The organism is Deinococcus detaillensis, assembly GCF_007280555.1.
Taxonomy (GTDB): domain Bacteria; phylum Deinococcota; class Deinococci; order Deinococcales; family Deinococcaceae; genus Deinococcus; species Deinococcus detaillensis.
On sequence record NZ_VKDB01000025.1, the window covers coordinates 1 to 43,712 of the forward strand.

The following is a 43,712-nucleotide window of genomic DNA, read 5'->3' on the forward strand; positions in this document are numbered from 1 at the left end:
AGCGCCTACTGTGCCAGTCAACCCAGCGCCTACTGTGCCAGTCAATCCTGCTCCTGTGCCCAGTCCCAACCAGCTCTCAGCTGTTGGCGTCTGGAAGGGCAGTTTCTACAGCTCGCGGGCACTGAACAATCCCAACCCATTTACGCTGACCGTTACCGGACAAGACAGCGCGGGTAACTTCACCGGGAAGGTGAACAATGCGGCGCTGGGACCATTCAGTTTGAATGTCACCGGCAAAATCAACGGCAATCAGATCACCCTGAACTATCAGACCAACATGGCCGTATGTGATGGAGCTTTCACTCAGGAAAATGGCAAGACCCGCTATCAGGCCGATTGCCTGACCCGTGACGGCAATGGCCCGCAGAGCAGCAATTTCTTGGATATGACCCGGCAGTAATTGGCGGCGAAATCAGAACCAGTCGCTGAGGACTCGCTGACCTAGCAGAGACTATTTCTCCTCAAATCAAATGCAGTAGCGCGTGGCGTGCCCGCCGCACTTTCACCTCGCGCTGCGCTTCAAACTCATACGGCTCGTTCATCAGAAACCAGTACAAATCATGCAAATAACTGTGGGCAAGATACGCCCGGAAGCGGGTGAGTGAACTCATATCGGGCGGCACCAGCTCCAGCGCCGCCGCGAGGCTTTCGGGTCTGGACAGCAAATCTAGCGTGCCGGTTTTGAGGAGGGCCAGATCGCGCATCGGGTCGTCCCAAGCGGCTTTTGTCCAGTCGATCACCAAAACTTCGCCCGTCGCGTCGTTGATCAAAATGTTGTCTTGCCACAAATCGAGGTGGCAAAATGCGGCGGGCACGTCCAGCGCCCCCCGGAAGAGCGGTTCTTCAATGGCCTCAAACAAATCGTCGAGCGGATAGGGCGCGAGGGCGCTGCGAAATCGCTTGAGCCGCTCGCTCAGCCTGGGCAAGTCCACCTGGCCGCGCCGCTCGGCGTGCAGAGCCTCCAGAATTTGGCGCACCCTCGGCAGGGCGCGGGGCACGTCCGCCTCAGAGAGCGGGTGGCCGTCAAAACGCGGCATCACCAGCACTTCCACGCCGTCGGTTTCGTGCACGTCCAGCACCCACTGGCCCATGTCGGCGCGGCGCATGTTGGCGGCCTCGGTGCGGTGTTCGCCTTTGTGGTTGCGGTAGATCTTCAGCACCCGCTCGCGGCTGGCGTCGGTGTACACCCGGCTCTGCATGCCAAAGTCCAGCGGCGTCAGCGGGCCGTAGAGCCGTTCTAAGTTGGGAAATAAACTGACCCGCTGCACGGCGCACATCATAGCGGGAAGCGGAGCGTGGGAAGCGGGGCATTGATCTTTTTTGCTGCCGCCGCCGCTTTAATTAATGTACGCCGCGTTCCAACAGGCCCACTAATCTAGGATCGAGCGCTTTTCCAGCTTGGCCGCGCAGCACTTCGAGGTCGCCGGTTCTGACATAGGTATTGGCGACGGCCAAAATGCGGGCGTACAGCGGAATATCTTCGCCGCTGAGTTTATCGGGCGTGCCCTGGCCGTCCCAGCGCTCATGGTGGTGCCGGATGGCGAGCTGGGCCTGACTTAAGCTGCCCACCCCGTGCAAGACGTTGGCGCTGACCAGGGCGTGGTTTTCTTCACCGTGCAGTTTGCCGACATCGTGCAGGGTGGCGGCAAACCAGACTTCATCCAGTTCGCGCTCGGCCAGTCCCAGCGTGCGTCCCAGTTGCAAAGCCACTTGCGCCACCGCTTCGGCGTGTCCCACCGAATCGAAGTCGAGGCTCTCGCTCATCTCGGCCACCGCTGCGGCCACCGTGCGGGCAGTGCTGCGGGCTTCTTCACGTGAGTCCATCAGGCCGAGCAGCATCCCTACGGTGCTGCTGAGTTTCTGGGCGCTGTCTTGCTGTTCCTGAGTAAAGCCGCTTCCCACCCGGTCAAGCACCAGTGCGCCGAGGTTGCGCCCCTTATCTGCCAGCGGCAGCACCAAAGAAGCGCTGACCTGATTCATGCCCGCTTCGTCAAATTGAGGGTGGAGCATTTCGTCATTCATGGCGTAGAGGTCGCTGGAACCATTGGTGATCAGGCGCGGGCGGGCCGCTGTCCACGGGCCGGACAAGCTCAGGCCCACCAAGCGGCGCGGGTAGAGCAGCACCGCCACCACCCGGTCTTGGCCGCGCCGCAGCACTCCGTAACCCTTCACGTCGCCGCCGACCCGCGCCGCGAGCTGCGAAAGCGCACTTTCAAGCAGGCCTTCGGGCGTGGGGCGGGAGAGCAGTTCAGCAAGGAGCTTGCCCGCTTCCGGCTCCTGGTACACGCTCAGCGTTCCGGCGAGAGCGGGAGAAGCCAGCTCCACCGCAGCCGCTTGCTCGGCGCTTTGGGAAGCGGGGGATGGCTGCGGGCGCGGACGTCTAAACATGCTCCAAGTATAAAAGCCCCATCATTCAAACTCCTGACAGCAGGGGTACACCCTTTGGTGCGCGGCGGTGATCTCTACCGTGCTGTTCGGCACGCTCGGTACCCGTCACTTGGCGCTAGAGTCAGCCATGAAGTTCTCGCCTTGGCCCGCCGTTTTGCTCATTATTGCTGGAGCGGCTTACTTTGTGCCGCAGGCCGATCCCAGCGCAGGCCGTTTTGGGAGCGGCTTTGACAGCTCAAGCAGCGCCGCGACGCCCACCCTGCGTGATCCCTTATCACCGGCGACCCGCGACCTATTCAGCAAATCGCGTCCAGCCACTGTGCAAATCGAGCAGCTTGGCCCTTCGGAAAATGGAGGCGTGCAGGGCGGCCTCGGCACCGGATTCCTGATTTCGGGTGACGGGCAGGTCATGACCGCTTATCACGTGGTAGATGGCGCACAGCTTATCCGGGTCAAGACGCTGAGCGGGCAGGTCTACCGCGCCCGTGTGACGGCTTTCGACAACGCGGCGGACGTGGCGCTGCTCAAGATCGACACCCGCAGTGCATTGCCCTTTTTACCGCTGGCCAGCCGCGAAGCCAAAATCGGTGAGGGGGTATTGGCCATCGGCAACAGTGGCGGCGACTTTTTGCAGGCCCGTGTCGGCCGGCTGCTGCGGCTCGGAGCGCGGGCGGGCCAAGCTGATTTCCCCCAAAACACTTTTGAGATGAGCGCCCCGCTCGCGCCCGGTGACAGCGGCGGCCCGATCCTGAACGCCAGCGGCGAAGTGATGGGCGTGGTCAGCTACGTGCGGGTCAATGACGAGGGCAAAACCCTGACCTCTTACGCCGTACCTGTCGAGGAGTCGGGCAAACTGGTTCAGGCGCTGGAAGCCGGAGAAAAGCGCGACGTTCCGGCGATTGGCCTGCGCTTTGACGGCCAGCATGACGGCCTGACCAGCCCTTCCGGCGGGGTGGTGGCCGAAGTGGTGGCGGGCAGCCCAGCGGCAGCGGCGGGACTGCGTGGATCGAGTTACGACAGCCAAGACCAACTCAGCCAACTCGGCGACACCATCACGGCGGTCAACGGCATCCGGACACGCAGCAGCAACGACGTGATTTTTGAAATCCGCCGCCGCCAAGTCGGTGACACCGTCAAGCTGACGCTCAGCCGCAAAGCCCAGAGCCGCGAAGTCAGCGTGCCGCTGGTGGCCAAGGGGAGCATCAATTACAACCAGTGAGATTGGGGGGAAGCGGTTGATCCCGGTTCAGCGCCGCCGACGCTTGTTGATTTCCAGCAGCACCGGAATAAAGGAAAGCACCAAGATCACGCCGACAATCACCAGAATGTATTTGTCCAGCACGTCTTTGGGAATGATCTTGCCCAGAAAATAACCGGCCAGCGGGACGCTCGTTCCCCACAGCACCGCGCCGATGGCGTTGGAGATCATAAAAGTGCGCGGGTTCATTTGAATGGTTCCGGCCAGCGTGGGCAGCAGCGTGCGGATGATCGGCACGAAGCGGGCCAGCACTAAAGCCTGATTGCCGCGCTCGTCAAAATACTCGCGGGCCTGCTCGACGTATTCGGGCTTGAGAAACTTGACGCGGGCAAACACGGCGGGGCCAAAGCGGCGGCCAATGAAGTAGCCCGACAGATTGCCCAGAAACGCGGCCACGATCACCAGCACGATGATTTCAACGATGCCGAGGTCGCCCCGCGCTGCAAACAGGCCTGCCGTAATCAGCAAGCTGTCGCCGGGTAAAAAGAAACCGAGCAGCAGGCCCGTTTCGGCAAAGATAATCAGGGCGAGGCCCACATAAGAAAAGGTGGCGAGCAGGTATTCAGGACTGAGCATTGGGTCAGTGTAGCCCGCCGCTTAAAGACCTTTCGTCAGCCGAAAGTAAAGGGGCGGGCTGATGCCCCTCCGTGCTGCCCTTAAACCCGAGTCAGATCCTTGGGCAGCGGCAAGAACTCAATCTCTGGGTGCTGGGTCTGGGTGTAGTCCAGATCATAGGGACTCCTGAACAGCATCACCGGACGTCCTTGATCGTCTTCGACGTGGCGGGCGAAACGGGCCACCGAGGCCGTGTCACCCGCCAGCCAGCGCACCAACTCGTAACTGGTGACGTGCATTTCCACTTCGACGTTGTATTCCTCGAGAAGGCGGGCCTGAAAAACCTCAAATTGCAGCGGCCCCACCGCGCCCAAATACGGGTCACGCGCTCCGTCGGTGGGGTAAAAGACCTGCACCACGCCTTCTTCGGTGAGCTGGGTCAGCCCTTTCATAAAGGTCTTGCGCTTGCCCACGTCGCGCAGAGAAATGGTGGCAAACGTTTCGGGCGTGAAGCGGGGAAAGCTGGGCAGTTGCAGTTTGCCGTCTAAGCTGATCACGTCGCCAATTTGAAAGACGCCCGGATTGACCAGGCCCACGATGTCGCCCGGATAAGCGTCGTCCACTTTTTCACGGTCTTGGGCAAACAGGGTATGCGCCTGCGAGAGCCGCAACTTGCGCCCGGTGCGGGTGTGCGTTACGTCCATGCCGCGCTCGAAATGACCGCTCATCACCCGCATGTAAGCGGTGCGGTCACGGTGGGCCTTGCTCATGTTGGCCTGCAATTTAAAGATAAAACCGGCAAATGGCGCTTCGGGGTCGCGCTCACCGAGGTTGGTTTCGACTGGGCCGGGCGGGGGCGCGAGTTCCACGAAGCGGCTCAGAAAGTGCTCCACGCCGAAATTGTTCATGGCGCTGCCGAAAAAGACGGGGGTCAGTTCGCCTTTGAGGAAGGCATTCTGGTCAAATTCGCCCATCGCTCCCTCGATCAGTTCCACGTCCTGAATCAGTTTGGCGGCGAGGTCGGGACCGACCAGTTGGCGCAGTTCCGGGTCATGCAGTCCGGCGACCTGCACCGGGGCACGCTGTTTGCCGCGTGCGGTGCGCTCGAACACCAAGACTTGCTTGCTCTGCAAATCGTAGACGCCCTTGAAATCGGGGCCGTCACCAATCGGCCAGGTCAGCGGAATGGCGGTGATGCCCAGCGTGCTCTCGACTTGCTCGATCAGCTCGAACGGATCGACGGCGGGCCGATCCATCTTGTTGATAAAAGTCAGAATCGGAATGCCCCGGTTGCGGCACACCGCGAACAGCTTTTCGGTCTGGGCCTGCACGCCTCTGGCCGCGTCCAGCACCATCAGGGCCGAGTCGGCGGCGGTCAGGGTGCGGTAGGTGTCCTCGCTGAAATCCTGATGTCCGGGGGTATCGAGCAGGTTGATGTGGCGGCCTTCATATTCAAAGGTCAGCGCCGAACTGGAAATGGAAATGCCGCGCTGCTGCTCGATGCTCATCCAATCGGAAGTGGTGTGGCGCATGCCTTCGCGGGCGGTGACACTGCCGGCCTGCTGAATCGCGCCTCCGTAGAGCAGCAGTTTTTCGGTGATGGTGGTTTTACCGGCGTCGGGGTGAGAAATGATGGCAAAGGTGCGGCGGCGCTCGATTTCGCGCTCGAGGTGGGGACTGGTCATAAAGGCTCCGGCGGGCGCGGTATGGCGGCAGCGGCCCGTAGTAAGGGAAAATTTTGGGTAAAGCGTCGGTTCAGTTTCTACGACTCAGGGCCGCAACGTCGTTCAGGCGTCGTCAGGGTGGCGTGAGGAGAAACATCATTTGGATATTATACCGCGTTTGGAGAAAGAGAAAAAGCCCCCAGCGCCGCGTCCAAGGTGCCCAGCCTTGCCCGCACCAACTTGGCCGGATCGCGGTTGTATCCGCCCGCCATCAGCGACACCAGCGGGGTTTTGCTGCTCGCTGCCCAGCCGTAGACCCGCTCGTCCCGCGCCCGCAGACCGTCCAAGCTCAGCGCCAGCCGCCCGAGTTGGTCGCCTTCCAGCACGTCCGCGCCTGCCAGATAAAAAACCAACTCAGGCTCAAACGCTTGCACGGCGGGCATTACGGTGTCTTCAAGTGCCGCCAGATACTCGGCGTCGCCCGCGCCATCGGGCAATCCCACGTCCAGATCGCTGCGTTCTTTGTTGAACGGGTAATTGTGGTCGGCGTGAACGCTGAGGGTGAAAGCCCGCGCCTCACTGCCCAGCATCGCCGCCGTGCCGTTGCCCTGATGCACGTCGAGGTCGAGCACCAAGACTTTGGAGAGTAGTCCAGCGTCCAGCAGATGCCGGGTGATGATCGCCACATCGTTGAGAAACGAAAAACCCTCGGCGTGATCGACGTAAGCGTGGTGGGTTCCGCCGCCCAAGCTGAGGCCGAGGCCGCTGCTCAGCGCGTCCCAGGTGGCGCTCAGCGTTGCGCCGCATGACGCCCGACTGCGCTCCACAACTGCGGTATCCCACGCAAAGCCCAGTGCCCGCTCCTCTTGCCGCGTGACTTCGCCGCGTCGCCAGCGCTGCAAATAAGCGGGGTCGTGCGCCCACTCTGCGAGTGCCCAAGGCAGGGGAGGCGCTTCCAGCAGCGGTAAACGCTCGGCGGCTTGTGCGAGGAGTTGCAGCAAAAATTCACGCGGCAAAAACTGGCGGCGCGGTGGGGGAGACTGGCGGTAAGCGGCGTTGAGGAAGGGAGTAAAGACGCGGGGCACGTGGGTAGTTTAGGGGCTGAGTTGAGATAACCTATCCCCATGACTCCGCGCCAACTTCACCTTATCGGCTGGTCATTGGTGGCTCTCATTGCGGCCCTACTACTGGTCGGTGCGCTGGCGGGGTGGCAGTGGTGGATGACCGGGATTGTAGCTCCGCTTGGAGGCGTTGCCGGTGGAATTCTTGGCACAGTGAGACGGCGTAACGAGAAGCGGTAAAAGCGCGGAGCACGCTGGTAGTTTAGGGGCTACAACTCAGTCGGCGCTGTGCACCTTCATCAACTCGGCAGTGGTCCGCTCGTGCTCTGAGCCGCTGAGCGCCAACTCACGCTGCACGTTGGCCCTGTCTGCCGCCGTTTTGTTTTGGCTGAGCTTATATTTGCCTTCCAGCTTGCCGACCCGCAGCTCAAAGGTCACCACGCCCGCCAACATGCGCCGCTCGAGGTCAGCGGGAATGGGGGCCATACCGGGCGTGTGCTGCTCCACCAGGCCGTAAGCGATGCGCCGGGTGGCCTCGCCTGCGACCACTTGGGCCTGCCCGTAGGCGTGAACCGCCGCGTAATTCCAGGTCGGCACGTTCGGGCGGCTTTCGTACCACGCCGGATCAATCAGGGCGTGTGGCCCCTGGAAAATAACCAAACTGTCGGCTTCTCCGAAGTGCTGCCACTGCGGATTGGCCCGCGCCAGGTGGGAGCGCAAATAAAGTGCTTCGCTGCCGTCTGCGCTTTGCTCCGATTCGATCAGCAGCGGAATGTGCGAGGCAAACGGCACGCCGCCCGGAGCCGTGATGAGGGTGGCAAAGCTGTGCGCCCGCATAAACCGCAGCAACTCAGCTTGATCGGTGAGGCGAAAGTGAGCGGGGGAGTACATGCGGGCAGTTTAGCGGCCCCAATAGACCAAGTGCGCTCTAAGCCGCTTGGCCTACCTCCGTCCACTCCGCGCTAAACTCCCCTTGACCCGCTCAAGGTTCTTGAGGTCTGGCTTTCCTTCCCGCCGCCGCCGAGGTTTGATGAATGAACAGCGCCCGCCAGTAAGTCCAGTTAGATTCAGAGCAATCTAAACGCCTTGCTGCTGCCTTGCCAATGGGCGGGAACGCGCTGATCACAACCAATACCGGGGGAAGTATGCTTGCCCGTTTACATCACGTTGCTCGCAGTTACGGCGACCAAACCATTTTTGACGACGTTTCCTTAGACCTCCGGCCCGCCGAGCGCCTCGCCCTGATCGGTGAAAATGGCAGCGGTAAAACCACTTTGCTGCGCTTGATCGCCGGACTCGATGCCCCCGACAGCGGCCAAGTGGAGCGACTGGGCAGCGTGGCGTACTTGCCTCAGCACGCGCCCCAGCACGGCGGCAAAGTGCTAGACGCCGTGACTCCACCCGAACTGCTGGAAGCTTTGTGCGTCCTAAACGCCGCCAGCGCTGATCTCGGCGACCCCACGCCCGATCATCTTCGCACCTTCAGCGCCGCCGAAGAACGTTACCGCAGCGCGGGTGGCTACGACTTTGAAACGCGGGCCAAGGCTGTGCTGGCAGGTCTCGACCTTGATCCGCAGGCGGCAGTGGGCCAACTCTCGGGTGGCCAGGCGCGGCGGGTGCTGCTGGCCCGTCTGCTGCTCTCGCCCGCCGAGTTGTACCTGCTCGACGAACCCACCAACCACCTCGACGAAGCCTCAGTGCGCTGGCTGGAAGACTGGATTGCCCGCAGCCGCGCCGCGTTTGTGCTGGCCTCGCATGACCGCGCTTTTTTGGACGCGGTGAGCACCCATACTGCCGAGCTGGAACGCGGGCGGCTCACCTTCTACCCGGCGGCATATTCGGCAGCTACGAAACTCAAAGCCACCTTGCGGGACGCCCAAGACCGCGCCCACACGGCGACCCGCAGGCAGCAGGCGGCGCTTGCAACGGAAGCCGCCCGCCGTCAGAGCAAGGCCCGCAGCGCTGGAAGCTACAACCCCAAACGCGCCGCTGACAGCGACAAATTGCTGGCCAAAGGCAAAGCTCAAAACGCCCAGAACGTCAGTGCGGCCCGTGCCAAAGCGCTAGAAAAACGGGCTGAGCGCTTGGTGGTGCCTGACAAGCCTTACGACGACCACCGTCTGATCACCCTTGACTTGCCCGCCGCATCAACTGGCCCCAGTGAAGTGCTGACCGTGCGCGACTTGGCGGTTCGGCGGGGCAGCTTCACGGTGCTGGAAAACGTCAACTTGGATGTCCGGCGCGGCGATAAGATTGCTCTGACGGGGCCAAATGGCGGCGGCAAAAGCACGCTGCTCCGCGCCATTTTGGGTCAATTGCCTTGTCGCGGCACGGTGCGGCTGGGCGCGGGTCTGCACCTCTACTTCGCGGGGCAGAGCGGTGAGGAGCTGTCTAACTTATCCACTCTCAAAGACGCTTTATTGGACGCCAACCCGCTGCTGACGCCGCATCAACTTTACGAAATCGCTGCTCAAGTCGGCTTACCGCCGGAGCCGTCGTTCCGGCTGGCCAACCTCTCGGGTGGGCAGCGCACCCGCCTGAGTTTGGCACGGCTGGGCGTGACCCGCGCCAGTCTGCTGGTGCTGGACGAGCCCACCAATCACCTCGACATCAAGGCCATTGAAGCGCTGGAAGACTTGCTGCGCCGCTTTTCCGGCACGCTGCTGCTGGCGACGCATGACCGCCACCTGCGCCAGCAAGTCGCCACGCGGGTCTGGGAAGTCGGTGGGGGAGGAGTGTGGGAGGGATAATGAAGGCGATGGAACACATACAACTCCGCCCACTGCGTCCCGGCGATGAAGAAGCCGCTGTGCGCTGGGGAGCCGACGAAGAATTTTGCCGCGCGGCTGACTGGCCGGTGGGACTCGCGCCAGATCATATCCGCGAACACTGGATTGACATGACTGATGGACGCAGTGAACTTCATCCGCACTTTCTGCGTTTGGGTATTACCCTAAGCGGCGCATTGATCGGCCATGTCGATCTGGCCTACCTCACCCCAGTGTCCGGTGAATTCGGTATCGGCATCGAGCGCCCGCGCTGGCGGCAGGGCGTCGGGTTGGCAGCGGGCAAGTTACTCCTCAGGCACGCCTTTGAGGTTCTCAAGCTGGAAGAAGTCACCGCCATCGTTCACGCGCCCAACTTGCCCTCACACGCGCTGATGCTGCGGCTGGGCTTTGTGGAAGAAGGTGAGTCTGAACCGGAGGAGTATCAGGGCGAAACGGTGCCGGTGACGCGGTATCTGATCAGGGCGAGGTGAGCTTCATCTCACACCAAAATCTGCGCTGCCCACCCCTAGCTGGTGCCTCGCTCACCTGAAAGCCGCTGCGCCGATAAAACCCAACCGATTCGTCGTCTGTTTCTGCGACTAATTTCTGGAGTTGGAGATGGTCAGCAACAGCGTGGAGAAGGTCACGCCCGTAGCCTCTTGCGGTCTGTTCAGGCGACGTGCCGATGTGCAGTATTTCAGCTTCCATCTTGTTCACAGCCAGCCCCACCGCGCTGACAGGTTCGCCGCAAATGTTCCAAGTAAAAATGCGCCTTGCCGGATCGGTCTGGTAAGTCTTCAGCGTGAGGACGGTGCGTTCGGGGTCGGGAAACATGGCGCGGGTCAGCAGCGCCGCGACGTTGGGTGTAAGTGAAAACGCAGGCTGAAGCATGAGTCAGCAGTCTACTGGGGCGAAACGGTGACGGTGACGCGGTGGCTGGTCAAGCGGAAGAACTACTCTCCGCGAGAGTGTAAAACATACGCCCACACCCCTTCCAATTTCCCATAAGCCGTTGGGAAGGAGGCTCCGACCTCATACACGCGCTGCCCGCAACTTCTCCTCGTCCACCTGATGCTCTCTCAGCGCGGCCACGTCCAGCCAGCCGTCCTTAAATTCAATCGGCAAGTTGAGCAAGTCGCTTTGGAGCTTGAGCACAAAACTCAGCTCGCACGGCTCGGTCACGCCGTCCTGGGTGCTGAGCAGCGCGGCGTGGAGCGTGCCGAGGCCGCTGCTGGCCTGCGAGCCGATCATCACGCTCTTGCCGGCCTGCTGAGCGCGGCGCAGCATTGCCAGCCCGTCGGTAAAGCCGTTGCGGGCGGTTTTGATGTTCAGAATGTCGAAGGTGTCGAAGTCCAGCTCGCGCTCCAAATCTAAGGGCGTAAAGCACGAATCGTCGGCCACCAGCGGCAGCGCCCCGCTCGATTTGAGCTGGGCGCGGGCGCGAATCTGGCGCACCGGTAGCGGTTCTTCCACGTACGTCAATCCCGCTTCGCGCATGGCGGCGAGGGCGGCGGGCGCGATTTCGGGCGTCAGGGTTTCGTTGCTGTCGGCGTAGAGCTGAACTTCACTGCCGAATTCAAAGCGCAGCGCTTCGATCACCTCCAAGTCGCGGGCGTGCTGGCGGCCCACTTTGACTTTCAGCACCCGCACACCCTGCTCCACCACCCGGCGGGCTTCATCCAGCATCTCGGTGGGCGCGGCGATGCCCAGAATAAACGAGGCCCGCACCAAGGTACTTGGCCCCAGCAGCGCGTCAAAGAGGCTTTGCCCCCGCGCCTTCTGGCGGGCGTCCCACAGCGCCATGTCCAGCGCTCCGCGTGCCGTCAGGTTTTGGGCCACGCTGTTGCGGGCGGCGTTCAGCGCGGCTTCGTCGTCGATGCTCAGGCCCACCAATGCGGCTTCAAGGTGGCTCAGAATGCCCACGATGCTGGCCACCGTTTCGCCGTAAATAGTCGGGCGCGGCGGCGCTTCGGCCTCACCCAGCGTGCCGTCATCGAGGTGCACCCGCACCAAGACGTGTTCGGCGGCGCTCAGGCGGCTGTGTGCGCCCCACGCCAGCACCCCGTGCAGCGGCAAGCGGTAGGGAATGGCTTCCAGCCGCACGATCTTGGGGCCGCCCACCTCCAAATGGGTCATAGCCAATGCTCCACGCGCCGCGCCACTTCACTTGGGGCCAGCGCCGCCGTATCGAGGTCGAGTACCCGCTCAGGCGGCAGCGTCAGTAAAAAGGCGTGGGCGGCTGCTGGATCATAGTTTTGGCGCTCGCTCAGCACGATTTTGGTTTTGGCCAGAATGTCGGCTGGGGCGTGGCCCTGACTTTGCAAGGCGGCGAGTTTGCTGAGTTCGGCGGGCGTGAACACCTGAGCCGCGCCCCTGAGGGCTGCCAGTTCGCTGCTGAGATCATGGCTGACCGCTTCTGGTTTCACCGCGTCGAAAGCGTCGCCCCGCCCGAGCAGTCGGCGCACCCGCAGGGGGTCGGGCGCGTGCAGGTGAATAAAGCGCCACGCTGCAAACGCCTCAGCGGCGTAGCGCACTTCGTCTAGGCCCCGCAGACCGTCAAACACCAAGCGCTCTCCCTCTTCCGGCAAAGCCCGCAGCGTGCCGAGGGCCTGCGCCATGCCGCCGGGGTGGGTTTGGCGGTAGCGGGCGGTCAGGGCAAAGCGCTCTTGCCTGTCGGTCACGGCGTGGCCCGCCAGCGGCTCGATCATCACCGCGTCGGTGACTTCGCGGCGGTCAGGCAGTACCCGCAGCCCTGTCGCGCTCAGGGCGCTCAGGGCGGTGCTTTTGCCCACCCCCGTCACGCCCACCAGGAGGGTCAGCGGCAAAGCGGAGAGCGGCTCGGCTCCGGCAGGCGGCGTTTGGTGGGGCAGCCACAGTCCACTGAGGGCCGGCGAGGAAAAAGGCAACGTCATGGCCCGCAGTCTAGCGGCCCGCGCCGCACGTGGCCTCACTCAACCCGCTTGAGTGCGCGTGGGCTTGGCTAAAGATTTGAGCAAGGCTAACCCAAGTGGACATAAGCACTCCGCCCCGTCAGTTCTCGCCTGAGCCCACTAGACTTCTGGTCAAGACTGTCTTTACACCGCGCTGAAGAAGTCAACCGTGTTGTTCTCAGGATTTTTTGTCTTTAGCCGTCAAGGAGACGTTATGGCCCGGCTCAACGGTAACAAATTCAGCGGTGGTGGTATTTGGATCACCGCTCTGATTGTAATTTTGGTGTTGCTCTACTTGCTTTACCGCTTCTACTTGCAGCCCAATGGTTTACTCGATTTAGGATTTTGAGACTCAACTCGCGCCTTCAAAATAAATTCAGGATTGAGAATTAAGGAGATTATTTCATGATTAAAGGTAAAGACTTGGTCGGACGCAGTGTGGTTTCTTTAAGCAGCGGGCATCAGATCGATAAAGTGCACGACTTGGTGTTCGACCATGATGCCAATCAAATCCTGGCGCTGCTGGTCGATGAGGGCGGCTGGTTCAGGGCCGCCAAAGTGGTGCCGTTTGAGGCGGTTCGCAGCATCGGTGAAGACGCCGTGATGATTGACGACGAAAACAGCGTCATCAGCGCCCGCGACGACTCACGCATCGCCGATTTGCTCGACACCAAAGTGGGCCTCGTCGGCACGCGGCTCCTGACCAGCGGAGGCCGCGAACTCGGCAAAATCGCCGACGTGTACTTTGAGCCGACCAGCGGCAAAGTGGTGGGCTACGAAGCGACGGGCGGTTTGTTTTCTGATTTGTCGAGTGGCCGCACCTTCGTGCCTGCGCCGGAAAGCATCAGCATTGGAGACAACGCTGCGATTGTGCCGGAGTCGGTGGCCGCCGCAATGGAAGAACAGGAAGCGGGCGGGCTGCAAGGGGCGTTTAGCAACGTCAGCGACAACGTCAAGCAGAGTTACGAGAATTTGTCGACGGCCACCAAGTCGCGTCAAAAAGAATTCGTGATTGGTAAGCAGGCCGGAAGCGAGGTGGCCACCGAGGAAGGTTTGGTCATCGTCCAGAAGGGTGAAACCATCACCACCGCGCAGGCCGACCACGCCGAGGAGCTGGGCCTGCTCGGTTCACTGGTGGGTGCAGCGACCGGCGGCAGTATGCAGGCGGCTTACAGCAGCGCGGCCAGCAACGTGCAGGGCCGAGTGGACGACTTGAGCGACGCCTCGCAGGAAAGCCAGATGCAGTACGTGATCGGCAAAACGGCGGGCAACGACGTGGTGGCCGGAGGAACGCCGACAGAAGGTGCGGCGCTCAGCACCGTCATTGTCAGCAAAGGTCAAGTCATCACCGAGCAGCAAGCTGAGAGTGCCCGCGAGCACGGCGTTCTTGGCCAATTGGTCGCGGCGGCCACCAGTGGGAGTATGCAAACGGTTTACAGCAGCGCGTCGAGCAACTTGCAAAGCCGCGTCGAGGACTTGAGCAGCGCCAGCCGTGAGCGCCAAGTGGAATATGTGCTGGGCAAAGTGGCCGGAAGCGACGTTCACGGCGACGACGACACGGTGATCGTTTTGAAGGGCCAGACCATCACGCCGATGGCGGTGCAGAGCGCCGAGAGCAAAAACGCGCTGGGCAGCTTGGTGGCCTCGGCTACAGCGGGCAACCTGCAAGGCGGTATGCAGCGCCTGAGCGGCTCTTACGTGAGAGGCCAGACGGCAGAGAGCGCCCCAGTAACAGGCGCTCCCATTGTTGGTGCTCCAGCGGCAAGCGCTTTGGGCCGCCGCGTTCGCCGCGATGTCTACGGCCCCAACCGCACCCTGATCGCCGCACAGGGCCAGATCGTGACTCAGGGCGTGCTGGAACGTGCCCGTGAACTGCACCGCGAAGACGATTTACTCGACGCCACCGGCGTTGCCCAGGCCAGCGCCACCGAGAGCGGCGGGCCTGCCATCGGCGAGCAGCTCTCGGCGGGCCTGAGTAACGTCAGCGCCGGAGCGACTGGTCTCTTTGACCGTGCCAAGCAGTGGCTGGGTGAAACCCGCGAGAACGCCGGAGAAGCCGTCGAGCAGCGCCAGAACGACGCCGAAGTCCAAAAAGTCCGTGACGCGTTGGGCCGTCCGGTGACGCGGGTCATCCTCGATCCGCAGGACAATATCATCCTCAATATCGGTGAGATCATCACCAACAAAGCAGTAGCCGCCGCCCGCCAAGCCGACATTCTAGACATGCTGCTGGACAGTGTCAGCAAAGAAGAAGTGCGGATCAACCCGCTGGACGTGCGCCCCCACGAAACCGGCACTGCCGCCTTGGCAGGTGTGGATGATGTGAACTTGCAAAAGAAGCCGCAGTCGTAAACCAGCTTCTACGAAAAGGGCCGCTTTCCTGCGTTTGGGAGAGTGGCCCTTTGTTTTGCCTGTGGAGATTACAGCGCTCTGCTTGTCAAGCGCCGCCACTCCCGCTTCGTCCAGTGCCTTTCATCACCCTCTGCGCTATGTCCCGCGCTAAACTGCTGGGCGTGCCTTCCCGCTCGCCCGCCCCCGCGCATTTAACCCGCTTGGAGATTCGCAACCTCGCCACCATCGCTACGCTGGCGCTGGAACTGCGCGGCGGGTTTTCGGTGTTTACCGGCGAAACCGGCGCGGGCAAAAGCATCATCGTGGACGCGCTGGGCCTGCTGCTCGGCTCGCGCAGCAACCCCGATTTGATTCGCAGCGGCGCGGATGATCTGCTGGTCACCGGCTTTTGGGGCGAGGACGTGGTGTCGCGCAAACTCACTCACCAGGGCCGCAGCAGCGCCCGTGTGGACGGTGAGGTGGTGGCCCTGCGCGAGTTGGCAGAGGTCTCGCAGGCCCGCCTGACCATTCACTGGCAGCACAGCGCCCAGAGCCTGCTGAGCGCGGGCAACCAACGCGCCCTGCTCGACAGCTTGCTGTTAGATGAACTCGGTCACTACCACGCCGCGTACAGGGCGTGGCAAAACGCCGCCGGACACTTCGAGCGCCTGCAAGCCTCCGAGCGGGAGCGGGCCAGACAACTCGATCTGCTGCGCTTCCAAACTCAGGAACTTAGCGAGGCGGGCCTGAAAGAAGGTGAGGAAGAACCGCTGCGGGCCGAACTTGTACGTCTGTCGAATTTTGAATCCATCGCGGCGGGCGCGTCGGAAGCCCTTGAACTGCTCAGTGACGGTGAAATCAGCGCGGCGGGCCTTGTGTCGCAGGCGATCCGGTCGCTGAATGCTCCGGCCCGTTACGACGAGGCCAGCGCCCAGCTTCAAGCCGAACTCGCCAGCGCTTTAGAGAGTGTGCAGGCGGTGGTCAGCGAACTCAGGAGTGTGGCCGAAGACCGCGCTCCCGACCCTGAAGCGCTGGCCCAACTCGAAAGCCGCCTGAGCCTGATCGGCAAGTTGCAGGCCAAATACGGCCCCAGCAGCCAAGACGTGCTGAACTTTCAAGTCGAAGCCGAGCGCGAACTCGCCGCACTGGAGAGCGACGAGCAGAGTGCCGGAACGCTGGAAGCGGAAGTGAGAGCCCTGCGCCAGATCGCCGAACAAGCCGGACTGCGCCTGCGCACTGTTCGCCAAAAAGCCGCCGCGCCGCTGTCCGAGCAGCTGCTCAATGTCATTCGCCAACTCGGAATGCCGCACGCCCGCCTTGAATTCGAGTTGCGCCCGCTGGCCGTGCCGGGGCCGCACGGCTCAGACGATGTGAGCATCCGCTTCAGTGCCAACCCCGGCGAGGGCTTGGGCGAGCTGGCCGACACCGCTTCGGGCGGTGAACTCTCCCGCGTGATGCTGGCCATCAGCACGGTGCTGGGAGCCAGCACGCCCAGCGTGGTCTTTGATGAAGTGGACGCGGGCATCGGCGGCTCGGCGGCGCGGGCGGTGGCCGATCAACTCTCGCACTTGGCGTCGGCGCGGCAAGTTCTGGTGGTCACGCACCTCGCTCAAATTGCCGCCCGCGCCGACTGGCATTTCAAAGTCGAAAAAGACATTGAAGCGGGCCGCACCATCAGCCGAGTGCGCCTGCTTTCGGGCGAGGAGCGCTTAGAAGAGATTGCCCGAATGCTCAGCGGCGCGTCGTCCGAAGCCGCCCTCTTACACGCCCGCGAGTTGCTGGCGGGTCCGAAGCGTATACCTGAGCCGAAAAAGCGGGGAGCCAAAGCGCTGAGCTAGGAAATATTTGGTGGATAGCCTGCACAACGCGGCTTTTTTTATCCTCAATCATGAAGGCCAGATTGACATCCCTTTAGGCGTGAGTCAGCCGCCGCCCCCTAAGCTGAGAGGATGAAGAATTCAACTGGACTCAAATTGGCCGCCGCGCTGCTTGGCACTGGGCTGCTGGCGGGCTGCACCATGTCGGGGCCGAGCAATATCAGCGTCCATGAAGTGCTGCTGTACGGCTCCTCGCAAGACCGCCTCGCCTGGGTCTACGGCAACTTGTCGGGCGGTCAGGGCAGCCTCAGCATTGACGGCAAGGCGCTGGCCCTGCGCCCGCAGACCGCTGGAGATTTGGCGACGCCTGGCAGCTTGAATGTGGGCGGCGCGAACGTCTACAAGGGCCGCACCCGCAGCTTGTTGCCGCCTGAGAGCGTGGTGCAGCAGGGCACGGCCAATGCCTACACCATCAGCGCCACGCAAGACATCGACGCCACTTACCTCGTCAGTGGCGGCACGTGGTATCAGCTCAGCGGCGCACTGGCGGCGGGCAGCAGCGTGCAGGCCAGCGCCCAAACCGTGAGCGGCTTGGTGGGCGCGGGCCAACTGACTGGCAGCGAGGCTGCCGTCCTGAGCGGCGTGTTGGCTAAGCAAGGCGTTTTGGTGGTCACGGTGTTGCCCGCTGGCGCTTTGCCTGACGCGGCGCTGAAAGTCGAGCCTGCACCCACTGAAACCAAGCGCACCGGCCTTTACTTGCAGCCGCTCTCGGTGGCCACCGCCACGTCGACGACCACCACGACCACTGGAGGCAATGTGAGCAGCATCCCAGCCACGAGCAGCACGGTGGGCTTCCGTGAAGTGGCCAGCGGCAACAACGCTCAGGCCAGCAGCGTCAGCGTGGTGTTGGCCAACAGCCAGAGCGCCCTAGATGCTCTGTGGAACACGGCCTACGCCCGCCAAGTTCCCGTTCCGCCAACGCCGATTATCGTCAGCCAAACCGCAGTGGGGATTTTCCTCGGCAGCCGCCCGACCGGGGGCTACGGCCTGACGGTGCAGTCGGTGCGGGCCAGCGGCTCGGCCTTAGAGATCACTGTCAATCTGCGCTCTCCCGGTTCCGGCACCATCACCACCCAGTCCATCACCAGTCCCTGGACCATCGTCTCGGTGCAGGGCCTCTACCGCACAGTGACGGTGCGCGACCAGAACGGGCAGTTGCTGATTCCCTAGCGTGCTGGCTCAGGTGTTCTCATCTGGGCCGGGTGATCTGCCGCCGCCTCAACCTTTAGACTGAGCCACTATGACCAGACTCAACGGCGGCAACTCCAACAACCGTATTTTTTTAGTCGTCGGCACTCTGGTGGCGCTGCTCCTGATCGGCATCACCGTTTGGGCGGTGCAGCGCGGACAAACCAGCACGCCGACCAGCGCCGGAACCAAGACCTTTGATTTGAAGGGCCAGCCGTTTATCGGTAAAGAGGACGCGCCGGTGACCTTGGTGACGTTTGAAGATTTCAAGTGCCCCAACTGTAAGAACTTTGAGGAGACCATCTTCCCCACCATCAAGTCCAAGTACATTGATACTGGAAAAGCCAAACTCTATAAAATCAACTTTCCGTTTTTGGGTGACCGGCTAACCCCCAATGACTCGGTGCTGGCGGCTGAAGCGGCGGAATGCGCGTACGACCAGACCGGCAACGAGGGCTATGAAGGCATGTCCACCATCATCTTCCGCGCTCAGGGTGATGAAAGCCAGGTTTGGGCCACCAAAGAGAAACTCGAGGAGTTGGCGGGCAGCGTGGACGGCCTCGACATGGCCAAGTTCAAGACCTGCTTGGACACCGACGCCACCAAGGCCCGCGTGGAAGCCGACAAAAAGCAGGCCACCGATGCCGGCGTCAATGCCACCCCCAGCGTGTTCGTCAACGGCGTTTTGACCACTGATTTCAGCGCAGAGACGATTGGCAAGGCGATTGACGCCGCCGCCAAATAAGCACCAATGACCCGCGATAACCGGTTGTATCTGGCGTGGGTTGTGGCCCTGATCGCTACACTGGGCAGCTTGTACTTCTCCGAGATTCGCTCGTTCGTGCCATGCATCCTGTGTTGGTTCCAACGGATTTTCATGTACCCGCTGGCGATCATCTTGGGTGTGGCGGCCCTGCGCGGCGATTTCAGCGTACGGGTTTACGCACTCAGTTTGGCCGCCGTCGGCTGGCTGATTGCCCTTTACCAAAACTTGGAGGTCTGGGGCGTGGTGCAAACGCTCAAGGCCTGCACGGTCGGCCCTATCGGCACCGGCTGCGACGCCAAGTGGCCGATCTTCGGCGCAGGACTCAGCGGCGTGTCCAACATCATTACTATTCCGGTGCTAAGCCTCACGGCCTTCACACTGATTATTGGTTTGCTGAGTTGGCCCCGTCATAAGGTCGAGCAGGTCCGAGTGTAATGCTGCGCCTCTTGCCTGGTCGCTGTTTGCGTGCTAGCTTTACGTTTGGCTTGTTCCAAGCCGGGAGGTTTCGTGGCGAGAAGAAGAGCACCAGACGGACGTGAATCCAAACGCAAGAAGGAAGACGCCGATACCGTTCGCGCCGAAGGCGTAGTGGAAGAAGCGCTGCCCAACACCACCTTCCGCGTGAAGTTGGACACTGGGCATGATCTCTTGGCGTATATCAGCGGCAAGATGCGAATTCACTACATTCGTATTTTGCCCGGAGACCGCGTGGTTCTGGAGATCTCGCCTTACGACACTTCACGCGGGCGCATCGTCTACCGCCGCTAAGCGCGGGAAACGGTCAAAAGCGCGGTGGCCCGCTCAAGCTGCTTTGCGGCAGCAAGGTTACCAACCAGATTCCTCACAACCTAAGGGTGCCGGGGGGTCGAGCGTCGGCCACGTTGCTGAGTCAGTGTTTTTCAGTGGTGCAGCAGCAAGGCGGCGCGAGGAGGAAGGATAGATGAAGGTTCGCAGCAGTGTGAAGAAAATGTGCGACAAATGCAAAGTCATTCGTCGTCATGGTCGCGTGATCGTGATTTGCGAAAACGTGAAGCATAAGCAGAGGCAAGGTTAATGGCCCGTATTGCCGGCGTTGACTTACCCCGCGAGAAGCGCATCCAAATTGGCCTGCGCTATATCTACGGCATCGGGCCAACCCGTGCCGATCAGGTTCTGGCGACCACGGGTATCAGCCCCGATACCCGCGTCAAGAACTTGACCGAAGCCGAAACCACCCAGCTGCGCGACGCCATCGAGAAAGTCTACAAAGTCGAAGGCGACCTGCGCAGCGAAGTGGGACAGAACATCAAGCGTTTGATGGACATCGGCGCTTACCGTGGTTTGCGTCACCGCCGTGGTTTGCCGGTGCGTGGTCAGCGTACCAAGACCAACGCCCGCACCCGCAAGGGGCCGCGCAAGACTGTGGCTGGCAAGAAAAAGGCCGCGAGGAAGTAAATCATGGCCAAGACCACCAAAAGAGCGCCCCGCGCCAAGCGCCGCAATATCAGCGCGGGCCGCGCCTATATCCACGCCAGCTACAACAACACCATCGTCACCATCACCGACGTCGAGGGCAATTCTGTGGCCTGGTCGTCGGGCGGCACCATCGGCTATAAAGGCAGCAAGAAGGGCACGCCCTACGCGGCCCAACTCGCCGCCGCCGACGCCGTGAAAAAAGCCCAAGGCTTCGGCATGAATATCGTCGACGTGGTCGTTCGTGGTTCGGGTTCGGGCCGCGAGCAAGCCATCCGTGCTATTCAGGCCTCAGGTATCGAAGTCAAGTCCATCATGGACGACACTCCTGTGCCGCACAACGGCTGCCGTCCCAAGAAGAAGCACCGCGCCTAAAACCTACCGCCGCGTTCTGGCCCGTCAAGTTCTGTGACGTCCTTCTTTGATGTCGCATTTTTGGCAGCACCTTTGCCTCAATAATTTTGACAGAGACAACATCCGCGCCACGCGGAGACGGTTTCCAGAGCGCTGCATCTTGGTCACTGCCGAGCACAAAAGAGCAGTCAGACCACACCCTGAGGAGAAAAATGGGTCGTTTCCGTGGTTCCATCACCAAACAAAGCCGCCGCGAAGGGATTAACCTTGCGGAGACTGAGAAAGTCCAAAAGTATCTCGACAAGCGCCCCTACGCGCCGGGTCAGCACGGGCAGCGCCGCAAGGGCCGCCCCAGCGACTACAGCGTGCGTCTGCGCGAAAAGCAAAAGCTCTCGCGCCTCTACGGCATGGGCGAAAAGCAGTTTCGCAACCTCTTTGAAGAAGCGTCCAACGTTCCCGGCGTGACCGGCACGGTGTTCTTGCAACTCCTCGAGCGCCGCCTCGATAACGTGGTGTTCCGGATGGGCTTTGCCAGCACCCGCCGTCAGGCCCGTCAATTTGTGGGACACGGCCATATTTTGGTCAACGGCAAAAAAGTCGACATCGCCTCTTACCGCGTCAAAATCGGCGACCAAGTCAGCGTTTTTGATAAGAGCCGCCAAATGGGCTTTGTCCAGGAAAATATGGACGCCATGAAGCGCCGCCGGGTCAGCCCCTGGATCGAGATGAACCCGGAGACCTTTACTGGCACCTTTTCACGTCTGCCTGCCCGCGAAGATCTGGCGTTGCCGATCAACGAGAACTTCATCATCGAATACTACTCGCGTTAAGAACGGAACGGAGGTTCTGCGTGGATCAAAAGCGTCCCCAGCTCAAAGCCCGTGTCGAAGGCGACTACGGCGAATTTACCTTGGAACCGCTGCGGCGGGGCTACGGCGTCACGGTGGGCAACCCCCTGCGCCGCATCCTGCTCAGCAGCATTCCGGGAAGCGCCGTGACCAGCGTCTACATCGAGGACGTGCTGCACGAATTTAGCACCATCCCCGGCGTCAAAGAAGACGTTATTCGCATCATTCTCAACCTCAAAGAACTGGTGGTGCGTTTCCATGCCCCCGGCCCCAAGACCCTGACGCTCCGCGCCGGTGGTCAAGGCGTCGTGAAAGCCAGCGCTTTCGAGGTGCCCTCCGACGCCGAAATCGTCAACCCAGATTTGGTGATTGCTACGCTCGCCGAAGACGGCAAATTGGTGATGGAAGTGCGCGTCGAAGAAGGCGAAGGCTACGTGCCCGCCGACAAGCACTCGACCAAAGACCGTATCAACTCCATTCCGGTGGACGCGGTGTTCACCCCGGTTCGCCGGGTGGCCTACCACGTGGAAAACACCCGCGTGGGTCAGCAGACCGATTTGGACCGCCTCATTTTGCGCGTCTGGACGGACGGCTCGACCAGCCCCCAAGACGCCTTAGATAAAGCCGTGGACATTCTCCGCGACGAGTTGACGGTGTTCGGCAACGTGGAAACCATGCAGGCTGAAGTCGCTCCGACTCCGGTACTGGTGCCTTCCGCGCCTGCCGCCAGCTACCCAGTCTATGATCCGGCTCCCACCCAAGCGGCTTCGATCAGCCTTGGCGACTACGCACTGGGCGGTGAAGTCAGCAGCCCCCGCGTCACCTTGGAGGGCCTCGGCCTGACCACCCGCGTGCTGCACTCGCTCAAGGAAGAAGGCATCGACTCGGTGGACGCCCTGTGCGCCCTCTCTGACCGTGACCTCAAAAAGGTCCCGGGTATCGGTGAGCGCAGTCTAGACGAAATCAAGCAGCAACTGGCCCAATTCGGGCTGGCTCTCAAAGACTAACGTTTCCCTTCCGGCCCGCTCTGCATTTCAGGGCAGGCCGGATTTTGCTAAAGGAGAATCAACATGCGTCACGGACGTAGAGGGCGCAAGCTCAACCGCAACTCGAGCGCTCGCACCGCGCTGGCCCGCGCTCAGGCCACCGCCTTGCTGCGCGAAGGCCGCATTCAGACCACCGTCGCTAAAGCCAAAGAGCTGCGGCCTTACGTGGAAAAGATCATCACCACCGCCAAAGCGGGCGGCCTGCACGCCCGCCGCCTGTGCGCCGAGGACATTCAGGACAACGCCGTGCTGCGTAAACTGATGGACGAAGTGGCCCCCAAGTACGCTGAGCGTCCCGGTGGCTACACCCGCATCCTGAAAGTGGGCGTGCGCCGGGGCGACTCGGCTCCGCTGGCTTTGATCGAACTGGTGTAAACGAGCAAGTGAGCAAGCCCCTGCCGATTGGTGGGGGCTTTTTTGTTTGTGTACTCAGAGTGCTGATACGTAGATTGGAGTAAGTTTGTCTAGATGCAAGCCGAGCTTCAAATCTTCAACTTGCTCATCGGCGGTGTCGCCCCAAGCTTGTAGGGTCAATTGAGTAGCTTTTGCCGACAGCGCTGCTTGACAGACTGAAAGAAGTAAGGCCCGCCTAAGCGCTGTGTGCCTTACATCTGAGCGTACCCCCGGCGTGCTGAACGATACCTGCTTCCCTTCTCTCCAAGCCCGACAAATACCAGCAGGCACGTCTAAAGCGTCGTAGGCCAGCCGGCTGAGGGTATCGTCACAGCCTCCTGCGTTTGGCTGTACGTCATTGGCTGTGGCGGAGGTGTGGCCAATCCGGTCAGAATAGCTGTGTTGTGCGGAAAGTCGGTCTTCCAGCGCTTCTACTTCATTTAAAGCGACAATCCTAAAGCCTTTTGGAATTTCAGGTAAAGAGATAGGAACTGGGCCGCTCATGCATGTATAGGCGCTGAATGGCCGTAATCCGGCAGCCTCTAGTGCTGCGACTGGTAGTAAGTGAGTTTCTGCGTAAGCATAAAGCTGTGTTTGAGTGCTCAGCGCAGCACGAAGCAGAATTACAGCAGCTTCATTCTGCAGTGAGGTGGGAAATGCGCCGCCTACCAGTTCTGCACCATAAGAAGGTGATGGCCGGAGCCCTAATGCTCCTAACGTTTCACCGACCTCATCCTGAACCAGCCAAGCCAGCGTCAATTGCTCGGTCGTAGCTTCAAAGTCCTGCTCAGGGCAACCATACAAACGGGCAAAGGTGGGAAGTGCCGCTTGAGGTGACAGGGCGGTGATTTTAAGGAACATGGGTCACTGTAGCCCGATAAAGTCTCTTTTCTACCCAGACGTGTTTTCTAGCCATTAAAGATGCACCGAGTATCTGCCACAACTTATCGGTAAGCGTGTGTGACAGGTTGCACGGTAGACGAAGTAAGCAGCGCCGAAGAAGCTGAGAAACTTCCTTGCATCCGCAGTACACACCGATGTTTTTGCGCCTTCTCTGCTCGGAACTGCGCCGTCCCCTGCCAGAGCGCTAGACTTACAGGCGTGACTTGGTTTTATCTCCTCACCAGTATTTTGATGGGCCTTGCCCTGCTGGCTTTGCTGCTGCGCCCCGATCCTCAGCGCCCGCTGACGCTGTGGCTGCTGGCGGCCCTCCTGCCGGTGCTGGTGGCCGTTACGGCGGCGATGTTTGGGCAAGCGCAGGCGCAGCGCACCCTCTCGGCCTTTAATCCAGCGCTTCAAGACCGCGCTCTGGCGTGGCGCGATGCGGGCGGCTCAGAAAACACCTCCACCCTCTCGCTGGGCGGATTAGACGCCGCCTGCGTGGTGCGGGCTGCTCAGCGCGGCGGCACTTACCAGCTCAGCAATTCCACGCTGTTCGTGCCGCACGGCGCTCAACTTCTGGGGCCTTGGCCCAGCCGCGCCGAATCGGACGCGCTGATGCTCAGCGGACAACTCAATTGCCGCAGGGTCAGCGTGGCGGGCGAGTAAGCAGACGCCCTTAGGCGTTTAGAGCATTTGTCGTAAAAGTTGCAAGACTTTTATGACCGAGTGAAGCGAGTGAAATACGTGTTAGAGCAGATGGGAGTGGAATTGGTGGGGTGCTTTTCCACACCAATGGAACGGACAAATGCTCTAAGGCCACAGCCGGTCAATCCAGTCGGCGGGATTGGTGGCCTCGCCGCGCACCCGGACTTCGAGGTGCAGATGCGGCCCCTCGGAGATGCCGGTGGTGCCGACTTTACCGATGACGTCGCCGCGTTTGACGCTTTGACCGACTTTCACCAAGATTTTGGATTGGTGGAAATACAAACTGCTGATTCCGCCGCCGTGATCAATCATCACCAAGCCGCCGCGCACCGGATACATTCCGGCGATGACCACCGTGCCGTCATTGATGGCCTTGATGGAGCTGCCGAGTTTGGCGGGAAAATCCGCGCCGTAGTGGTACGTGACTGGACTGCCGGGCGTATAGGTACGGCTCTGGCCGAATGACCCCGGAATGACCGGATTGGGCAGCGGCGCGGCAAAGGGCCTGACCCACAGCGGTAAGCCGCGATTCAGGTAAGCCTTGTTGACCATGGCGTCCTCAGCGGCTTTACCCGGATCAGTCAGTTTTTTGGCGACCTGCGGCGAGAGCTGCAACTTGACCACTGGGCCGCGTGCTTTGCTGGTCAGCGGAATGATGCCGCGCACCACTTCGCTCCCCAGTTTGATTTCCACGATCACGGGGGTGGTTTTGCCCAGCACCACCCGCCCCGGCACCACGTAGACCCCCGCCGCGCCGGAAGGGGTCAGCACTTCGTTGGGCTGGCGCACGTCCTCACTGAGTTCGCTGGGAAAGCTGACCTTGACCTGTTCAGCGCCCCCGCCGGTCAGCTTGATGATAAAAGCGTCGCCCATACTCAGCTGGCTGGGCAGCTTGACCTCAACGTCACCGACTTTAAAGGTGCTGCCGCTGCGGATGGTGACGGGAGGGCTGCTCGGCGTGGGAGGCAGCGTTTTGGTAACGATGAGGGTGGGCGGCGGCGCAGTGGGCGGTGCAACTGGCTTCTCGGCGGGTTTGGCCGGTTCAGCTGGCGGCGTGAGCGTAAAGCCGGAGGGCGGAGTGGCGGCAGGTTTGGGTAGTGTAGCGGGCGACGGCGGGGCCGTTGGCAAGCGCTCGGCAGTACTCAGGCGCAGCTGCTGACCAAGCGCCAGATTGTCGGAGGTGAGGTTGTTGAGGCGGCGCAGGTCTTCTACTTTCAGATTGTTATTGCGGGCCAAACTGTAGAGCGTATCGCCCTTTTTGACGGTGTATGCGCCCGCCGCGCCGAGCAGGAGCAGTGCCAGAGGAACGGTGAGCAGGGTGGCCTTCATCAGCCGAGCATAACGGCCTGAGATGAGCTTCACCCCTCATCAGGTGAGAGCCAGCTTAAGGCCGCTGGGCCGATGTCGAGCGCTGCGCTTCAACTTTCCAGCGTTAAAGTGACTGGGCCATCGTTGACCAGTGAGACGCTCATGTGCGCTCCAAACACGCCTTCATCCACCTGCACACCCAGCGAGCGCAAGGCAGCATTGAACTCGGCGTACAGGGCTTTGCCTTGTTCCGGCGGCGCGGCTCCCAGAAAACTGGGGCGGTTGCCGCGTGAAGTATCGGCGAACAAAGTGAACTGCGAAATGCTCAGTATGCCGCCGCCTATGTCGGCCAGGGAGCGGTTCATTTTGCCGTTGTCGTCATTAAAAATTCGCAGCTTGACCAGTTTGGCGGCCAGTTGACGGGCCGTCTCGGGGGTGTCTTGAGGAGCGACGCCCAGCAGCACCAGCAGGCCCGCTCCGATTTGGCCAGTCACCGTGCCGTCTACTTCGCAGCTCGCCCCAGTGACCCGCTGAACCACGGCCCGCACGTTAGTTGTGCAGCCGTTCGCGCAGCGAGGTTACGGCGTTGCTCAGCACCTCGGCTTCGGTGAAGTCTAAATTGCCTCGCGTTTTTTCGGCCAACATGCTCAGGAGCTTTAAGGATCGGTCAGCGGTCTGTCGGGCACGGTCGGCCGCCAGCAGGCCGTCACGGTTGGCGCTGGCCGTGGCCGCGTTGATGTCGCCCAGCGCCGCCTCAGCAGTGGCCTGAAGCGAGTGAACGAGGCCGAGGAATTCAGGATTTGCCATGAGTGAATGGTAGCAAGGTGGACGTGGGCTGTGGGGAGAGCAGGCTCAGTCTTGTCCTGCTGGCGGAGTTTCCTGCAGGGCCTTCAGCAAACGGGTATTCAGTGCGGTGAGCGGCAGCCAAACGTAGGGCCAGCGCTCGGGTCACCGGAGACAATTCTGCGGTTTGCTCCAGTTTGGGCGGAAAAACCCGGGTCAGGCGGTTACTGATCTGTAAGATAGTACTTGTGCTTGAGAATCTGACCGAGTCGACGCTGACCAAGCTGCTCGCCGCCCTGATCCAAATAGATTCCACCAACCCTTCTTTAATCGCTGGCGGCGTGGGTGAAGCGCCGATTGCCCAGTTTGTGGAAGATTGGCTGACCCGGCGCGGGATAGAGGTGGAGCTCGATCAAGCCGCAGCAGGCCGCCCAAGTGTGGTGGCGCGGGTGCGTGGGCAAGGCGGGGGCCGCGCGCTGCTGCTCAATGCCCACTTGGACACGGTCGGCACGGCCAATATGCCGGACGCGCTGACACCCCGTATTCAAGACGGGCGGATGTACGGGCGCGGCAGCTACGACATGAAAAGTGGGCTGGCCGCCTGTCTGTTGGCGCTGCTGGACGCCCAGTCGGCCAACTTACGCGGCGACGTGATTTTGACGGCGGTGGCCGACGAGGAACACGCCAGCATCGGCACCAGCTCGGTGCTGCGGCGGTTAAGTGCCGACGCCGCCATTGTCACCGAACCCACCAGCTTGAAGCTGTGCGTGGCCCATAAGGGCTTTACTTGGCACCAAATCAAAACCTTTGGCGTGGCCGCGCACGGGTCAAGGCCCGATCTGGGCAGCGACGCCGTCGCCCAGATGGGCAGGGTGCTGGGCAAACTGGAAGCCTTGCAAACTGAGCTGGAACGCCGCCCCGCTCATCCACTCTTGGGCCACGCCTCTGTTCACGCCTCGACCATTGCGGGCGGTCAAGAACTCTCCAGTTATCCAGCAGAATGCATCTTGAACTTGGAGCGCCGCACGCTGCCCGGTGAGACGGCGGAAGCCGTGAGCGCCGAGTGGGAGGGCATTTTGGCTGAACTCTCAAACTCCCCGGACTTCAAGGCCGAGCACCGACTCCTGCTTGCCCGTTCAGCCTTCAGCGTGCCGGGTGACGCGCCCATCGTGCAAATACTTGAGACGCAGGCCGCACAGGTCTTGGGTCACGTGCCGGAGCAAATCGGCCTGAGTTTTTGGATGGACTCGGCGTTGATCGCTGGTGCGGGCATTCCCACCGTTATTTTCGGGCCACACGGCGGCGGAGCGCACTCGGCAGCCGAATGGGTAGACCTTGAGTCGGTGGAGCAGTGCAGGGCCATTTTGAGTGGGGTGGTGCGGGCGTTTTGTGGATAGGGGGTGTCCGCTTGACTCCCTTCTCCCCGTGTTTTTGCTGCCCATTTTGACTGCCCAAGCACAACCGCCCAATCACCCCAGAGGAATCCCATGATGCAACCCGCCGACGCCGCCCGCATCTTTGTCAATCCTCGGCCGCGAACCTTTGAAACCCCGGCTCAGACCGGCCTGAGCGACTTTCACCGCAAATTGCCGTTCTACGCGCCGACGCCGCTGGTCAGTGCGCCGTACGTGGCCGCTGTGCTGGGCGTGCGGCAGGTCTGGGTCAAGGATGAATCCAGCCGCCTGGGACTGCCTGCTTACAAGATTTTGGGTGCGGCTTGGGCCACCTACAGGGAACTCGAAACCCGCTTTGGCCCGTTCAAGCCGTGGGAAACGCTGACTGACTTGCGTGGGCAACTGCCGCCCGCGACTTTGGTGGCCGCCACCGACGGCAATCACGGCAGGGCAGTGGCCCGCATGGCGCACTGGCTGGGGCTGGGGGCGCAGATTCTGGTGCCGAGCGACATGGGAGCGGCCCGCCAAAATGCCATTCGCAGCGAAGGTGCGGGTGTAGAGGTCGTCGACGGTTCTTACGATCAAGCGGTCAGCGCCGCCGCCAAACTGGCAGATGACACCCACCTGGTCATCAGCGATACGGCCTGGGAAGGCTATCAGCGCGTACCGGCTTGGGTCATCGCGGGCTACGGCACGATTTTTGGCGAAATAGATCAGCAGCTCGCCGCGCTGGGAGCCGATCAGCCGAGCGCCGTGGCCGCGCAAATGGGCGTCGGTTCGCTGGCAGCGGCGGTCATTCAGCATTACCGCGCCGCCGAGAGCACCCACGTTCTGGGCGTAGAGCCGACGCAGGCCGATTGCGTGCTGCGCTCATTGGAGGCGGGCCAACTGGTCGAAGTGGCTGGCCCTCACCGCTCCATCATGGCGGGGCTGAACTGCGGCAACACTTCGCCGCTGGCGTGGCCGCTGCTGCAAGGTGGCCTCAGCGCGTCGGTGGCGGTGCCGGACGAACGGGCCGAAGAAGCCATGCGCCTGCTTGCCGCCAGCGGTGTCGTGTCGGGCGAAAGCGGCGCAGCAGGCCTAGCTGGTTTCCTAGAACTGCTGAGCGGGCGTCACCCCGCTGCGGCGGTGGCCCTCGGCCTGACCCAAGACAGCAGTCTGCTCATCATTTCCACCGAGGGCGCGACCGATCCCGAAACGTACTGGCGGATCGTGGGCTAAGTAGAACAACGTTTATCTTTAGATAAACCGAGCAAAGCGGGCAGGCCCAATAGGTGCCGTTCTGCCCAAGACGCGAGAAGGTGGAAAAGTACGGCCAGATGGGAGTGGAGGGATGGAGCGTTTTTGGCGGAATCCCAAAACGGTAATCTGGCCGTACTTAGAATTTATACCGAAACCAATTCCCGCTTCTGCCGCTTGGCGACTTCACTTCTGACCAGCGGCGCGACCTGTGTGCCGTACAACTCAATCGCCTTCATGATCTGGGCGTGGGGAAGCGTGCCGACACTCATCTGAAGCAAAAAGCGGTTGTGGTCAAAGATCTCGTGCTGATACAAAATCTTCTCGGCCACCTGTTCGGGGTCGCCCACGAAGTACGCGCCGCGCAGGGTGCTGGAAGCGTCGTATTGCTGGCGGGTCATCTTGCTCCAGCCGCGCTCCTTGCCGATGGCGTACATGGCGGCGGCGTGCGCCGGAAAAGACTCGTCACGGGCGGCCTGCGAGGTTGCAGCAATGTAGCCGTGCGAGTTGATGCCCAGCTTGAGTGCGGCAGGGTCGCGCCCGGCCTGCGCCGCCGAATCGCGGTAGAGGTCGGTGAAGCCTTTAAACTGCTCGGGCATTCCGCCGATGATCGCCAAGGCCAGCGGAAGGCCGAGTTGCCCGGCTCGCACTGCTGAAGCGGGGGTGCCGCCTACGGCCAACCAGATCGGCAATTCATCTTGCATTGGGCGCGGATAAATGCCCACATTCACCAGCGCCGGGCGGTATTTCCCCGACCAGGAAATGCGCTCGGAGTCACGCAGCTCAAGCAGCAAGTCCAGCTTCTCGGCAAACAGTTCATCGTAATCGCGGGGCATTCCGCCAATGAAAATGGGGAACGACTCGGAAAAGCTGCCGCGCCCGGCCATGATTTCGGCGCGGCCACCCGAGATCAAATCCAGCGTGGCAAAGGCCTGAAACACCCGCACCGGGTCTTCGGTGCCCAGCACGGTCACGGCGCTGGTCAGCCGGATCGTTTTGGTTCGGGCCGCTGCTGCCGCCAGCACCACCGCCGGAGTGGACACCAGATAATCGGCGCGGTGGTGCTCGCCGATGCCGTAGACGTCCAAGCCCACTTGATCGGCCAGCTCGATTTCTTCCAGCAAATCGCGGACGCGCTGCTGCGGACTGACGGTCAGGCCCGTCTGGGTGTCGGGCGTGCGCTCGCCGAAGCTGTAGAGGCCGAGTTCAAAGGGAATTGGAGTGGAATCAGACATGGGTATGGCCTCCGGAGCCTAAGATATAGGTTGTTATATACATCAGTTTAACAAATAAACTGGAAACAAGCAAGCCCCACCAGACCAGCAAAACGGCAGCTACCGCTAAGGGCGCTGCCGTGTCCGTTGGTAAAAGCTGAGAGTTAAGTACGGTCAAACTGGCTGAGCACCTGCTCGGTGCGGGCGTTTTTGACGCGGTTGACGAGGCGCTCATATTCGTGGCGGTCGCGCAAGCTCTTGGAGAGTGTCAGGGTGCTGGCCGTCAGAAAGAGGGTGCCCATGTAGAGGTAGCCGCGAATCCACCAATCCACCGGCAAGAAGTAAATACCGATCAGCATCAGCGTCATGCTGGTGACAAAACCGATCCAGATAAACGACATCCAAGACGAAGAATCACCTAATACGTCGGGGTTGGTGTGGGCTGCACTCATAGAAAACCTCGTTGGGGAAAAGCGCTTGATGAACGGAGTTGGAAGAGAAGGCGCGAAAGGGCGAATGTCCCTGCCCTCTTACCTTACACTGACACTCTGTCAAATGACAATATGTCAGAGGAAAGTGAACAAAGGCTCAAAGGCATTCTTAGACTCAGTTCATTTTTCGGTTTCTCTCCCGCGCTGGGCAGCTAGAACAGCGTTTCTTGGCCTGACTCTGCTCTCAAGTCGCCCAATCCCTGCGGCGTTTTGCCGTCCAGCACGGACCGCACTTCTTTGATGTCTTGCCAGGTCAAGCTCTTGGGGCCGCCGACGGCGCGGGTGTCGTTGCGCAGCAAGTAGGCGGGGTGAAACATCGGCATCAGGTAAGCCGAATACAGGGCCTCACGCTGCCTGTAGTCATGCCAAACGCCGCGCAGCTTGGTGATGCCCTGACGGGTTTGCAGCAGGTACTGGGTGGGCGTGTTGCCCAGCGAGACGATCACGCGGGGGCGCAGCAGGGCCAGTTGCGGCTCCAGCCACAGCGAAGTGCAGGTCTCACTTTCCAGCGGCAGCGGCGTGCGGTTGCTCGGCGGGCGGCATTTGACGATGTTGGTGACGTACACTTCGTCCCGGCTGAGCTGCACGGCGCTCAGAATCTTGTCGAGCAGTTGGCCGCCGCGCCCCACGAAAGGCCGCCCGATTCGGTCTTCGTCGCCGCCCGGCCCCTCGCCAATGATGACCAAATGGGCCTCGGGGTTGCCGTCGCTGACAACGACTTGGGTGCAGCCTAGGCGCAGCTCACAGGCCTGACAGCTTTTGTTTTGCTCAGCGAGCGCGGCGAGTTGAGCGAAATCAGCGGAAGGCAGATTCATGCCTAAGCGGTCACGTCAGATCGGGACGGGTCGGACGGAGCTTGAGCAGCGTCGGCCAGCATCGCGCCGAGCTTGGGGCGCTGGCTGCGCGACTCGCGGCGGGTGCGCGGGTCGAGGGCAATCATCAAGAAAAAGTTCTCCAGACCGTTTTCGCGGCCCTTAATCTCGGCGTATTCGTTTTCTGGCGTGCCGGTCGCAAACGGCAAAACCCGGTAGAGGCTCAGCGCGTATTCGATCACGTCTTCGGGGGCGTGTTCGGCGGCGTAGACTTCGAGTTCGCCGTAAAGGGTGCGCCGCGCTTCGGCGTGGGTGCGGAAGGCGTCGGGGTACGGCGTTTCGGCGGCCCGCAGCAAATCCTGGCGGGCAATGCGGCGGTAATGCTTGAGGCCTTGCAAGAGCTGCTCGGTGGTCATTAGGCTTTTCACAAGGGGTTTCCTCTCAAAGTTGGGTGGGGTTGTGGGGAAGGGGCGGGGTCAAGCGCTGAACTGCCTCAGAGTCTAGCCTTTTGAGGGCGGGAAAGAAGGGGGAGCGGCGGTTTGTATCTTGCGTCTCCCGCTCCTCTAAACTGCTGATCGATGCCTGTCCGTGCCGCTTTGTTGCCCGCTCTCCCGCCTCAACTGGCCCGCCTCGTCAAGCAGTGCAGCGCCCAGCGTAATGATTTACCCGCGCAGGGCACCACCTTTTACCGCGCCGTCCACACCACCGAAACCGGCGGCTTGTTCGCTCTGGAGCGGGCCGGAAGTGTGGGCGTGCTGAGCTTGTACGCCGACTTCAGCGCCGAGCAGGAAGTGGAGTTGGCAGCGGCCTGCGCTGAACTGGGGCTGAGTGGCCTTTATCTCAAGCGCCGCCCGCGTGAGGCCCGCCACGCCGCCAATGTGGAGCGCGAATGGCTCTCGCCGCCGCAGCCGATTTGGGGCCAGGACTTGCCGGAACTGACGGCGCTGGAAAATGGCGTGCCGTACCTGATTCGCCCCGGCCACGACCTGAGCATCGGCCTATTCAGCGATGCCCGCCCCGCCCGCGCTTGGGTGCGGCAACAAGCACAGGGGAGTCGGGTGCTCAACACCTTCGCGTACACCTGCGGCTTCGGGGTCAATGCGGCGCTGGGCGGCGCAGTCAGCGTCAAGAATCTCGATCTGTCGCGCAAGGTGCTGAGCTGGGGCCAGGAGAATTACGCCCTGAGCGGCGTCACCACCCCCGACACCGATTTCGTTTACGGTGACGTGTTTGACTGGCTGGGGCGGCTCGGCAAGCGCGGCGAACAGTTCGACTTGGTGATTCTCGACCCGCCGAGTTTTGCCCGCAGCAAGGCGGGCGTCTGGCGCAGCGAGCGCGATTATGCCCGCTTACTGGCGCTGGCGGCCAGCGTCACCGCGCCGGGCGGGCAGGTGCTGGCGCTGTGCAACCACGCTGGACTCGCTCCCGCCGCCTTTGACACAATGCTCAGCGCGGGCGCGGCGCTGGCCGGCAGGCGAATGAGTGTTACGGCCCGCTTCGGCGCGGGTCAGGATTACCCGGGGGCTGAGCACCTTAAAGTGCGGGCGCTGAAACTGGTCTGAGCCTGAGCTGCCTTCACTCTGAGGAGTCCTCACCCCAAACAGACAACCTGCCTGCTCCGTTTGCCGCCGCGCAGTACCCTGAAGTTATGACCGCCTCCGCGACCCATTCCGAACAGCTTCAAGCCGACCTGACCGCGCCCTTGCGCGTGCTGATCTGCGACGAGATGAACCCTGGCAACCTCGACTTTCCCGGCTTCGAGCTGGAATACGAGGGCAACTTGCCGCGTGAGGAAACCCTGCGCCGCTTGCCCGACTTCGACGCGCTGATTACCCGCAGCCGTACCAAAGTCGATAAAGAGCTGATCGACGCCGCTGGCCCGCGCCTGAAAGTCATTGGGCGCGGCGGGGTGGGCGTGGACAACATCGACCTCGACTACGCCTCGTTGCGCGGTTTGCTGGTGCTGAATGCCCCCGAGAGCAACAATGTCTCGGCGGCGGAACTAGCCGTCATGCACCTGATGGCCGCCGCCCGTGGCCTGACCCGCAGCGACGCCAAAACCCGCGCGGGCAACTGGGACCGCAAGTTCCTCGGCCTCGAACTCAAGGACCGCACGCTGGGCATCATCGGGCTGGGGCGCATCGGCAGCATGGTGGCCGATAGGGCGCAGGGCCTCAAGATGAATGTGGTGGCCTACGATCCTTACGTGCCAGACAGCAAATTCGAGCGCCTGGGTGTCAAGCGGATGATAACGCTCGACGAGTTGCTGGCGCAGGTGGACGCGGTGACGGTTCACACCCCGCTGACCGACGAAACGCTCGGCATGTTGGGTCAGGCTGAACTCGCCAAGCTGAGGCCCGGCTCGATTGCCGTGAACGCGGCGCGGGGCGGCATCATCGACGAGCAGGCGCTGGTGGACGCCCTGAGGAGCGGTCACCTCTTCGCGGCGGGCATCGACGTGTTTGTGGACGAGCCGCCCACCCCCGAACACATCTTTTTGCACGCCCCCAACCTCGGCATCACCGCTCACTTGGGGGCCAACACCGTCGAAGCGCAGGAGCGGGTCGGCGCGGAAATCGTGGGCCGGGTGCTGGCCGCGCTGAAAGGCGACGTGAGCCGGGGAGCGGTCAACGCGCCCTCGCTCGATCCCAAAACGATGGAAGCGCTGGGCGGCTATATGACGCTCGGCGAAAAGCTGGGCCGCATTCTGGCGCAACTTTTGCCGGGAGCCAGCGACGTGGAGGTGACGTTCCGGGGCGACTTTCCCGCCGATCCTGCGCCGGTCCTGACCAGCGTGCTGGTGGGCTACTTGTCGGGCAGCACCGACGAGCGCCCCAACATGATCAACGCCCGCGCTCTGGCCAAAGAACGCGGGCTCTCGGTGGCGGTGCGCGAGCAGACGGACAGCCCCGATTACCAAACTGAAGTGATCGTCAAAGTCACTCAGCACGGCGCAAAAGAGCGCTCCCGTACGGTGGGTGGAACGGTGTTCGGCAAGTCGCCGCGCCTGACCCGCCTGCGTGATTTCAGGGTTGAATTGGAACCTGAAGGCTACATCCTGATCGCTTCCAACGAAGACAAGCCCGGCGCAGTCGCCAAGCTCAGCAACTTGCTGGGCACCTGGGGAATCAACATCGCGGGCATGGCCCTGGGCCGCGCTCAGAAGGGCGGGCAGGCGCTGTTTACCCTGACGCTGGACGACGCCCTCAGCCCCGAGCAACTCGACGCGGTGAGGGCATTGGACGTGATCGAATCGGCGTATCTGGTGCGGGCCTAGTCCTTACAAGCGCTTGACCGGCACCTTGATCACCAGCGGCGCGTAGCCTGTAAAGTTCAGCGTCAAAGTGACCGTTTCGCCGGCCTGCGGCACGCGCTTCATCCTGTAGAGCATCAAATGGTCGCCGCCGGGACTCAGCGTCAGGGTCTGGCCTGCCTTGATGATCATGGTGGGCAAATCTTTCATACCGGTCATTCCGGCCATGCCTTCCATTTTGGTTTGCTGCATCGGCGTGACTGCCCTGCTGACATTGGACGTGCCGCCGGTCAACTTGAGGGCCGCTTTGCCGGTGTTGGTGATGCTCAGGTACACGCTGCCGTCTGCCGTGCCGGGCGGGAGCGCTTGAACGAAGGCTCCGCTGATTTTGACGGGTGCGGCGGGCAGTTTTTTGGTGCTGGTCGCGGATTGAGCGGGCACTAGCATGGTCATACCGGGCATGCTGTGGTTTTGGTGGGCCTGCGCTGCCGGAACAACTGTCAGCAGGGTCAGGGCAAAAAAAACAGATTGACGAGACATCTAAAAACCTCCAGAGCGAAAGAAAAATGGTCGGGGTCAGCTTTGGAAGGGAGGTGGAGCGCGGGCTTCGGCGTGCCGCAAGGTGAGCAGATGCGGCGGGTGGTAGGGGAAACTCGAAAAGTCGGCGTGCTTGGCCGTATCCACCCACAGCTCGACGCCCTGAGTCTCCAGTGCGAAGGCGGCACTAAAGCAAAACGGGCAGTGGCGGGCGTGGCTGTGCGCTGACTTATTTGGGGCGCTGGATGGGGCGTGGGCTGAATGGTCGGCCTGATCCATCTCCATGTCGGCCATTTCGCCGCCCATGTCCATATTCCCCATGTTCATCGCCATGCCTGCCACCGCCTGCAAACTCAGCGAGCCGCTCAAGTGGTCTGGCTCGCGCAGCAGGTAGGCAAAGGAAGCGGCCAAACACAGCAGCGCCGTCCAAAGCCGGAGCAGACGTTGTTTGGCCGCAGGGGTCACGCGCTCAGGGTAGAGCGCGGAGGTGAGGCGTGATGTCCTTAGAGCTTGAGCGCCGCGTTCAGCTCGTCCCGGAAGCCCTTGGCGGCTGCACCTGCCGCGTCCACGTCCAGCGCACGGGCGTACTGAATGCCCCGGCTGGCACTCACCACCGCGCCCGTGCCGTCCGGTAAGAAGGCGGCGGCGAGGTCGGCCGCTTTGGCCCCCTGTGCTCCCAGCCCCGGCAGCAGCAGGAGCGCGTGAGGCATGGCCGCCCGCCACTGCGTCAGTTCCTGCGGATGCGTCGCGCCCACCACCGCGCCCACACTGCTCAACTCGCTGCCGCTCCGCTCCACTTCGTCCTGTCCCAGCCGCGCCACCACTTGCGCCACCCGCTCCGATACGCCGCTGCCCTGAAAGTCAGCTTGACCCGGATTGCTGGTCTTGACCAACACGAACACCGCGCCTCCGTTGGTCTGCGCCGCTTCCACGAACGGTGTCAGCGTTTCAGCGCCCAGAAACGGATTGACAGTCAAGGCGTCGCCCGCGTGATCGCCCATCAGCCACGCCTGCGCGTAGGCCGCCGCCGTGGAGCCGATGTCGCCGCGCTTGCCGTCCAGAATAATTGGCAAGTCGAGTGAGCGGGCCGCTGCGCAGAGGTCTTCGAGGAGTTGCATGCCCCACAGGCCCAGCGCTTCGTAAAAGGCGAATTGCGGTTTGACGCAGGCGGCGTAGGGAGCACAGGCGTCCAGCACCGTCAGGGTGTGCTGCCGCAGGGCGTCGCGGCTCTCGTAAGCGTCCAATCGGGGATCGAGGCCGAGGCACAGGTGGGTGCCGAGAGTGAGGCTGCGTTCGGTGAGGCGCTGGGCAAAGGGAGTGGGAGTCATCTTAGGGACTCAGTTTAACCTGACCGCTTGGCACGCCCGTCACCAGCACTTCATATTTGCCGGTCACGTAGACCTTGAAGCCGTGCTTGTGCAGGTGACGGCGCACCAGCGCCACGTCAGCCATCAGCAGCGACAGATCGGGGTCGCGGAAATTGAGCATCCGTGCGCCGTAACGCAGCTCGCCGCCAGCGTAGCGGGCATTGGGAAAACCGAGAATCAGACTGCCCCGCCCGTTCAGGTGGTGCTTGGTGAGGCCGCGCAGGGCCACGTCCAGATTTACCCCGCGACTTTGCAGCACGCTGAGGGCCACGATCAGATCGAAGCGGCCCAAGTCCAAGTTCAGCGCGTTCACGTCGCCCACTGCAAATCTCCAGTTGGGCCAGCGCTGACGGGCCAACTCCAAAGCACTCTCGTCCGTGTCTACGCCGACGACTTCAAAGCTGAGGTCGGGATAAGCCAGCGCCAGCGCTTCCAGTTCGCGGCCTGCGCCGACGCCCACGCTCAAGAGGCGTGCGCCGTCAGTCAGCTTGGCCCGCTCCAGCGCTTCCGTGAAGCTTTGCAAAAACCACGCATCTTCCAGCTTGTTGACGCGCTGAAACTCGCTGCCCGCGCCGTAGTGGCCCTCACGCAGCAGCGGCGGCAAGCGGCTCAGGGTCAATTGCACCCGTCCGCCTTCCAGTTTGGCGGGCGTCAGCAGCTGTGCGCCCAGCACCTCAGCGATGTCCAGCCACGCCGCGTAAGAGCGGTGACGGCCCGCCACGCTCACCTCGCCCGCGTACAGGCCCGTACCCAAATCGGGATCGGGGGCGCTAAACGTGACTTCGCCTACTGTTTCCAGCGCTTGCCGGAGGAGCGGCAGGACTTCGCTCAGCGGCTGGTCAGCAAACATAAACACCTGCCCAAGATGACAGATTAGGGCGGCCCCTGTTCTGTGCGCCGCAAGCTTGTTAAGCTGACTTGGCGCTTGGCGGGCATGTGAACACTCCTCTCCAGGTCTGTTCTGTGAGACACACCCCGCCCAAAAGAAGAGCAGCGCCGAGGCAGACATGCGGAAGTTTTATACCTCAGAATCGGTTTCCGAAGGCCACCCCGACAAACTGGCCGACTTCATCTCCGACAGTATTCTCGACGAGTTTTTGCGCCAAGAACCCAGCAGCCGCGTCGCGGTCGAAACCCTGCTGACCACGGGCATGGCCGTGGTAGCGGGCGAAGTCACCGCCCACAGCGCCCATGTGGACGTGCAGCGGGTGGTGCGCGAGGCGGTCAAACTTGTCGGCTACACCCGCGCCCACTACGGCTTTGACGCCGAGTACAGCGCTGTGCTGGTGGCGCTCCACGAGCAGAGCCCCGACATCGCGGGCGGTGTGAACTTCAGCGAGGAGTGGCGCGGCATGAGTGAGGCCGAGCGGGCCGATCCGGCCAACGCCCACAGCATGATCGGCGCGGGCGATCAGGGGCTGATGTTCGGCTACGCCACCGACGAAACGCCCGAACTGATGCCGCTGCCGATCAGCCTCGCCCACAAGCTGACCCGCCGCCTCGCTGAGCTCCGCAAAGCCGAGATCGTGCTGTACCTGCGCCCCGACGCCAAAGCCCAAGTCACGGTGGTGCGCGAAGACGGTGATACTTGGGTCGATACGGTGGTCATTTCCACCCAGCACGATGAGGAAGTTTCGCAGGAGCAGATTCGCGCCGATATGGAAGCCCAAGTCATCCGGGCCGTGATTCCCGCCGAGTACCTGCGACCCGAAACCAAGTTTTTTATCAATCCGTCCGGCAAATTCGTGATCGGCGGGCCACACGGCGACACCGGCCTGACCGGGCGCAAGATCATCGTGGACACTTACGGCGGAGCAGTTCCGCACGGCGGCGGGGCTTTCTCCGGCAAAGACCCCACCAAGGTTGACCGCTCGGCGGCGTACTACGCCCGCTATATCGCCAAAAATCTGGTGGCGGCGGGCCTCGCCAAAAAAGCGCTGGTGGAAGTTGCCTACGCCATTGGCCGCGCTTCTCCGGTGTCGCTGCGGGTGGATTCCTACGGCACTGGCAAGCTGAGCGACGAGGCGCTGGCCGACTTGGTGCGCCGCCATTTTGACGCCCGTCCGCAGGCCATCATTGCTGAGCTGGACTTGCTGCGGCCTATTTACGCCCAGACCGCCGCTTACGGTCACTTTGGCCGCCCCGAGTTTCCCTGGGAGCAGCTCAGCAAAGTAGACGTGCTGAAGGCGGAAGCGGAAGCGCTGGTCTAAGCGTTTTTGAAACAAAGAATAAACCGGCCCCAGAGAGAGTGAGTTTCTGGGGCCGGTTTATTGTTGCGTCTCTCTGTCTCGGCAAGGAGCCGTGCCAGTCTCCCGTAGGGGCGAGGGGTAAAGCTAAAGCTCAAAATCTCCATTCAACCTTTGCCTTCCGGTTTCATGGGCTGGCCCAGTCTTAAGCGCGGCGGCCAAAACGCAGCCGAAGGCCCAACTGTGGAGAACGCGGGAGGAAGCGCCCACGAGTCACGCCGCGAAGACACAGTGCCGAGCGCAGCGACTCGCTCCCTCGCCCCACTGGGGCGGGGGCTGGGGCGCTCTTTAACACCCTGCCAAATTCACCGAAGGCAAGAAGCTAAACGCCCCAGCCTCATCAGCTTTTCAGTGTCAAGCGAGGTCGGGGCGCTTTGAATTTCCCGACCTCGCTTAGCTTCAACGCCTACAGCAGCATTTCCCCAGCTTCCGCTTTCCGCAGCGGCAAGTAGTGCGGCTTCCAGAAGCGGCGTTCTACGAATGAGGCCAGCTCCTCGTCGGTCAGGTTGCGAACCCGCTTTTCGGCAGCCACGCCTTCAAAAATGGCTTGGCGAGCCACCCGCACGGCCACCTTGATCGACACCTCGCGGATAACAGAGATCGGCGGATAAACCAGCCCACCGTACTGAACGGTTTCGTCGGCCAGCGTTTCGGCGGCGGCCATAATCATGCTGTCGGTGATTTCGCGGGCGCGGCTGATAATCGCCCCGAAGCCCAGGCCCGGAAAAATGAAGGCGTTGTTGCCCTGCCCAATCGGATACGTCACGCCGCTGAGTTCCACATCGGCAAACGGGCTGCCCGAAGCGACGATGGCGGCTCCGTTCGTCCAAGTCAGCACGTCGGCAGGCTGGGCTTCCACATTGGCGGTGGGGTTGGACAGCGGGAAAACAATGGGCTGAGCCGCGTTGGCGTGCAGCGCTTCCACGATGGGTTGGCTAAACAGGCCCGGCACACCCGATAAGCCCAACAAAGCGGTGGCTCCGCAGTTCTTGACGGTTTCATACAAGCTGGGCCACTCGCCGCTGACCGTCCAGCCCTCAACGTCGGCGGGCGTTTTGGCAAAGCTGAGCTGGTGGTCTTCGAGGGCCTGCCCGTGCATCAGCAGGCCGTAGCGGTCAATCACATAGACTTTGTTGCTCGCCTCGGCAGGACTCAGCCCCGCCCGCATCAGGCCGCTGCGAATCATGCCCGCCACGCCGATGCCGCCCGCGCCCGCGCCGACCACCACAAAGACCTGATCTTGCAGCCGCTCGCCCTTGAGCCGAGACGCGCTGATCATGCCCGCCAGCGCCATTGCCCCGGTGCCCTGAATGTCGTCGTTGAAGCTGGGAATAACCTTGCGGTAGCGGTTGAGCACATGAAACGCCGTGCCACGCGCAAAGTCTTCCCACTGGATGATGGCCTTGGGGTAGCGGGCCGAAACGGCTTCGACAAAACTGTCGAGAAATTCGTCGTAGGCGGCTCCGGTCAGGCGGGTGTGGTGAACGCCCAGGTAGAGCGGATCGTCGATCAAATCTTGGCGGTTGGTGCCCACGTCTAGCTCGACCGGTAAGGTTTTGTCGGGGCCAACGCCGCCCGCCGCCGTATACAGGCTGAGCTTGCCAATGCTGATGGCCATGCCGCCAAAGCCCTGATCGCCAATGCCAAGAATGGCGCTGGAATCGGTGGCGACGATCATCCGCACGTCGTCCAGCGGCACGTTTTCCAGCATTTCTTCCACGCGGTCAACATCTAAAGTGCTGACTGACAGTCCGCGTGGGTAGCGGTAGATGTGCGAAAAGACCCGCACCGCTTCGCCCACCGTCGGGGTGTACAAAATCGGCAGCAATTCTTCGAGGTGATCGGCCAGAATGCCGTAAAACAGCACCTCGTTGCGGTCTTGCAGCGCCCGCATGAATTCATGCTTGTCGAGGTCGGTGACTTGCTGGAGGTAACGCTGAAAGGTGCGCTGCTTTTGTTCCTCGAAGGTGGAGGTGTGCGGCGGCACCAAGCCTTCTAGGCCCAGAAAGCGCCGCTCTTCGGGGGTAAAGCCGGTGGACTTGTTGAGCAGCGGAATATGCAGCAGTGAAAAGCCGGTGACTTTGACACTGAGGTAACGGTGCCCATCGGGGCCGCGTTTGACATCGTAGTAGCGCGAGACTTGAGCCATGCGCCAGTCTAGCTTGAGCGTGGTAGTTAGATGGCTAAGTAAGCGGCCGGCTGTCTGGTTCTAGACTCGGTGCAACTTCTTCTAAAATGGCTTCGGTGTCGTGCAGGCGCTCGGCGTCCACGTAGAGGTGGCCGTCACGGGTGCGGCGGTAGAGGTCGGCAAAGCGGTGATTCCAGCGAAATTCGTGGATTTTGTAGCTGCTGCGGGCGTGAATGTTTTGCTGCACCGCTTCGTCTACGGCGCTGAACACCACCATGATCTCGGCGTCGGCCTCGCGCAAAGCCTCCAGCGTGGTGTGCCAATACGGGCTGTCTTGGGTAATCGGGTGCACCACTGTCCACGCCAGCGGAAACAGCGTGACTTCTGCGCGTTCGAGTTGCAGCCGCTTAAAGTGCCGCACCCGCCGTCCATCCGGCAGGGTTTTAAACTGGGTATGTACCGCTTCGACTTTGGCGTTCATCAGTTGGCTGCGCCGCCCGTTGATGAGCCGGAACATCAGCGCTTTGCCGCCTTCAAACGGCGCGATCACCGCCACTTGGCTAAACAAAATCCGGCTTTGCGGCCTTGAGAAGCGGGCAAACAGCACGCCGGTAGCCAGCGCCACGCCCAGCAAGCTGACAAAAGCTTCCGCCGTGACCACCGTGTTGGCCGCCACCGACAGCGGATACACGTGGCCATAACCGATGGTGCCGAACGTCTGCACGCTGAAAAAAAAGCAGGCCAGATAGCGCCCCATGCCCATGAGAGGTTCTTCGCTGAGTGCGCCGCTGCCCAGCCCGAAATAAATCAGGCCGAACAACGCATTGAGCGCCAGATACAGTGCGCCCATCGTCAGGAAAAACAGGTTCCACGGCACCGTCAGCAGTGCGCCGTAAAGGCTGATGGACTGCCAGCCCATGCCCCGGCGCTGCACATTGAAGCTGCCGTCTTTGTTGAGAAACCGCTCGCCAGACTGCTCGGCCACCACCCGGCCCAAACCGAGATCGTGAGGCGTTTCGGTGAGTTTGGGGGAGTCTTGTCCGGGCGGTAGGGGAGCGGTCATCTCCGCGAGTTTAGTCTGGATAAGCGGCCCTGACCGCGCTGAGCCACGTCTGTGCGATCAGCAAGTGCCCCGCTCCCGACGGATGGACTCGGTCAGGTGCCCAGCGCTGCGGCGTACTGGCGTCCACTGCGGCGTCGAAGGCGGGTTGCAGCGCCACCAGCACGGCTCCGAATTCATCAGCCAACTCGCCGACGATGCGGGCGCGGTTCTCGACTTCCAGGCGCATCGGGTCGGCCTTGTCGACTTCCACCAGAAATGGCGTGACGAGCACCAAGCGGCACTCTAAAATGCTGGCTTCACCCAGCAGGCCGCGCAGGGTCGCCCGGTATTCTTCTGCGTTGACGGCCTGATTCGGCGCACCGTCAAAGCTGCGCCATACATCGTTCACGCCAATTTTGACGCTCAGCAGGTCGGGCTTCAGGGCCGTCACGTCACTTTGCCAGCGTTGCCGCAGATCGCGCACGGTGTCGCCGCTGACGCCCCGATTCATGAACTCAATCGGGCAGGCTGGATCGTCCACCAGCAGTTGCTCACGAATCCGCGAGACGTAACCGTCGCCGTAGCCCTCGGGGTCTTCGCGCCGCCCGGTGTCGGTGATGCTGTCCCCGATAAAGACCCAGCGCTGCGGCTTGTTCGCTGCGGCAGTCATCCGTTTGCCCCAGTCATCTCGCCCGCCACCCGGCTGAGTTGCTTGTTGGCTCCCTCGCTCACCACGCCGCCGTGATAGGTCACGATGGTGTTCACGTCCAGAGCGGCCATCTTGCTCACCGACTCGCTCGCCGCCGTCATGTCGGGCGTGACCTGCGCTCTGGGTGCGCCGAGCTGACCCTGTTCGGAAACCAGTGCGTCTCCGGTGATCAGCGTCTTGCTGCGCTCCAGGTACAAGCTGGCGTGGCCGAAGGTGTGGCCCGGCGTCGCCACCACCCGCACGCCCCCGGCCAGCGGCAGCACCTCGCCGTCCCTAAGGGCGCGGTTCACTTTGACCTGTACCGGCGGCAGGGCCGACATCCGGCGGATCATCTCCTTGCGCGGCTGCGGCACAGTGGGGTCGGCCATCATCTGCTCGACCTGCTCCGGCTTGGGCCTTTTTTGCGGCCACTCGTCACCTTCTATCATTGGAATCTCGCGCTCCAGCGCCCAGATCTGTGCGCCACTGGCCGCGATGATCGCTGGCAGGCTGCCGATGTGGTCGAGGTCGTGGTGGGTCACGATGACCTGCTTGATGTCTTGAAGACTCAGTCCATGTGCGGCCAGTTCGGCGTTGATGGCGTCTTCCATACCCGGCACTCCGGCGTCCACCAGGGTATGCCCGGCCGTATCTGATTAGCGGCTTCCGGCGCTCCCGTCCAAGGACGAGGGTGCTGCTGTTAAGCTGTGGCGCATGGCTGGGACGCTGAGAGAACAGGATCTG

General features: G+C 61.9%; 48 protein-coding genes. 23 read left to right on the top strand and 25 right to left on the bottom strand.

Features of this window, described 5'->3' with window-relative positions:
• Positions 1–400: hypothetical protein (locus tag FNU79_RS15665; RefSeq protein WP_225430119.1), on the top strand; the 400-nt coding region annotated here is incomplete at its 5' end.
• 61 nt (positions 401–461) lie between these two features.
• Here the strand turns inward: FNU79_RS15665 and FNU79_RS15670 are convergent.
• Together FNU79_RS15670 and FNU79_RS15675 are read right to left on the bottom strand one after the other, a co-directional pair.
• On the bottom strand, positions 462–1,280 hold the full coding sequence (locus FNU79_RS15670; RefSeq protein ID WP_143721743.1) for an aminoglycoside phosphotransferase family protein: 819 nt from the start codon (positions 1,278–1,280) through the stop codon (positions 462–464).
• Positions 1,281–1,341: 61 nt separating this feature from the next.
• Entirely contained in the window at positions 1,342–2,388 is a 1,047-nt protein-coding gene (locus tag FNU79_RS15675) for an HD domain-containing phosphohydrolase (protein ID WP_143721744.1), read from the bottom strand.
• A gap of 67 nt (positions 2,389–2,455) precedes the next feature.
• On the opposite strand from FNU79_RS15675, the gene FNU79_RS15680 reads away from it, so the two are divergent.
• Positions 2,456–3,607: a S1C family serine protease gene (locus FNU79_RS15680; protein WP_225430120.1), complete on the top strand. Its 1,152-nt coding sequence runs from the start codon at positions 2,456–2,458 to the stop codon at positions 3,605–3,607.
• A gap of 27 nt (positions 3,608–3,634) precedes the next feature.
• Here the strand turns inward: FNU79_RS15680 and FNU79_RS15685 are convergent, their stop codons facing one another.
• The 4 genes from FNU79_RS15685 to FNU79_RS15700 form a co-directional block, all read right to left on the bottom strand.
• Positions 3,635–4,222, bottom strand: coding sequence for a DedA family protein (locus FNU79_RS15685; RefSeq protein WP_143721745.1), 588 nt, complete (start codon positions 4,220–4,222; stop codon positions 3,635–3,637).
• A gap of 80 nt (positions 4,223–4,302) precedes the next feature.
• Positions 4,303–5,886 (bottom strand): peptide chain release factor 3, encoded by a 1,584-nt coding sequence (locus FNU79_RS15690; RefSeq protein WP_143721746.1) that lies wholly within the window; start codon positions 5,884–5,886, stop codon positions 4,303–4,305.
• A gap of 146 nt (positions 5,887–6,032) precedes the next feature.
• Positions 6,033–6,950 (bottom strand): histone deacetylase family protein, encoded by a 918-nt coding sequence (locus FNU79_RS15695; protein WP_143721747.1) that lies wholly within the window; start codon positions 6,948–6,950, stop codon positions 6,033–6,035.
• Between the two features lie 252 nt (positions 6,951–7,202).
• On the bottom strand, positions 7,203–7,817 hold the full coding sequence (locus FNU79_RS15700) for an FMN-binding negative transcriptional regulator (RefSeq protein ID WP_143721748.1): 615 nt from the start codon (positions 7,815–7,817) through the stop codon (positions 7,203–7,205).
• A gap of 254 nt (positions 7,818–8,071) precedes the next feature.
• Between FNU79_RS15700 and FNU79_RS15705 the strand changes: the two genes are divergently transcribed.
• Positions 8,072–9,676 (top strand): ABC-F family ATP-binding cassette domain-containing protein, encoded by a 1,605-nt coding sequence (locus tag FNU79_RS15705; protein WP_185974752.1) that lies wholly within the window; start codon positions 8,072–8,074, stop codon positions 9,674–9,676.
• Positions 9,676–10,185: a GNAT family N-acetyltransferase gene (locus FNU79_RS15710; RefSeq protein ID WP_225430121.1), complete on the top strand. Its 510-nt coding sequence runs from the start codon at positions 9,676–9,678 to the stop codon at positions 10,183–10,185. Before FNU79_RS15705 ends, FNU79_RS15710 begins: the two co-directional genes overlap by 1 nt.
• Here FNU79_RS15710 and FNU79_RS15715 read toward each other — a convergent pair.
• From FNU79_RS15715 to FNU79_RS15725, 3 genes are all read right to left on the bottom strand, one after another.
• The gene (locus tag FNU79_RS15715; protein WP_143721750.1) at positions 10,172–10,585 is read right to left on the bottom strand and encodes a GNAT family N-acetyltransferase; all 414 of its coding nucleotides are present in this window, start codon (positions 10,583–10,585) and stop codon (positions 10,172–10,174) included. The two genes, FNU79_RS15710 and FNU79_RS15715, sit on opposite strands and share 14 nt — an antisense overlap.
• Before the next feature lie 141 nt (positions 10,586–10,726).
• A complete protein-coding gene (locus FNU79_RS15720; protein ID WP_143721751.1) occupies positions 10,727–11,830 on the bottom strand; it encodes an enolase C-terminal domain-like protein in 1,104 nt (367 codons plus the stop codon).
• Positions 11,827–12,606 (bottom strand): AAA family ATPase, encoded by a 780-nt coding sequence (locus tag FNU79_RS15725; protein WP_143721752.1) that lies wholly within the window; start codon positions 12,604–12,606, stop codon positions 11,827–11,829. Before FNU79_RS15725 ends, FNU79_RS15720 begins: the two co-directional genes overlap by 4 nt.
• 232 nt (positions 12,607–12,838) lie before the next feature.
• On the opposite strand from FNU79_RS15725, the gene FNU79_RS19680 reads away from it, so the two are divergent.
• From FNU79_RS19680 to rplQ, 13 genes are all read left to right on the top strand, one after another.
• Positions 12,839–12,973, top strand: coding sequence for a hypothetical protein (locus FNU79_RS19680; RefSeq protein ID WP_263862375.1), 135 nt, complete (start codon positions 12,839–12,841; stop codon positions 12,971–12,973).
• Positions 12,974–13,029: 56 nt separating this feature from the next.
• Positions 13,030–14,976 carry a PRC-barrel domain-containing protein gene (locus FNU79_RS15730; protein WP_143721753.1) on the top strand — a complete coding sequence of 649 codons (1,947 nt, stop codon included), beginning with the start codon at positions 13,030–13,032 and terminating at the stop codon, positions 14,974–14,976.
• Positions 14,977–15,113: 137 nt separating this feature from the next.
• Positions 15,114–16,793 (top strand): DNA repair protein RecN, encoded by a 1,680-nt coding sequence (locus FNU79_RS15735; RefSeq protein WP_143721754.1) that lies wholly within the window; start codon positions 15,114–15,116, stop codon positions 16,791–16,793.
• 111 nt (positions 16,794–16,904) lie between these two features.
• A complete protein-coding gene (locus FNU79_RS15740) occupies positions 16,905–18,002 on the top strand; it encodes a protease complex subunit PrcB family protein (RefSeq protein ID WP_143721755.1) in 1,098 nt (365 codons plus the stop codon).
• A 70-nt stretch (positions 18,003–18,072) separates the two neighbouring features.
• Positions 18,073–18,765: a DsbA family protein gene (locus FNU79_RS15745; protein ID WP_143721756.1), complete on the top strand. Its 693-nt coding sequence runs from the start codon at positions 18,073–18,075 to the stop codon at positions 18,763–18,765.
• A gap of 6 nt (positions 18,766–18,771) precedes the next feature.
• Entirely contained in the window at positions 18,772–19,221 is a 450-nt protein-coding gene (locus tag FNU79_RS15750; RefSeq protein WP_143721757.1) for a disulfide bond formation protein B, read from the top strand.
• Between the two features lie 72 nt (positions 19,222–19,293).
• Positions 19,294–19,554, top strand: coding sequence for a translation initiation factor IF-1 (gene infA, locus FNU79_RS15755; protein WP_124869582.1), 261 nt, complete (start codon positions 19,294–19,296; stop codon positions 19,552–19,554).
• Positions 19,555–19,726: 172 nt separating this feature from the next.
• Positions 19,727–19,840: a 50S ribosomal protein L36 gene (gene rpmJ / locus FNU79_RS15760; protein ID WP_124869580.1), complete on the top strand. Its 114-nt coding sequence runs from the start codon at positions 19,727–19,729 to the stop codon at positions 19,838–19,840.
• Positions 19,840–20,220: a 30S ribosomal protein S13 gene (rpsM, locus tag FNU79_RS15765; protein WP_124869578.1), complete on the top strand. Its 381-nt coding sequence runs from the start codon at positions 19,840–19,842 to the stop codon at positions 20,218–20,220. The genes rpmJ and rpsM overlap by 1 nt, the downstream gene beginning before the upstream one ends.
• Positions 20,221–20,223: 3 nt before the next feature.
• Positions 20,224–20,613 carry a 30S ribosomal protein S11 gene (gene rpsK / locus FNU79_RS15770; protein WP_124869575.1) on the top strand — a complete coding sequence of 130 codons (390 nt, stop codon included), beginning with the start codon at positions 20,224–20,226 and terminating at the stop codon, positions 20,611–20,613.
• A 191-nt stretch (positions 20,614–20,804) separates the two neighbouring features.
• Positions 20,805–21,422 (top strand): 30S ribosomal protein S4, encoded by a 618-nt coding sequence (gene rpsD, locus FNU79_RS15775; RefSeq protein ID WP_124869572.1) that lies wholly within the window; start codon positions 20,805–20,807, stop codon positions 21,420–21,422.
• 20 nt (positions 21,423–21,442) lie between these two features.
• Positions 21,443–22,447, top strand: coding sequence for a DNA-directed RNA polymerase subunit alpha (locus tag FNU79_RS15780; protein ID WP_143721758.1), 1,005 nt, complete (start codon positions 21,443–21,445; stop codon positions 22,445–22,447).
• A 63-nt stretch (positions 22,448–22,510) separates the two neighbouring features.
• Complete coding sequence (rplQ, locus tag FNU79_RS15785; protein WP_124869567.1) at positions 22,511–22,861, top strand: 50S ribosomal protein L17; 351 nt, start codon at positions 22,511–22,513, stop codon at positions 22,859–22,861.
• Between the two features lie 54 nt (positions 22,862–22,915).
• Here the strand turns inward: rplQ and FNU79_RS15790 are convergent, their stop codons facing one another.
• Positions 22,916–23,740: a hypothetical protein gene (locus tag FNU79_RS15790; protein WP_143721759.1), complete on the bottom strand. Its 825-nt coding sequence runs from the start codon at positions 23,738–23,740 to the stop codon at positions 22,916–22,918.
• Between the two features lie 240 nt (positions 23,741–23,980).
• Between FNU79_RS15790 and FNU79_RS15795 the strand changes: the two genes are divergently transcribed.
• Entirely contained in the window at positions 23,981–24,427 is a 447-nt protein-coding gene (locus tag FNU79_RS15795; protein ID WP_143721760.1) for a hypothetical protein, read from the top strand.
• Positions 24,428–24,571: 144 nt separating this feature from the next.
• Here FNU79_RS15795 and FNU79_RS15800 read toward each other — a convergent pair whose 3' ends face one another.
• The 3 genes from FNU79_RS15800 to FNU79_RS15810 form a co-directional block, all read right to left on the bottom strand.
• Positions 24,572–25,795: a peptidoglycan DD-metalloendopeptidase family protein gene (locus tag FNU79_RS15800; RefSeq protein ID WP_143721761.1), complete on the bottom strand. Its 1,224-nt coding sequence runs from the start codon at positions 25,793–25,795 to the stop codon at positions 24,572–24,574.
• Between the two features lie 89 nt (positions 25,796–25,884).
• Positions 25,885–26,322, bottom strand: coding sequence for a D-aminoacyl-tRNA deacylase (gene dtd, locus FNU79_RS15805; RefSeq protein WP_143721762.1), 438 nt, complete (start codon positions 26,320–26,322; stop codon positions 25,885–25,887).
• A 1-nt stretch (position 26,323) separates the two neighbouring features.
• Complete coding sequence (locus FNU79_RS15810) at positions 26,324–26,581, bottom strand: DUF1844 domain-containing protein (RefSeq protein ID WP_124869555.1); 258 nt, start codon at positions 26,579–26,581, stop codon at positions 26,324–26,326.
• A gap of 224 nt (positions 26,582–26,805) precedes the next feature.
• Here FNU79_RS15810 and FNU79_RS15815 point away from each other — a divergent pair, with 224 nt between their 5' ends.
• On the top strand, positions 26,806–27,954 hold the full coding sequence (locus FNU79_RS15815; RefSeq protein ID WP_225430122.1) for an ArgE/DapE family deacylase: 1,149 nt from the start codon (positions 26,806–26,808) through the stop codon (positions 27,952–27,954).
• A 90-nt stretch (positions 27,955–28,044) separates the two neighbouring features.
• Positions 28,045–29,172: a diaminopropionate ammonia-lyase gene (locus FNU79_RS15820; protein ID WP_143721763.1), complete on the top strand. Its 1,128-nt coding sequence runs from the start codon at positions 28,045–28,047 to the stop codon at positions 29,170–29,172.
• Between the two features lie 164 nt (positions 29,173–29,336).
• Here FNU79_RS15820 and FNU79_RS15825 read toward each other — a convergent pair whose 3' ends face one another.
• The 4 genes from FNU79_RS15825 to FNU79_RS15840 form a co-directional block, all read right to left on the bottom strand.
• Positions 29,337–30,425, bottom strand: a complete 1,089-nt coding sequence (locus tag FNU79_RS15825; RefSeq protein ID WP_143721764.1) for an LLM class flavin-dependent oxidoreductase — start codon at positions 30,423–30,425, stop codon at positions 29,337–29,339.
• A 143-nt stretch (positions 30,426–30,568) separates the two neighbouring features.
• Complete coding sequence (locus FNU79_RS15830; protein ID WP_124869542.1) at positions 30,569–30,856, bottom strand: YiaA/YiaB family inner membrane protein; 288 nt, start codon at positions 30,854–30,856, stop codon at positions 30,569–30,571.
• 191 nt (positions 30,857–31,047) lie between these two features.
• The gene (locus tag FNU79_RS15835) at positions 31,048–31,710 is read right to left on the bottom strand and encodes a uracil-DNA glycosylase (protein WP_143721765.1); all 663 of its coding nucleotides are present in this window, start codon (positions 31,708–31,710) and stop codon (positions 31,048–31,050) included.
• 2 nt (positions 31,711–31,712) lie between these two features.
• On the bottom strand, positions 31,713–32,135 hold the full coding sequence (locus FNU79_RS15840) for a hypothetical protein (protein WP_143721766.1): 423 nt from the start codon (positions 32,133–32,135) through the stop codon (positions 31,713–31,715).
• Positions 32,136–32,285: 150 nt separating this feature from the next.
• Between FNU79_RS15840 and FNU79_RS15845 the strand changes: the two genes are divergently transcribed.
• Both FNU79_RS15845 and serA read left to right on the top strand, forming a co-directional pair.
• A complete protein-coding gene (locus FNU79_RS15845) occupies positions 32,286–33,269 on the top strand; it encodes a class I SAM-dependent rRNA methyltransferase (RefSeq protein WP_143721767.1) in 984 nt (327 codons plus the stop codon).
• 86 nt (positions 33,270–33,355) lie between these two features.
• Positions 33,356–34,984: a phosphoglycerate dehydrogenase gene (gene serA / locus FNU79_RS15850; RefSeq protein WP_143721768.1), complete on the top strand. Its 1,629-nt coding sequence runs from the start codon at positions 33,356–33,358 to the stop codon at positions 34,982–34,984.
• Between the two features lie 3 nt (positions 34,985–34,987).
• Here the strand turns inward: serA and FNU79_RS15855 are convergent, their stop codons facing one another.
• Genes FNU79_RS15855 through FNU79_RS15870 form a run of 4 tightly spaced genes read right to left on the bottom strand, consistent with a single transcriptional unit; the run spans position 34,988 to position 37,714 of the window.
• The gene (locus tag FNU79_RS15855) at positions 34,988–35,500 is read right to left on the bottom strand and encodes a copper chaperone PCu(A)C (RefSeq protein WP_143721769.1); all 513 of its coding nucleotides are present in this window, start codon (positions 35,498–35,500) and stop codon (positions 34,988–34,990) included.
• 36 nt (positions 35,501–35,536) lie between these two features.
• Positions 35,537–35,962, bottom strand: coding sequence for a DUF2946 family protein (locus FNU79_RS15860; RefSeq protein ID WP_143721770.1), 426 nt, complete (start codon positions 35,960–35,962; stop codon positions 35,537–35,539).
• A gap of 38 nt (positions 35,963–36,000) precedes the next feature.
• A complete protein-coding gene (gene pyrF, locus FNU79_RS15865) occupies positions 36,001–36,825 on the bottom strand; it encodes an orotidine-5'-phosphate decarboxylase (RefSeq protein WP_143721771.1) in 825 nt (274 codons plus the stop codon).
• 1 nt (position 36,826) lies between these two features.
• Entirely contained in the window at positions 36,827–37,714 is an 888-nt protein-coding gene (locus FNU79_RS15870; RefSeq protein ID WP_143721772.1) for a class I SAM-dependent methyltransferase, read from the bottom strand.
• 157 nt (positions 37,715–37,871) lie between these two features.
• Between FNU79_RS15870 and metK the strand changes: the two genes are divergently transcribed.
• Positions 37,872–39,074 (top strand): methionine adenosyltransferase, encoded by a 1,203-nt coding sequence (gene metK, locus FNU79_RS15875; RefSeq protein ID WP_143721773.1) that lies wholly within the window; start codon positions 37,872–37,874, stop codon positions 39,072–39,074.
• Positions 39,075–39,516: 442 nt separating this feature from the next.
• Here the strand turns inward: metK and FNU79_RS15880 are convergent, their stop codons facing one another.
• Genes FNU79_RS15880 through FNU79_RS15895 form a run of 4 tightly spaced genes read right to left on the bottom strand, consistent with a single transcriptional unit; the run spans position 39,517 to position 43,603 of the window.
• On the bottom strand, positions 39,517–41,259 hold the full coding sequence (locus tag FNU79_RS15880) for an NAD-dependent malic enzyme (protein WP_143721774.1): 1,743 nt from the start codon (positions 41,257–41,259) through the stop codon (positions 39,517–39,519).
• 34 nt (positions 41,260–41,293) lie between these two features.
• Entirely contained in the window at positions 41,294–42,301 is a 1,008-nt protein-coding gene (locus tag FNU79_RS15885) for an ion channel (RefSeq protein WP_143721775.1), read from the bottom strand.
• A gap of 10 nt (positions 42,302–42,311) precedes the next feature.
• The gene (locus tag FNU79_RS15890) at positions 42,312–42,950 is read right to left on the bottom strand and encodes an SGNH/GDSL hydrolase family protein (protein ID WP_143721776.1); all 639 of its coding nucleotides are present in this window, start codon (positions 42,948–42,950) and stop codon (positions 42,312–42,314) included.
• Positions 42,947–43,603 (bottom strand): MBL fold metallo-hydrolase, encoded by a 657-nt coding sequence (locus tag FNU79_RS15895; protein WP_263862376.1) that lies wholly within the window; start codon positions 43,601–43,603, stop codon positions 42,947–42,949. The genes FNU79_RS15890 and FNU79_RS15895 overlap by 4 nt, the downstream gene beginning before the upstream one ends.
• Between the last annotated feature and the right edge of the window lie 109 nt (positions 43,604–43,712).

Excerpts from the sequence above, each read along its gene's own strand:
- FNU79_RS15670 (WP_143721743.1), bottom strand. The coding sequence starts at position 1,280 with ATGATGTGCGCCGTGCAGCGGGTCAGTTTATTTCCCAACTTAGAACGG.
- FNU79_RS15675 (WP_143721744.1), bottom strand. The coding sequence starts at position 2,388 with ATGTTTAGACGTCCGCGCCCGCAGCCATCCCCCGCTTCCCAAAGCGCC.
- FNU79_RS15685 (WP_143721745.1), bottom strand. The coding sequence starts at position 4,222 with ATGCTCAGTCCTGAATACCTGCTCGCCACCTTTTCTTATGTGGGCCTC.
- FNU79_RS15690 (WP_143721746.1), bottom strand. The coding sequence starts at position 5,886 with ATGACCAGTCCCCACCTCGAGCGCGAAATCGAGCGCCGCCGCACCTTT.
- FNU79_RS15700 (WP_143721748.1), bottom strand. The coding sequence starts at position 7,817 with ATGTACTCCCCCGCTCACTTTCGCCTCACCGATCAAGCTGAGTTGCTG.
- FNU79_RS15705 (WP_185974752.1), top strand. The coding sequence starts at position 8,072 with ATGCTTGCCCGTTTACATCACGTTGCTCGCAGTTACGGCGACCAAACC.
- FNU79_RS15710 (WP_225430121.1), top strand. The coding sequence starts at position 9,676 with ATGAAGGCGATGGAACACATACAACTCCGCCCACTGCGTCCCGGCGAT.
- FNU79_RS15715 (WP_143721750.1), bottom strand. The coding sequence starts at position 10,585 with ATGCTTCAGCCTGCGTTTTCACTTACACCCAACGTCGCGGCGCTGCTG.
- FNU79_RS15720 (WP_143721751.1), bottom strand. The coding sequence starts at position 11,830 with ATGACCCATTTGGAGGTGGGCGGCCCCAAGATCGTGCGGCTGGAAGCC.
- FNU79_RS15725 (WP_143721752.1), bottom strand. The coding sequence starts at position 12,606 with ATGACGTTGCCTTTTTCCTCGCCGGCCCTCAGTGGACTGTGGCTGCCC.
- FNU79_RS19680 (WP_263862375.1), top strand. The coding sequence starts at position 12,839 with ATGGCCCGGCTCAACGGTAACAAATTCAGCGGTGGTGGTATTTGGATC.
- FNU79_RS15730 (WP_143721753.1), top strand. The coding sequence starts at position 13,030 with ATGATTAAAGGTAAAGACTTGGTCGGACGCAGTGTGGTTTCTTTAAGC.
- FNU79_RS15735 (WP_143721754.1), top strand. The coding sequence starts at position 15,114 with ATGTCCCGCGCTAAACTGCTGGGCGTGCCTTCCCGCTCGCCCGCCCCC.
- FNU79_RS15740 (WP_143721755.1), top strand. The coding sequence starts at position 16,905 with ATGAAGAATTCAACTGGACTCAAATTGGCCGCCGCGCTGCTTGGCACT.
- FNU79_RS15745 (WP_143721756.1), top strand. The coding sequence starts at position 18,073 with ATGACCAGACTCAACGGCGGCAACTCCAACAACCGTATTTTTTTAGTC.
- FNU79_RS15750 (WP_143721757.1), top strand. The coding sequence starts at position 18,772 with ATGACCCGCGATAACCGGTTGTATCTGGCGTGGGTTGTGGCCCTGATC.
- rpmJ (WP_124869580.1), top strand. The coding sequence starts at position 19,727 with ATGAAGGTTCGCAGCAGTGTGAAGAAAATGTGCGACAAATGCAAAGTC.
- rpsM (WP_124869578.1), top strand. The coding sequence starts at position 19,840 with ATGGCCCGTATTGCCGGCGTTGACTTACCCCGCGAGAAGCGCATCCAA.
- rpsK (WP_124869575.1), top strand. The coding sequence starts at position 20,224 with ATGGCCAAGACCACCAAAAGAGCGCCCCGCGCCAAGCGCCGCAATATC.
- rpsD (WP_124869572.1), top strand. The coding sequence starts at position 20,805 with ATGGGTCGTTTCCGTGGTTCCATCACCAAACAAAGCCGCCGCGAAGGG.
- rplQ (WP_124869567.1), top strand. The coding sequence starts at position 22,511 with ATGCGTCACGGACGTAGAGGGCGCAAGCTCAACCGCAACTCGAGCGCT.
- FNU79_RS15790 (WP_143721759.1), bottom strand. The coding sequence starts at position 23,740 with ATGTTCCTTAAAATCACCGCCCTGTCACCTCAAGCGGCACTTCCCACC.
- FNU79_RS15800 (WP_143721761.1), bottom strand. The coding sequence starts at position 25,795 with ATGAAGGCCACCCTGCTCACCGTTCCTCTGGCACTGCTCCTGCTCGGC.
- FNU79_RS15810 (WP_124869555.1), bottom strand. The coding sequence starts at position 26,581 with ATGGCAAATCCTGAATTCCTCGGCCTCGTTCACTCGCTTCAGGCCACT.
- FNU79_RS15820 (WP_143721763.1), top strand. The coding sequence starts at position 28,045 with ATGATGCAACCCGCCGACGCCGCCCGCATCTTTGTCAATCCTCGGCCG.
- FNU79_RS15825 (WP_143721764.1), bottom strand. The coding sequence starts at position 30,425 with ATGTCTGATTCCACTCCAATTCCCTTTGAACTCGGCCTCTACAGCTTC.
- FNU79_RS15830 (WP_124869542.1), bottom strand. The coding sequence starts at position 30,856 with ATGAGTGCAGCCCACACCAACCCCGACGTATTAGGTGATTCTTCGTCT.
- FNU79_RS15835 (WP_143721765.1), bottom strand. The coding sequence starts at position 31,710 with ATGAATCTGCCTTCCGCTGATTTCGCTCAACTCGCCGCGCTCGCTGAG.
- FNU79_RS15845 (WP_143721767.1), top strand. The coding sequence starts at position 32,286 with ATGCCTGTCCGTGCCGCTTTGTTGCCCGCTCTCCCGCCTCAACTGGCC.
- serA (WP_143721768.1), top strand. The coding sequence starts at position 33,356 with ATGACCGCCTCCGCGACCCATTCCGAACAGCTTCAAGCCGACCTGACC.
- FNU79_RS15855 (WP_143721769.1), bottom strand. The coding sequence starts at position 35,500 with ATGTCTCGTCAATCTGTTTTTTTTGCCCTGACCCTGCTGACAGTTGTT.
- pyrF (WP_143721771.1), bottom strand. The coding sequence starts at position 36,825 with ATGACTCCCACTCCCTTTGCCCAGCGCCTCACCGAACGCAGCCTCACT.
- FNU79_RS15870 (WP_143721772.1), bottom strand. The coding sequence starts at position 37,714 with ATGTTTGCTGACCAGCCGCTGAGCGAAGTCCTGCCGCTCCTCCGGCAA.
- metK (WP_143721773.1), top strand. The coding sequence starts at position 37,872 with ATGCGGAAGTTTTATACCTCAGAATCGGTTTCCGAAGGCCACCCCGAC.
- FNU79_RS15880 (WP_143721774.1), bottom strand. The coding sequence starts at position 41,259 with ATGGCTCAAGTCTCGCGCTACTACGATGTCAAACGCGGCCCCGATGGG.
- FNU79_RS15885 (WP_143721775.1), bottom strand. The coding sequence starts at position 42,301 with ATGACCGCTCCCCTACCGCCCGGACAAGACTCCCCCAAACTCACCGAA.
- FNU79_RS15890 (WP_143721776.1), bottom strand. The coding sequence starts at position 42,950 with ATGACTGCCGCAGCGAACAAGCCGCAGCGCTGGGTCTTTATCGGGGAC.